The following is a 54532-nucleotide window of genomic DNA, read 5'->3' on the forward strand; positions in this document are numbered from 1 at the left end:
CGGCTGTTTTCGCCTTGCCTGACCTTCGTCTCAAGACTTTTCATACAGACCCTAGGCGGCGCAACGGCGGCGGTTTCCTGTAGTCTAACCAGCGTTGGCAGCTCGTCTGCCCTGCCTCAGGAGCCGTTCCATGATCCGCGTAGCATTTGGTGTGCTGGCTTCCCTGCTGGCCACCGCCGCACTGGCCGCGCCCAAACCGTGCGAGGAACTGAAGGCCGAGATCGAAGCGAAGATCCAGGCGAACAAGGTTTCCTCCTACACGCTGGAGATCGTGCCCAATGCCGAGGTCAGTGACCCCAACATGATCGTTGGCAGCTGCGATGGCGGCACGAAGAAGATCATCTACCAGAAGAATGATCGGTAAGGCTCGACAGTCGGGGCTGCACAGCAGCCCCACCATCGATCAAGGAATGCAGGTGACGTTGCTCGGTTCGTTCACCACCACCTTGCGGCTGGCGTCGTACAACAACACCTGCGGCTGCATCGCCGGAGCCCGGGCCTCCAGGCGGTAACGCTCGCCCGCCTTGAAATCGTTGTAGCGCACGGTCAGGTAGCAGGTCCGCTCGGTCGGGTCGGTACTGAAGCCACCGGCGTAGATCTCGTAGTCGAAGCGCACCACCAGTTCATGCCGGCCCGGCGTCACCTGAAAGTAGCGGCCATCGTCCAGGCGCTTGCCGTCCAGGCGGTCGGCCATGAGGGTGCGACCGGGGGTGATGGTGTACATGTCGATCCAGGCCTTGCCGGGGTCGGCGGGGGGCAAGGGGCTGGCGCAAGCCCCCAAAGCACTGAGGGCCATCAGCATCATGGGCTGGCGCATGGTGAAACTCCCGCTCGCGGTTCACAGGCTACAAGCATAGCGCCGTTCGCGGTGTTCAGGTGCGCTGGCAGCCTGCCGGTTCGCCCTGGCCGATCAGCTTCTGGCGCTGGTCGTAGAGTTTGATCCACGGCCGGAAGCCGATGCTGCCGGCTTGCATCTGGTAGCGCTGGCCGGCAGTGAAGTCCTTGAAGGTGAGGTTGAGCTGGCAGTCGCGCCACAGCGGCTCCTCCACCGGGCCGATGTTGCTGGGCGTCACGGCGAACTGGTAGCGCACGGTCAGTTCATGGTTGCCGGGTTGTACCTCGAAATAGCGGCTGTCGGCCCAGTCGCGCTCATCCACTTGCAGGGCGTGCAGCGAATCGTTGTCACCCGGTGCCAGGTCAACCCAGGCCTGATTCGGGTCCGGGTCGGGCAGGGTGGAACACCCGGTCAACAGCACGAGCGTGCCGACGGCAAACAGTGTACGCATGGCAAAGCTTCCCCTTGGCGAGATAGTCTTGGTCGCATTCGGCCGACGAGCGAGATAGACAGCCTCGATGTTTGGACTTTTTCTTTTCATGCGCTGCAGCCGTCGGGCTCTCGACCGCGTTTTCACCCGGTTTGTTCCCGTGACGCTGGCTGTCCTGCTGAGCGGTTGCTCCAGCGTGGGCTATTACGGTCAGCTGGCCGAGGGGCAATGGCAGCTGTTGCGGGCACGCCAGCCGCTGGATCGGGTGATTGCAGATCCTGCCACCAGCCCGGCCTTGCGTCAGCGCCTGCTGTTCGCCGAAAAAGCCCGGGCCTTCGCCAGCGCGCAACTGAAGTTGCCGGACAACGGCAGTTATCGGGTGTATGCCGATCTCGGCCGGCCATACGTGGTGTGGAACGTGTTCGCCACCCCGGAGCTGTCATTGCAGCCGGTAACCCATTGTTTCCCCATCGCCGGTTGCGTGGCCTATCGCGGCTACTACCGCCAGGGTGCCGCCCGCGGAGCGGCAGCGCTGATGCGCCAGGAGGGTCTGGATGTCTATGTCGGGGGAGTGGAGGCCTACTCCACCCTGGGCTGGTTCGACGACCCGATTCTTTCGACCATGACCGGCTGGGGCGAGGAGCGCCTGGCCACGGTGATTTTCCATGAGTTGGCGCATCAACGCTTTTACGTACAGGACGATACCGAGTTCAACGAATCGTTCGCGTCGTTTGTCGAGCAGGAAGGCACCCGGCAATGGCGCGCGGCGCGCGGGTTGGCGGCGGTCGAGGAGCATGGCGCCGGGCAACGCGACGCCTTCATACGCCTGGTGCTCGCCAGCCGCGAGCGCCTGCAGGCGATCTATGCCGGGACGCTGGATGCGGCGGGCAAGCGGGCGGCCAAGCAGGCGGAGTTCGAACGGTTGCGGCGCGAATACCGAGAGGTGCGGGATCGGGATTGGGCGGGGGATCGGCGTTTCGATGCCTGGATGTACGGGCCGATGAACAATGCGAAGTTGTTGCCGTTTGGCCTGTATGACCAGTGGGTGCCGGCTTTTTCGCAGTTGTTCAAAGAGGCTGGTGGGGATTGGCTGCGGTTTTATGAGCGGGTGGAGGCGCTTGGGAGGTTGCCGATCGAGCAGCGCAAATTGGCGTTGGCAGCGCTGGCCTCATCGCGGGGCAAGCCCGCTGCCACGACAGCGCGTGGGGGCGGGCCTGATCCGCGATAAAGCGGGATCAGCGCACGAATGCCTGGTGCAACTCGGCCAGCGTCTCGAAGTGGAACGCCGGCGCCTCGGCCTCGAGTTCTTCCCGGCTACCGAACCCATACCCCACCGCGACGGCCTGCAAACCGTTGCTGCGCGCACCGATCAGGTCATGCTTGCGATCCCCGATCATCAAGGTCTGCGTCGGATCCAGCCCCTCCTCGTCCAGCAGGTGGCGAATCAGCTCGACCTTGTTGGTCCGCGTGCCATCGAGCTCGCTGCCGTAGATCACCTTGAAGTGATGGTCGAAGGCGAAATGCCGGGCAATTTCGCGGGCGAACTCCCAGGGTTTGGAAGTGGCGATGTACAGGGTGCGGCCCTGGCCATTGAGCGCTTGCAGCAACTCGGGCACGCCGTCGAACACCAGGTTTTCGTACAGCCCGGTTACCTTGAAGCGCTCACGGTAGAAGTTCACCGCGTCCCAGGCCTTGGCCTCGTCGAAGGCATAGAACTGCATGAACGCCTGTAGCAAGGGCGGGCCGATGAAGTGCTCGAGGCGGGTAAGGTCCGGCTCGTCGATGCCCAGCTTGGCCAGGGCGTACTGGATCGAGCGGGTGATGCCCAGGCGCGGGTCGGTCAGGGTGCCGTCGAGGTCGAAGAGGATGTTCTGCTGGTGCATGGTGTTCTCTGCAGTCGAATTCATTCCGGGCGGTCGTAGCCTTCGGCCAGGTGCTGGTCCTTGAGCTTGACGTAGTTGCCGGCGCTGTAGGGGAAGAACGCGTGTTCCTGCTCGCTCAGCAGGCGCACCTGCTTCACCGGGCTGCCCATGTACAGGTAGCCGCTGACCAGGCGCTTGCCGGGTGGCACTAGGCTGCCGGCGCCGATGATCACTTCGTCCTCGACGATGGCGCCATCCATGATGGTGCTGCCCATGCCGACCAGGATGCGATTGCCCAGGGTACAGCCATGCAGCATGACTTTGTGACCGATGGTCACCTCGTCGCCTATGATCAGTGGGTAGCCATCGGGGTTGAACGGCCCGGCGTGGGTGATGTGCAGCACGCTGCCGTCCTGCACGCTGGTACGCGCGCCGATTCGGATGCGGTGCATGTCGCCACGCACCACGGTCAACGGCCAGATCGAGCTGTCCTCGCCGATCTCGACGTCGCCGATGACCACCGCCGAACGGTCGACGAAGGCCCGTGGTCCCACTTTCGGCGTGTGTTCCCGAAACGCGCGGATGGCCATGATAGTGTTCCTCTGCAATGCCGATAGGCAGGCTGCCTGCTGCGGTCGGCGTCGATTGTAATTAAGATGGTCCCGTGTTTCTCCTGCCAAGGTACCCGAACCGTGAGTGCGAACAACCCGCTGCTGCAGTCCCATGATCTGCCGCCCTTCTCGGCGATCCGCGCCGAGCATGTGCTGCCGGCGATCGAGCAGATCCTCGCCGACAACCGCAAGGCCATCGCCGAGATCCTCGAAAAGCAGGGCAAGAACCCGACCTGGGCCGGCCTGGTGCTGGCGATGGACGAACTCAACGACCGCCTGGGCGCCGCCTGGAGCCCGGTCAGCCACCTCAACGCGGTGTGCAACAGCCAGGAACTGCGCGAGGCCTACGAGTCGTGCCTGCCGGCCCTGAGCGCCTATTCCACCGAACTGGGCCAGAACCGTGCCCTGTTCGAAGCTTATGAAGCCCTGGCCGACAGCCCTGAAGCCGCAAGCTTCGACGTGGCGCAGAAGACCATCATCGATCACGCCCTGCGCGATTTCCGCCTGTCGGGCATCGACTTGCCGGCCGACAAGCAGCAGCGCTATGCCGAGGTGCAGAGCAAGCTCAGCGAACTGGGCAGCCGCTTCTCCAACCAACTGCTCGACGCCACCCAGGCCTGGACCAAGCACGTCACCGACGAAGCCGCCCTGGCCGGCCTGACCGACTCGGCCAAGGCGCAGATGGCCGCCGCAGCGCAGGCCAAGGGCCTGGACGGCTGGCTGATCACTCTGGAGTTCCCCAGCTACTACGCAGTGATGACCTACGCCAGCGACCGCGCCCTGCGCGAAGAGCTGTATGCCGCCTACTGCACCCGTGCCTCCGACCAGGGCCCGAATGCCGGCCAGTTCGACAACGGCCCGGTGATGGAAGAGATCCTCGACCTGCGCCAGGAACTGGCCGGGCTGCTGGGTTACAAGAACTTCGCCGAGCTGAGTCTGGCCACCAAGATGGCCGAGTCCAGCGACCAGGTGCTGAGTTTCCTGCGCGACCTGGCCAAGCGTTCCAAGCCATTCGCCGCCCAGGACCTGGAGCAGCTCAAGGCCTATGCCGCCGAGCAAGGCACCCCCGAGCTGGCCAGCTGGGACGCCGGGTACTTCGGCGAGAAGCTGCGCGAGCAGCGCTACAGCGTGTCCCAGGAAGCGCTGCGCGCCTACTTCCCGATCGACAAGGTGCTGTCCGGCCTGTTCGTCATCGTGCAGCGCCTGTACGGCATCGAGATCAACGAACTCAAGGGCTTCGACAGCTGGCACCCGGACGTGCGCCTGTTCGAGATCAAGGAAAACGGCCAGCACGTCGGCCGTTTCTTCTTCGACCTCTATGCCCGCGCCAACAAACGTGGCGGTGCCTGGATGGATGGCGCCCGCGACCATCGCCGCACCGCCAATGGCAGCTTGCAGAGCCCGGTGGCCAACCTGGTGTGCAACTTCACCCCGGCCACGCCCGGCAAACCCGCGCTGCTTACCCACGACGAAGTCACCACCCTGTTCCACGAGTTCGGTCACGGCCTGCACCATCTGCTGACCCGTATCGAGCATGCCGGCGTGTCCGGCATCAACGGCGTGGCCTGGGATGCGGTGGAGCTGCCGAGCCAGTTCATGGAGAACTGGTGCTGGGAGCCCGAGGGCCTGGCGCTGATCTCCGGCCACTACGAGACCGGTGAGGCATTGCCCCAGGACCTGCTGGACAAGATGCTCGCGGCGAAGAACTTCCAGTCCGGCATGATGATGGTGCGCCAGCTGGAGTTCTCGTTGTTCGACTTCGAGCTGCACGCCACCCACGGCGACGGCCGCAGCGTGCTGCAGGTGCTCGAGGGCGTGCGTGACGAGGTCTCGGTGATGCGTCCGCCGGCCTACAACCGCTTCCCCAACAGCTTCGCGCACATCTTCGCCGGCGGTTATGCGGCGGGTTACTACAGCTACAAGTGGGCCGAAGTGCTGTCGGCCGACGCCTTCTCGCGCTTTGAGGAAGAAGGTGTGCTCAACGCCGAGACCGGCCGCGCCTTCCGCGAAGCCATCCTGGCCCGTGGCGGTTCCCGCGAGCCGATGGTGCTGTTCGTCGACTTCCGTGGCCGCGAGCCTTCCATCGATGCATTGTTGCGCCACAGCGGCCTCATCGAGGACGCGGCGGCATGAGTGAGGTAGCCGTGAGCAAGAGCAAGCGACGCTTCATCGCCGGGGCGGTATGCCCGGCGTGCAGCGAGATGGACAAGCTGATGATGTGGAACGAGGACGGCGTGCCGCACCGTGAGTGCGTGGCCTGTGGGTTCACTGACACCCTGAACGAACAAGGCCTGTCGGTACCCAGCGAGCTCGGCACCCGGGTCAATCACCTGGCGCCGAAAGCGCCGCCGGCCAAGGTGCAGACCGTGCAGTTCTTTCCCAATCCGAAGCTGAAGAAACCTTCGGAATAACGAGCGTTTGGGCGCCCTCGGGGCTCTCGTTGGGCACAGGGTAGATATTGCTGCCTGTCCCGCTTGGGTGGGTCACTAAGGTGTAGGTCCCCTGACCCACACCGAGGTGCATGATGACCCACCCACTCGTTTTTCTTCCTGGCGGGCTGCTTGATTACGCTTCGTTGCGGCCCGAGCAACTAGAACCGGCCATTCATCAGATCCACGATGCCAATCTGGGGGCGCTTGAACGGATCGTTGCCGATCAGGCGCAGGCCCCCACCTGGAGCGACCTGGTTCTGGCCGTCGAGCAGTTGGACCAGCGCCTGGAGGACATTGCACATTCACTGGTACCCATGGCTTATGAGGGTGGGGACTGGGCCGATGCCGTGCGTGCCTGCCATGATTTGCTCGGTGCCTGGAAGCGACGCAAACACGAATGGCCAGGTTTGTTGCAAGCCTATCAACGCATCGACAGGGCAACACTCGACACTGAACAAGGTGTGGTGCTGTCGAAAATTCTCAGGGATTTTCGCCTGGGCGGCTATCAACTGGGCGTCGCTGAGCGGGCGCAATTGCGCACCACAGAGGCTGCCATTGCAGGTCTGGAACGTAAGTTCATGGGCAATCTCAGAGGTGCTCGCAGCGCTGGGGCGCGCTTGCTCACCGATGAGTCGCAGTTGGGTGGTGTTGGCGGGGCGCTACTGCAGCGCTTTCGTGCCAACGCCCTTGAGCAGGGGCTCGACGGCTGGCTGATAGATCTGGGTGAGGCGACAGTCGAAGCGATACTCGAGTCGGCCGATGATCGTGCGCTGCGTGCCTGGGTTTATCGAGCCTCCCGGTCGCTGGCGACGGACCCTGACCACGATAATGCCCAGGTAATGCAAGCGCTGTTGCGTTTGCGACACGAGCGGGCCCAGCTGCTGGGCTTGGCCAACGCTGCCGAGGTCGGGCTCGAGCTGAAAGCTGCTCGTACCACAAGCGAGGTCGAAACATTCATCGAGGGTCTGATCGAAGAAAATCGTCCCAGGCTGCAGGCCGACCTCGAGGAACTGCAGGAGCGGGCTGGCCAATTGGGTATGGGGGCGCTTGAGCCTTGGGATATCGCTTATTTGACCAGGCAACTCAGGGACGATGCTGTCGCCGGGCTGCAACTGCGTGATCGCTTCCCACTCGATACAGCCCTGACCGCTTTGCGCGAGCTGCACGAGCGACTGTTCGATATCCGCATGGTGCCGCATGCCGTCGCGGTCTGGCACGCAGATGTACAAGTGCTGGAGGTACGCGAACAGGGCAGTGTCCTGGGGTACATCTACCTCGACCTTTACGCGCGTCCTGGCAAATTGTCCTGGCCTTACTGCTACCCAATGCGTCAGCGCCATGTCGATGCAGACGGTGCGCTGACATTGCCAACCACACTGCTGTCCTGCTCCTTCGCTCTTGGCCCCGATGGGTCTACTTCGCGCCTTGGTCACAGCGATTTGTGCAAGCTCCATCATGAGTTCGGCCATGCGCTACACCAGATTCTCGTGACCCATCGTCATCGTCGCCTCAATCGCACCCTGCCGGCGATGCTCGGCCCGGACAGCTGCGAGTTCGTTGGCATCCTGTTCGAGCAATGGTGCTGGTCCGCACCTGCTCTGCAAGGCGTCACTGCCCTCATGGCGAATACTGCCCCGGTTCCCCTGGAAGCCTTGCGGCGCTGGCTGGCGAGCCGGCGGCGGCTGCGGGGTGTGGCCGAGGCCGAGAAGTTGCGGCGTGCCTGGTTCGACTTCGTTGCGCACCGTGATGGGGATGCACGTCTCGACCTGCAAGACCTGGCCCGCCAGGCCAGCCATCTGGTAGGGCTTCCTGCGGCATTCGCGCAGGAGCGCTTCGCCGAGTCATTCGATTACCTGGTGACGGGCTATGAGGCCGGGTACTACAGCTACAAATGGGCCCAGGCGCATGCCATCGATGCGTTCACCCGTTTCGAGGCGCAAGGTGTCGATCAGCGGGAGGTCGCGCGGATCATGCGGCGGGAGCTCATGACCAAGATTGCTTTGCGCGGGCTTTCCGCATCATTCAACGCGTTCGTCGGCAGGGGGCTTTCCCTGGCGGCCTACCGCGACTGGCATCAGCCTGCCTGACGGTACTGGTTATCGATGACGACTCATTGTACTGTACAAAAATACAGTAAATGGGTTGTCGTCATGTCTACTTCTCCCATCCGCGGCCGCGGCACCGCCAGCAACCCGCACAACCGTTTCGCCCCGAGTCGTGCGGTGGCCGAGGATGACGGGTGGTACCAGGAGGTGCCGATAACCCAGGGCACCGAGGTACGGATCGAGGTGGCGAAGACCATCATCGCGCGCAACACCTCACCCGACCTGCCTTTCGACCGTTCGATCAACCCCTATCGTGGTTGCGAGCATGGCTGCATCTACTGTTACGCCCGTCCCAGCCACGCCTACTGGGACCTCTCCCCCGGCCTGGACTTCGAAACCAAGCTGATCGCCAAGACCAACGCCGCCGAGGTGCTCGAGCAGCAACTGAGCAAGCCCGGCTATGTCTGCGCGCCGATCAACCTGGGGTCCAACACCGACCCTTATCAGCCCATCGAGCGCGAACAACAGCTGACCCGGCGCCTGCTCGAAGTTCTGCTGCGCTACCGCCACCCAGTGACCATCGTCACCAAGGGCTCGCTGGTGCTGCGCGACCTGGACCTGCTGAGCGAGCTGGCCAGCCAGCGCCTGGCGCGGGTGATGATCAGCCTCACCACCCTGGACGATGAGCTCAAGCGCACCCTCGAGCCACGTGCGGCCGCTCCAAAGGCGCGCCTGCGCGCTATTCGCGTGCTGCGTGAGGCCGGTGTTCCGGTGGGCGTGCTGTGCTCGCCGATGATCCCGATGATCAATGACAGCGAACTGGAGCACCTGCTGGAGGCGGCGAAGGAGGCCGGCGCGCAGAGCGCGGCGTACATGATGCTGCGCTTGCCGCTGGAGGTGGCACCGTTGTTCGAGCAGTGGTTGCACGATCACTACCCACAGCGGGCCACGCATGTGCTGAGCCTCATTCGTCAGAGCCGGGGCGGTGAACTGTACGACAGCCGCTTCGGTGCGCGGATGCGCGGTGAAGGGGTATTCGCTGACTTGCTGGCGCAGCGCTTTCGCAAGGCGGCCAGGCGGCTGGGGTTCGAAGGACGGGAGGAGTTGGCGCTTGATTGCAGCGCCTTCTGTCCTCCCGGTGCACAGATGGCGCTGTTCTAGCCAGCGGCTCGTTCAATCGGGAAGTCGAGCTCTATAAGTACAACTAAAGCAACCCAACAATTTCACTCATGAAGCTTGGCATCTGATGCTTTTTTGCTATTATCCAGTTCTCCCCTCGCCTATCCAGAACGCCCGTTCTAGAGCCTGCGCAATTAAGTTTCAGTTAAGTTTCCTACGCTAGCGTGAGTCATGAGTCAGCGGTGACTGTGATTATTTACCCGTGCGCGTCATCTAAATCCCCGCGTCACCCTGATCTTTCCCCGGTAACATGGAATTCACTTTCAAACCGTCCAGAGGATGAATCATGCCCGTCAAGGACCCATCCAAGGTTGTCCCGGCCGCACCCGCCGAAAGCGCCGATGCCGCCCTCAAGCATATCGTCGACGGCTTCCTGCGGTTCCACACCGAAGTCTTCCCCGAACAGCAAGAGCTGTTCAAGAAACTGGCCACCGCGCAGAAGCCGCGGGCCATGTTCATCACCTGCGCCGATTCGCGCATCGTCCCTGAGCTGATCACCCAAAGTTCGCCGGGCGACCTGTTCGTCACCCGTAACGTCGGTAACGTAGTACCGCCGTATGGGCAGATGAACGGCGGTGTGTCGAGCGCCATCGAGTACGCGGTGCTGGCCTTGGGCGTGCACCACATCATCGTCTGCGGTCACTCCGACTGCGGCGCCATGCGTGCGGTGCTCAACCCGCAATCGCTGACCAAGATGCCGACCGTCTCCGCCTGGCTGCGCCATGCCGAAGTGGCGCGGACCGTGATCGAAGACAACTGCTCCTGCGGCAGCGAGCACGAAAGCATGCAGCTGCTGACCAAGGAAAACGTCATCGCCCAGCTGCACCACCTGCGCACCCATCCTTCGGTCGCGTCGCGCCTGGCGGCCGGCCAGTTGCACATCCATGGCTGGATCTACGACATCGAAACCAGCCAGATCGAAGCCTACGATGCCGCCAGCGACCGCTTCCTGCCGCTGACCGCAGGCGAATCGATCCCTTCTGCCACACCGAGAGGCCGCTACTAAGCGACCCCAACACGCTGAACAAGCCTTGATTGCCGGCTGCACCCGATGGGTGCGGCGCGGCCTTCGCCTGCCTTGAATCTTCCTGAATGCCGTGCCGGCAGACCCGCTGGCGGCCCACGCCTGCGCGTCGTTCAGGCTTCCCCGTGCTAGCGGCCAGCGGAATGGCCGTGAATCTAGAAAGGAGCTACATGGTGAACATGACACAGATAAAGGCGGCCCTGCCGCGTGAGTTGCTGGCTTCGGTGGTGGTCTTCCTGGTGGCCCTGCCCTTGTGCATGGGCATCGCCATCGCCTCGGGCATGCCGCCCGCAAAAGGGCTGATCACCGGGATCATCGGTGGCATCGTCGTGGGTTTCCTCGCCGGCTCACCGTTGCAGGTCAGCGGCCCGGCGGCGGGCCTGGCGGTGCTGGTGTTCGAGCTGGTGCGCCAGCATGGCGTGGCCATGCTCGGGCCTATCCTGCTGCTCGCCGGCCTGCTGCAACTGCTGGCTGGGCGCTTGCGCCTGGGCTGCTGGTTCCGGGTCACCGCGCCGGCGGTGGTGTACGGCATGCTTGCCGGGATCGGCGTGCTGATCGTGCTGTCCCAAGTGCACGTGATGTTCGATACAGCGCCCCAGCCATCGGGCGTGGACAACCTGCTGGGCTTCCCGGCGACGCTGGCCTCGGCCCTGCCGCTGGAAAGCGCAGGCGCCGGTTGGCAGGCCGGTGCGTTGGGCCTGGGCACCATTGCCATCATGTGGGGTTGGGAGCGTTTACGTCCGCAACGCCTGCGCTTCATTCCCGGTGCCTTGCTCGGTGTGGCGGCAATGACCGCTGTCAGCTTGTGGCTGGCACTGCCGGTCAACCGCGTGCAGGTACCTGCGGATCTGTCCGAGGCCATTGACTGGCTGCGCCCGGACGACCTGCTCAAGCTGGCCGACCCGACCCTGCTGGTGGCGGCCTTCGCCCTGGCCTTCATCGCCAGCGCCGAGACCTTGTTGTCTGCGGCGGCAGTCGATCGCATGCACAGTGGCCAGCGCTCGGATTTCGACCGAGAGCTGTCGGCGCAGGGTATCGGCAACATGCTCTGCGGCGTGCTCGGCGCATTGCCGATGACCGGTGTGATCGTGCGCAGTTCGGCCAATGTCCAGGCCGGTGCGCAGACCCGCGCCTCGGCGATCCTGCATGGCCTGTGGTTGTTGGCGTTCGTCGTGGCGCTGAGCAGTGTGCTGCAGCAGATCCCGGTGGCCAGCCTGGCCGGGGTGCTGGTCTATACCGGCGTGAAACTGGTGGACTTCAAGGCATTCCGTGGTCTTGGCCGCTACGGGCGGATGCCGATGTTCACCTATGCGGCGACGGCCCTGGCGATCATCTTTACCGACTTGCTGACCGGCGTGCTGCTGGGCTTTGCCCTGACCCTGCTGAAACTGGCGTTGAAGGCGGCGCGGTTGAAGATCAACCTGGTGGCATTGGGTACGCCGGGACACATGGAACTGCGCTTGAGCGGCGCGGCCACCTTCCTCAAGGTGCCGGCGCTGACCCAGGTGCTCGATAGCGTGCCGGAGGGAACCACGCTGCACGTGCCGCTCGGCAACCTGAGCTATATCGACCATTCCTGCCTGGAACTGCTGGAGGACTGGGGCCGCAGCGGCGCGGCCAAGGGCTCGCGGCTGGTGCTGGAGCAGCGGCGCCTGAAGCGGCGGGTCGAGGGACGGTTGCGGACTACGGCGGGGGTTGGAGCTTAGGGTAAGTCTGTAGCGGCCTATCGTGGGGCAAGCCCACTCCCATGATCGAGTTCGTGGGAGCGGGCTTGCCCCGTGATAGGGTCGGATCAGGACAACTCAGGCCGACTGGCTCAACTCCACGCCCAGCTGGCGCGACAGGCACGGCCAGCGTTTCCAGGCCTCTCCGGTTTCCGGGTTCGACAGCTTGTCGCGATAGCGCTCCACTGACTCCATGGCGAAGCTCTCGTCATCGAGCATCTCGTCCACCGAGTGATGCACCACTTCATCCAGCTGGTTGGCGAAGGTCTCGCCGATCAGCTGGTGGGCGATCAGGTTGGCGACCGTGGTATCCACCGGAATCAGCGGTTGCTGGAAATGGCGGATATACAGGTCGTTGACCTCCTCGACCAGGCGATGCGCCAGGTAGGCCTCGTCCAACAGGCAATCCAGCCCGACCTGCCCCGCCATCACGCTCGGCGGCTGCAGGAAATAGGCCTCGGCAATCTTCAGCACCGGCTTGATCTGCGATTCGATGCCGGCCTCGAGGGCCACGGTGTGCGCGGCTTCGAGCAGTTCTGGAACCTCGTTGATATAGGCGCCGACGAAGCGGGCCAAAGTACCCTGGGCGTCCTGCTGGGGTAGGTGGATCGAAGGGTGCAGGTGTGGCAGTTGCTTCTCGAGACGGTTTTTCAGTTGGCCTGTGCGGCTCTCATGTTGATGGGCGTTTTCGATCTGCTCGCGTACAGCAGCGATGTTCATGACAACTCCAGGGACAAGGCGTTACAAACGGAAGACACTAAGTTAGCTTGCTTAAGAGAATCGCTAAGACGCATTTGTTATATCTCTTAGGCGCGTGTAGGAAATTGGCTATATCAATGTGCCATTATTGTGTCCCGGCCCAGTATCCATGCGCCTTTCAGCGCAAACGTTTGGTTGCGTGAAGATCATTTCGATCCCTGCGTTGCGCCCCATTCGTCGGTGTCTATACTCCGCTTGAAACGTGATTCGTTGATGAGGCCCGACTGCCTTAAGCAGGGGGCTCGGTCGTCGAAGCCAGGCAGTCTTGGCCACCGTTCCCCCCTTTGTCGTAGCAGGTCGTCCACGCCTCCGGGACTACAAGAACGATAAGGGGAACCCGCAATGATGCGACATCCACATGTCTGGATGGGCCTGTTGCTGTGGTCATTGTTTGGTCAGGCACAGGCAGCATGGACGGTGAACATGGCGCCCGGGGCGACGGAAGTCTCCCACGCGGTGTTCGACCTGCACATGACTATCTTCTGGATCTGCGTGATCATCGGCATCGTGGTGTTCGGCGCGATGTTCTGGTCGATGGTCGTCCACCGCCGCTCCACCGGGCAGCAGGCCGCGCACTTCCATGAGCACACCTGGGTCGAGATCCTCTGGACCGTCGTGCCCTTCCTGATCCTCGTGGCCATGGCCATCCCGGCCACCAAGACCCTGATCGACATCTACGACGCCAGCGACTCGGACATCGACATCCAGGTCACCGGTTACCAGTGGAAGTGGCACTACAAGTACCTGGGCCAGGACGTCGAGTTCTTCAGCAACCTGGCCACCCCCGCCGAGCAGATCCACAACAATTCACCGAAGGACGAGCACTACCTGCTCGAAGTCGACCAGCCGCTGGTGCTGCCGGTGGGCGCCAAGGTGCGCTTCCTGGTGACCGCCGCCGACGTCATCCATTCCTGGTGGGTGCCGGCCTTCGCGGTCAAGCGTGATGCCATCCCCGGCTTCGTCAACGAGGCCTGGACCCGGGTCGAGAAGCCCGGGATCTACCGTGGCCAGTGCACCGAACTGTGCGGCAAGGACCACGGCTTCATGCCGGTGGTGGTCGAGGTGAAATCCAAGGCCGACTACGACACCTGGCTCGGCGAGCGCAAGGCCGAGGCGGCCAAGCTCAAGGAGCTGACCAGCAAGGAATGGACCCTCGAAGAGCTGGTGGCACGTGGCGACAAGGTCTACCACACCACCTGCGTGGCCTGTCACCAGGCCGAAGGCCAGGGGTTGCCGCCGATGTTCCCTGCCCTCAAGGGCTCGAAGATCGCCACCGGGCCCAAGGAAGCGCACCTGGGCATCGTCTTCCACGGCAAGCCGGGCACCGCCATGGCGGCGTTCGGCAAGCAGCTTTCGGAAGTCGATATCGCCGCGGTGGTCACCTACGAGCGCAACGCCTGGGGCAACAACAAGGGCGACATGGTCACGCCGAAGGACGTGCTGGCGCTCAAGCAGGCCGAAGCGCAATGAGCCGGGCTACCCGCGGCAGTCAGTGGATTGCAGGAGACAGGACATGAGTGCAGTGATCGACGACCACGCCCACGGTCATGAACACGCCCACGGCCCGGCCAAGGGCCTGATGCGCTGGGTGCTGACCACCAACCACAAGGACATCGGCACGATGTACCTGTGGTTCGCCTTCACCATGTTCCTGCTCGGCGGCTCGTTCGCCATGGTGATCCGCGCCGAGCTGTTCCAGCCCGGCCTGCAGATCGTGGAGCCTGCGTTCTTCAACCAGATGACCACCATGCACGGGCTGATCATGGTGTTCGGCGCGGTGATGCCGGCCTTCGTCGGCCTGGCCAACTGGATGATCCCGCTGATGATCGGCGCGCCGGACATGGCCCTGCCGCGGATGAACAACTTCAGCTTCTGGCTGCTGCCGGCGGCGTTCCTGCTGCTGGTCTCGACCCTGTTCAGCCCCGGTGGCGGGCCGAACTTCGGCTGGACCTTCTATGCCCCGCTGTCGACCACCTACGCCCCGGCCAGCGTGACCTTCTTCATCTTCGCCATCCACCTGATGGGCATCAGCTCGATCATGGGCGCAATCAACGTGATCGCCACCATCCTCAACCTGCGCGCCCCCGGCATGACCTTGATGAAAATGCCGCTGTTCGTCTGGACCTGGCTGATCACCGCGTTCCTGCTGATCGCGGTGATGCCGGTACTGGCCGGCGTGGTGACCATGATGCTTATGGACATCCATTTCGGCACCAGCTTCTTCAGCGCCGCCGGCGGCGGTGACCCGGTGTTGTTCCAGCATGTGTTCTGGTTCTTCGGTCACCCCGAGGTGTACATCATGATCCTGCCGGCCTTCGGCGCGGTCAGCTCGATCATTCCGGCGTTCTCGCGCAAGCCGCTGTTCGGCTACACCTCGATGGTCTACGCCACCGGGGCGATCGCCTTCCTGTCGTTCATCGTCTGGGCCCACCACATGTTCGTGGTCGGCATTCCGGTGGTGGGCGAGCTGTTCTTCATGTACGCCACCATGCTGATCGCCGTGCCTACCGGGGTGAAGGTATTCAACTGGGTCAGCACCATGTGGGAAGGCTCGCTGACCTTCGAGACGCCGATGCTGTTCGCCATCGCCTTCGTCATCCTGTTCACCATCGGCGGCTTCTCCGGGCTGATGCTGGCCATCGCGCCTGCGGACTTCCAGTACCACGACACTTACTTCGTGGTGGCGCACTTCCACTACGTGCTGGTGCCCGGGGCGATCTTTGGCATCTTTGCCTCGGCCTACTACTGGCTGCCGAAATGGACCGGGCACATGTACGACGAGACCTTGGGCAAGCTGCACTTCTGGCTGTCGTTCGTCGGCATGAACCTGGCCTTCTTCCCCATGCACTTCGTCGGTCTGGCCGGCATGCCCCGGCGCATCCCCGACTACAACCTGCAGTTCGCCGACTTCAACATGGTCTCGTCTATCGGCGCCTTCATGTTCGGCGCCACGCAGATCTTCTTCCTGTTCATCGTCATCAAGTGCATTCGCGGTGGCGCGCCGGCACCGGCCAAACCTTGGGACGGCGCCGAGGGGCTGGAGTGGTCGATCCCTTCACCAGCGCCTTATCACACCTTCCAGACACCGCCGGAAGTGAAGTAGGAGCCCGCCCATGGACGGCTTGTCGCTCAAGCGCCTGGTCAGCCGCCTGCTGATGCTGACCGTGGTGATGTTCGCCTTCGGCTTTGCCCTGGTGCCGATCTACGACGTGATGTGCAAGGCCTTCGGCATCAACGGCAAGACCGGCGGGCAGTACGCGGGCACCCAGGTGAGCGACCCGACCCGTTCGGTGCGGGTGCAGTTCATGTCGACCAATGCCGGCGACATGAGCTGGGAGTTCCACTCCACCGCCGACCAGATCGAGGTCAACCCGGGGGCGGTGAACCAGATGATCTTCGTGGCCCGCAACCCGACCAACCAGCCCATGAGCGCCCAGGCCATCCCCAGCATCACCCCCGCCGAGGCCGCGGCGTACTTCCACAAGACCGAGTGCTTCTGTTTCACCCAGCAGGTCCTGCAGCCGGGCGAGCGCATCGAGATGCCGGTGCGCTTCATCGTCGACCGCGACCTGCCGGAGTCGGTGAAACACCTGACCCTGGCCTACACCCTGTTCGACATCACTGCTCGCCACCCCCCGGTCGCCCACGCCGCGACCGAGGGCGCCCGTTGAGGGAAGGAGATACATCATGGCAAGCCACGAGCATTACTACGTACCGGCGCAGAGCAAGTGGCCGATCATTGCCACGATCGGCATGTTCATCACCGTGTTCGGGCTCGGCACCTGGTTCAACGACCTCAAGGCCGGCCACCCGGAGTCTCACGGGCCGCTGATCTTCTTCGTTGGCGCGCTGTTCCTGGCCTACATGCTGTTCGGCTGGTTCGGCGCGGTGGTCAAGGAAAGCCACGCCGGGCTCTACAGTGCGCAGATGGACCGCTCGTTCCGCTGGGGCATGAGCTGGTTCATCTTCTCCGAGGTGATGTTCTTCCTGGCCTTCTTCGGCGCGCTGTTCTACGTGCGGGTGCTGGCCGGGCCGTGGCTGGGGGGCGATGGGGCCAAGGGCGTGACGCACATGCTCTGGCCAAACTTCGAGTTCGTCTGGCCGCTGCTGCACACACCGGACCCGAAACTGTTCCCGCCACCGAAGGAAGTCATCGATCCGTGGCACCTGCCGCTGATCAATACCATCCTGCTGGTGAGTTCCAGCGTCACCGTGACCATCGCCCACCACGCCCTGCGCAAGGGGCATCGCGGCACGCTGAAGCTGTGGCTGGGGCTGACGATCCTGCTGGGGCTGGCGTTCCTCGCCCTGCAGGCCTACGAGTACCACGAGGCCTACAACAAACTCGGGCTGACCCTGGGCTCGGGCATCTACGGCGCGACGTTCTTCATGCTTACCGGGTTCCATGGCGCGCACGTGACCTTGGGCACGTTGATCCTGTTCGTGATGTTCTGCCGGGTGCTGCGCGGGCACTTCGAGCCGGACAAGCACTTCGGTTTCGAGGCGGCGAGCTGGTACTGGCACTTCGTCGATGTGGTGTGGGTGGGGCTGTTCATCTTTGTGTATGTGCTTTGAACACGGTGGGAACACTTAGAAAGGTGCGTGCGACACCAGTTGCCCACTGATCAGGCCCCAGGCCACCAGGGCGATGGTCAGGGTGGCGAGGGCGACGCGCACGGTAAGAGCCTTGAGCAGGCGGGTCGACTGGTCGTCGTCCTTGACCAGGAACACCAGGCCACTGAACAGGCTGGCGATGGTGGCCAGCAGCATCAGGACAATTGCGGCCTTGAGCATGGCGAAACTCCGGGGGATGCGGTGATGGATACAAGTATAGCGCTCGACCTCACGAGGCCCTGGTGAAGCCGTTTCGCCCAGGCCTGGTACCGACCCTGGTGGTGCTTGCGCTGCTGCCGGGGTTGATCGCGCTCGGCTGCTGGCAACTGCGGCGCGCCGACGAAAAGCGTGACCTGCTGGCCACCTACACCGAGCGCCAGATCGAGGCGCCGGTCACTGCTGACCGGTTGCGCCAGCTGCCGGACCCGGCGTTCTACCCCGTGCACCTGTATGGCCGGTTCGATGCCGGTCACAGCCTGCTGCTGGACAATCAGATGCGTGACGGCAAGGCCGGCGTCGAGCTGCTGCAGCCCTTCCACGACCAGGCCAGCGGCCTGTGGTTGCTGGTCAATCGCGGCTGGATGGCGTGGCCCGACCGCCGCGTGCCGGTGCGCTTCGACACGCCGAGCCAGGCGCTGGCGCTGGACGCCACGGTCTACGTGCCGCCGGGCAAGACCTTCCAACTGCACCCGGACAACCCCGACGGCCAGTGGCCGCAACTGCTGACGGCAATCGAACCGGCCGGGCTCTGGCAGCAGCTGGGCCGGGAGGGCTTTGCCCAGGAGCTACGCCTGCAGCCAGGCCCTGCCGCCTACCGCCTGGACTGGCCGGTGGTCGCCATGGGCCCGGAAAAACACCAGGGCTACGCCGTGCAGTGGTTCGCCCTGGCCAGCGCGCTGGTCCTGCTCTACCTGTATTTCGGCTGGCATCACAACGACAAGGAGAACCGCCATGGCCGCCGCCACGAGTCCACTGGACGTGCCTGACCGCCGCAAGCCCCGCGGGCGCCTGCAACTGCTGTTGATCCTGTTCGTCGTGCTCGGGCCGATGATCCTTGCCACCAGCATGTACAAGCTCAAGTTCTGGGTACCGGAAGGTCGCAGCTATCACGGTGTGATGATCGGCAATGGCGAGGGCCGGGCCGATATCGGCATCGATGCCCAGGACGAGCGTTGGCAGCTGTTGGTCAGCGCCCCTGGCGCCTGTGTCGAGGAATGTCAGCAACTGGTGTACCTGGCCCGGCAGATCCAGGTCGGCCTGGGCCGCGATGCCAGCCGCGCCAGCCATGCCCTGGCGGCGGCCCAGCCGCTAGCCGCCGACTACCAGGCGCTGCTGGGTCGTGAGTACCCACAGTTGCAACGCTACCCGCTGGACGCCCAGCGCTATATCCAGAAGGTCGGCGACACTGCCCCGCAACTGTGGATCGTCGATCCTCACGGCAACCTGGTGCTGCGCTACGACGCCAAGGTCAAGGGCAAGCATGTGCTGGACGACCTGCGTCACCTGCTCAAGCTGTCCAACATCGGCTAGGAGGCTGCCATGGCCAGACCCGGATTCCGCCTTGCTGTGTTCGCCACGCTGCTGGCGCTGCTGGTCGTGCTGCTCGGCGCCTACACTCGCCTGACTCATGCCGGTCTTGGCTGCCCCGACTGGCCGGGGTGCTACGGCTTCATCAGCGTGCCCAAGACCGATGCCCAACTGGCCCATGCCGAGCTGCACTTCCCTGAGCACCCGGTGGAAGAAGCCAAGGGCTGGGCGGAGATGGTCCATCGCTATTTCGCCGGCACCCTGGCGCTGGTGATCGCACTGCTTGCCTTCCAGGCTGTACGCCGGCATGCCCATGACGGCCAGCCTTACCGCCTGCCGGTGTTGCTGCTGGGGGTGGTGCTGGCCCAGGCGGCGTTCGGCATGTGGACCGTGACACTGAAACTGTGGCCCCAGGTGGTGACCGCGCACCTGCTTGGCGGGTTTACCACGGTAAGCCTGCTTTTCCTGCTATCCCTGCGTCTATCCCGGGCCTTTGCGCCCTTGCCGAAACTGCCGCTGAGCCTGCGACGGATCGCGGCGCTGGCGCTGCTGGTGGTGATCGGCCAGATCGCCCTGGGGGGTTGGGTCAGCGCCAACTACGCGGCGGTGGCCTGCATCGACCTGCCCACCTGCCATGGCCAGTGGTGGCCGGCGGCGGACTTCAGCAACGGCTTCCACCTGACCCAGCATGTCGGCCCCAATTACCTGGGCGGGCAACTGGACAGCGATGCGCGCACGGCGATCCATGTCAGCCACCGGCTCGGCGCAATGCTGGTGCTGGTGGTTCTATCGATGCTCGGCTGGAAGCTGCACCGCCATGGCCTGAGTGGCCTGGCGCGCCTGGTATTGCTGGCGCTGGCGCTGCAGTTGGGCCTGGGCATCAGCAATGTAGTGTTCCACCTGCCGCTGGGCGTGGCCGTTGCCCACAACGCCGGCGGTGTGCTGCTGCTGCTGACCATGGTGCTGGTGAACTACCGCATCCGCGTGGTCGACAAGGTTCGCGTGGGCCATGGCTGGCGCCTGACACCGGTGGTCGGGGGGCAACTCACTCATCACATGAGGAACGATTCGTGGCGACGGTTCTGAGCACGGAGCGCCAGCGCGCCGGATGGCGCGACTATCTGGAACTGACCAAGCCGAAGGTGGTGGTGCTGATGCTGATCACCTCGCTGGTGGGGATGTTTCTCGCCACCCGCGCAGGGGTGGCCTGGAGCGTCCTGCTGTTCGGCAACCTGGGGATTGGCTTGTGCGCGGGTGCCGCGGCGGCGGTCAACCACGTGGTCGATCGCCGCGTCGATGCGCTGATGGCCCGCACCCACAAGCGCCCGCTGGCCCAGGGCCGGGTCGCGCCCTTGCCGGCACTGCTGTTCGCCCTGCTGCTGGCCGTGGCAGGGATGGTTTTGCTGTTGGCGTTCACCAACCCCCTCACCGCCTGGCTGACCCTGGCCTCGCTGCTGGGTTACGCGGTGCTCTACACCGGCTTTCTCAAGCGAGCCACGCCGCAGAACATCGTGATCGGCGGCCTGGCCGGGGCCGCGCCGCCATTGCTGGGCTGGGTGGCGGTCAGCGGGCACCTGGGCGCCGAGCCGCTGCTGCTGGTGCTGATCATCTTCGCCTGGACACCGCCGCACTTCTGGGCCCTTGCGATTCATCGCAAGGAGGAGTACGCAAAAGCTGATATTCCCATGCTCCCCGTTACCCATGGCGAGCGTTACACGGCCCTGCATATCCTGCTCTACACCTTGATATTGCTGGCCGTGAGCCTATTGCCCTACGCCATTCACATGAGCGGCCCGCTGTATCTGGCCTGTGCCCTGGTGCTGGGCCTGCGCTTCCTGCACTGGGCCTGGGTGTTGTACCGTGGCACCCGGCCGCACGCGGCGATCAAGACGTTCAAGTACTCTATCGGCTACCTGTTCGCCCTGTTCATCGCGTTGCTCGTAGACCACTACCTGTTGCTGAACCTATGACCCGAACCCAGAAAACCGTCTTCATCCTCGTTGCCCTGGTCGCGCTGATCATGGGCCTGACCGTCAACAAGGTGCTCAACGACCGTGGTCAGTTGAACCCCACCGAACTGATCGATGCCGGCATCATCCTGCTGCCGCAGAGCCGTACCGTGCCGGACGTGACCATGACCGACCAGAACGGCCAGCCGCAGGTGCTGGACCAGCTCAAGGGCAAGTGGTCATTGCTGTTCTTCGGCTACACCTACTGCCCGGACATCTGCCCGACCACCCTGGCCCAGCTGCGCCAGGTGAAGAGCGAACTGCCCAAGGAGGCGCTGGAGCGTCTGCAGGTGGTGCTGGTGAGCGTCGACCCGAACCGCGACACGCCGAACCAGCTCAAGCAGTACCTGGGCTATTTCGACAAGGATTTCGTCGGGGTGGCGGGCTCGATCGAGGATACCCAGAAATTGGCCAACGCCTTGAGCATCCCGTTCATTCCGGCCGATACCAGCAAACCAGGGTATACCGTGGATCACAGCGGCAACCTGGCGGTGGTCGGGCCTGACGGGCGTCAGCGCGGGTTCATCCGTGCGCCGTTCAACAACCAGAAGCTGGTGGCGCAGTTGCCGGGGCTGGTCAAGCGCGATTGAGATATTTGGGCCTGCTGCGCAGGCCTTTCGCCGGCAAGCCGGCTCCCACAATCGTGCAGTCTCTGTGGGAGCCGGCTTGCCGGCGATAGGGCCTCGAAGCGGCCCCAGGCTGCAGGCTTAGAACGCAGGAACCACAGCGCCCTTGTACTTCTCGGTAATGAACTGCTTGACCTCAGGCGAGTGCAGGGCCTGTACCAGTTTCTTCACCGCGTCCGCGTCCTTGTTGTCCTCGCGGGTCACCAGGATGTTCACGTACGGAGAGTCCTTGCCTTCGATGGCCAGGGCGTCTTTTTCCGGGTTGAGCTTGGCTTCCAGCGCGTAGTTGGTGTTGATCAGGGCGGCATCGACCTGGGTCAGCACACGCGGGATGGTCGCGGCTTCCAGTTCCCGGAACTTCAGGTTCTTCGGGTTCTCGGCGATGTCCTTGATGGTCGACAGGATGTTCGTGTTGTCCTTGAGCTTGATCACTCCGGCCTTATCCAGCAGCAACAGGGCGCGGCCGCCGTTGGTGGCGTCGTTGGGAATGACCACGGCGGCGCCGGAAGGCAGTTCGTCGAGCTTCTTGACCTTGGCCGAGTACACGCCCAGCGGCTCGATGTGCACGCCGGCGACGCTTACCAAGTGAGTACCCTTGGCCTTGTTGAACTCATCCAGGTACGGCTGGTGCTGGAAGAAGTTGGCGTCCAGGCGCTTTTCCGACACCTGCACGTTCGGCTGGATGTAGTCGGTGAACTCCTTGACCTTCAGTTCCACGCCTTCCTTCGCCAGCTGCGGCTTGACGAAGTTGAGGATCTCGGCGTGCGGCACCGGGGTGGCGGCGACCGTCAGGGTCTCGGCGTGGGCCGAGAAGGCCGCGACCGCGGCGACAACAGCAAGCAGCTTCTTCATTGATCACTCCTTGTGAGGGCCGCGACGGCCCCCGAACGGGTCGGCCGGGCCGACCCCATTGGGGTTACTTACGGGAAAAATGCACGACCAGCTTGTCGCCGATCATTTGAAGTACCTGGACCAGGATGACCAGCAGCACCACGGTGACGATCATCACGTCGGTCTGGAAGCGTTGGTAGCCGAAGCGGATCGACAGGTCACCCAGGCCACCGGCCCCGACCACACCGGCCATGGCGGTGTAGGACACCAAGGTGATGGCGGTCACGGTGATGGCGGCGATGATGCCTGGCATCGCTTCAGGCAGCACGGCCTTGAAGATGATCTGGCGGGTGGTGGCGCCCATCGACTGGGTAGCCTCGATGATGCCGCGGTCCACTTCACGCAGGGCGGTTTCCACCAGCCGCGCGAAGAACGGCGTGGTCCCCACCACCAGCGGCGGGATGGCACCGGCAACGCCCAGCGAGGTGCCGGTGATCAGCACCGTGATCGGGATCATCACGATCAGCAGGATGATGAACGGCACCGAGCGCACGATGTTGACGATGGTCGCCAGCACGGCGTAGACCTTCTTGTGCTCGAACATCTGCCGTGGGCTGAACAGGAACAGCACGACGCCCAGTGGCAGGCCCAGCAGGATGATGAAGGCCAGCGAGATGAACAGCATGACCATGGTGTCGTTGGTCGCCTGCCAGATCTCGACCCAGTCGACGTTGGCGAAATAGCTGAGGATGTCCATCAACGCAGTACCTCCATATGTACGTCAGCTGCAGTGAAGCGGGCGAATGCCGCCTCCATGTCTCCACCGATCAGGGCAAGGGTCAGCTGGCCATAGGGAATGTCCTTGATGCGGTCGATGCGCCCGGCAAGGATGCTGTAGTCCACGCCGGTTTCGCGGGCCACGGTGCCCAGCAGCGGCGCGTAGGTGGCGCAGCCCTGGAAGGTCAGGCGCACGATGCGCCCCGGCACATGGGCGAAATCGTCGCGTTGCTCGTTCTCGTCGACCTGCTCGTCTTCCTGGACGAAACGCTTGGTGGTGGCGTGCTGCGGGTGCAGGAACACGTCGGCCACCGGACCCTGCTCGACGATCTGCCCGGCGTCCATCACCGCCACGCGGTCGCAGACCCGGCGGATCACGTCCATCTCATGGGTGATCAGCACGATGGTCAGCTTCAGCTCGCGGTTGATCTCGGCCAGCAGTTGCAGCACCGAGGCGGTGGTCTGCGGGTCGAGGGCGCTGGTGGCTTCGTCGCACAGCAGGATCTTGGGGTTGGTGGACAGGGCGCGGGCGATGCCGACGCGCTGCTTCTGCCCACCCGACAGTTGCGCCGGGTACTTCTTCGCGTGCTCGGAAAGGCCGACACGGGCCAGCAGCTCGGTGACGCGCTTGTCGATCTCGCCACGCGACAGCTCGCCCGCCAGCACCAGCGGCAGGGCGACATTGTCGGCAACGGTCTTGGAAGCCAGCAGGTTGAAGTGCTGGAAGATCATGCCGACCTGCTGGCGGAAGCGTCGCAGCTGGTTCGAGTCGAAGGCGGTGACGTCTTCACCGTCGACCACGATCTTGCCGCCGGACGGCTCCTCGAGGCGGTTGATCAGGCGCAGCATGGTGCTCTTGCCGGCACCGGAGTGGCCGATCAGGCCGAACACCTGGCCATCTTCGATGGTCAGGCTGGTCGGGTTCAGGGCCGGGATATCCCTACCGGCGACGCGGTAGGTCTTGTGGACATTTTGAAACTCGATCACTGAGCGAACCTTGTGGGGCGCATGGAATTTGGGTCAGCGGTTAGCCGGGGCGCGCATTTTAGCCTTTTCCCCTGCGTGTTCTTAGCATTTATTTCGTCACGCTCCAATCCAATCGGCATAACGCGACGGTCGGCAATCCGATTGAACGCAGCCGACGGCGGCCCAGTCACTAATTGAACAAGCCCGAACGGGCAGCCTGATGACTGATGAGGAGAGCCGAAGATGCCCAGCAAGAAGCCCCAGGCGCCACAGCCCAGCCCTGTCGCCGGCACCGACACCCCGGACAAGGCCAACACCAACGCCAAGCTGCAGAGCCTGGAAGCGTTTCGCAGCGACGCCAGCGGCCAGGCGCTGCGCACCAACCAGGGGGTGAAGGTCGCCGACAACCAGAACAGCCTCAAGGCCGGCGCCCGTGGGCCTTCGCTGCTCGAAGACTTCATCATGCGCGAGAAGATCACCCACTTCGACCATGAGCGCATACCCGAGCGCATCGTCCATGCCCGCGGGACCGGCGCCCATGGATACTTCCAGAGCTACGGCTGCCATGCCGAGCTGACCAAGGCCGGTTTCCTGCAAGATCCCGAGAAAATCACCCCGGTGTTCGTGCGCTTTTCCACCGTGCAGGGCCCACGTGGCTCGGGCGACACGGTGCGCGACGTGCGCGGCTTTGCGGTGAAGTTCTACACCGATGAAGGCAACTTCGATCTGGTCGGCAACAACATGCCGGTGTTCTTCATCCAGGACGCGATCAAGTTTCCCGACTTCGTCCACGCGGTCAAACCCGAACCGCACAACGAGATGCCCACCGGTGGCTCTGCCCACGATACCTTCTGGGACTTCGTATCGCTGGTGCCGGAATCCGCGCACATGGTCATGTGGGCGATGTCCGACCGGGCCATTCCGCGCAGCCTGCGCATGATGGAAGGCTTTGGCGTGCATACCTTCCGGTTGATCAATGCCCAAGGCGTGGCCAGCTTCGTCAAGTTCCACTGGAAGCCGCGCCAGGGCGTGCACTCGGTGCTGTGGGACGAAGCCCAGAAGCTTGCCGGCAAGGACACCGACTACCACCGCCGCGACCTGTGGGAAGCGATCGAGACCGGTCATTACCCGGAATGGGAGCTGGGCGTGCAGATCGTGCCGGAGGCCGACGAGCACAAGTTCGACTTCGACCTGCTCGACCCGACCAAGATCATCCCCGAGGAGCTGGTGCCGGTGACGCCGCTGGGCAAGATGGTGCTCGACCGCAACCCGGACAACTTCTTCGCCGAAGTGGAACAGATCGCCTTCTGCCCCGGGCATATCGTGCCGGGCATCGATTTCAGCAACGACCCGTTGCTGCAGGGCCGGCTGTTCTCCTACACCGACACCCAGATTAGCCGCCTGGGCGGACCGAACTTCCACGAGATCCCGATCAACCGCCCCGTCGCGCCCAATCACAGCAGCCAGCGCGATGCCATGCACCGCATGACCATCGACAAGGGCCGGGCCTCCTACGAGCCCAACTCGATCGATGGCGGCTGGCCGAAGGAAACGCCGCCCGCCGCGCAGGATGGCGGTTTCGAGAGTTACCAGGAACGTATCGATGCAAACAAGATCCGCCAGCGCAGTGAGTCGTTCGGCGACCATTTCTCCCAGGCGCGGCTGTTCTTCCAGAGCATGAGCCCCACCGAGCAGCAGCACATCATCAAGGCCTACAGTTTTGAACTGGGCAAGGTCGAGCGCGAGGCTATCCGGGCGCGGGAGGTGAACGAGATCCTCGCCAACATCGATCTTAAGTTGGCGGCAGCGGTGGCGGCCAACCTCGGGCTGCCGGCGCCGAAGGCCGGCACGGTCAAGGTCAAGGGCAGCAAACCGGCGCAGTCAAAGGCCTTGAGCCAGATGAACCACCCCGGGGACATCGGCATCAGTGGGCGCAAGATCGCCATCCTGGTGGCTGGCGGCGTGGATGACGCGAGTGTCGACAAGGTGGTCAAGGCGCTGGAGGCGCAAAGTGCGCGCCCCATGCTGCTGGGGCCGACTTCGGCACCGGTGAAGACTGCCGGTGGCAAGCAGCTGCCGGTGGATGCGTCGATGGAGGGCATGCCGTCGGTGATGTTCGACGGTGTGTGGGTGCCGGCGGGCAAGGCTTCGCTGGAGGGGTTGGAAAACAGCGGCGTGGCCAAGCATTTCCTGCTCGAGGCCTACAAGCATCTCAAGCCCATGGGCGTGGCCAGTGAGGGCAAGCTGCTGCTGAACAAGCTGGGGCTCAAGGAAGATGCGGGGCTGTTGCTGGGCGATGACCAGAAGGCGCTCGAGGCCTTCTTCAAGGCAGTCGAGGGGCACCGGGTGTGGGCGCGGGAGGCGGCTGCCGAAGCTATTCCTGCATAATCGGGGGGGCTGCTTTGCAGCCCATCGCCGCGGTTCGTCGCTACGACAAGCCGGCTCCCACCCTGTGGGTGCCGGCTTGCCGGCGATGAGGCCCTGACAGGTTTATTGCTGATGGGGAATCAACACCACCTGCGCCGGCAATGAGCGCTGGATCTCATGCTTCTGCTTCAGCTCGAAGCCACTGTCGAGCTTGCGCACCCGCTTCTCCAGCAGGGTCTTGAGCCAAGGCGCATCCTCGGTGCGCGGCACCTGGAACACCACCTCGCACTGATAACTCACCACGTCCGCCGCGATATCGTCCAGCTGGCGACGCATTGCGCGGCTATCGGTGGTTTTCAGCGCCACGACAGTGGTCGGCGCGGTCGGGTCGATCACCCGGGCCTTGGGCTTGGACTCGGCAGCCTTGAGCGCCGCTTCGGCCTTTTCCAGTTCGGCCTTGCGTGCCTGGGCCACGGCATCGCCGCCGGTCAGGGCCGGTGCTTGCGGCATCAGCGCGCGGGCGCGGGCCAGTGCCGTGGCAGCGGCATTCACATCGCCCTTCTGCAGGACGATCTGGCTACGGCGCAGGTAGGCCTCGGCCAGCTGGCGCTGATGCGGTTCGAGGCGGGCATCATCCGGCGCCTGGGCCTGCAAGGCGGCCAGTTGATCCTCGGCGGTGGCCAGCTCGTTGCTGGCGATGCTTTGCTCGAGCTGCTGCCAGGCATCGGGCTGGGCAGGCGCCACCGGTTGTTCGGCCGGCTTGCTGGAGCAGGCAGCCAGGAACAGGGAAAACGCGGCAACAAGCAGATAACGTGAGGCGAACGGCTTCATTCCTGCGACTCTCTATTTGCGCAAAAAGCGAGCAAGTCTACACCCAGGTGCGCACGCTCGAAAACAGGTCTTCTCAGACTCGAAACCTGCGAAAAGGTTGCAGGATGCGCCTGTGCGCACCCTGAAAATTCAGCGTTTCGGCAACGCCAAGCTCAGCAAGAATAGCACTGCCGCACAGACCACGATCGAAGGCCCGGCCGGGGTGTCCTTGAACCAGGACAGCGCCAGGCCCCCGCAGACCGCGGCAACCCCCAGCAGGCTGGCGCCCACGGCCATCTGCTCCGGTGAGCGGGCGTGACGCTGTGCCGCGGCGGCCGGGATGATCAGCAGCGAGGTGATCAGCAACACACCGACGATCTTCATCGCCACCGCGATCACCACGGCGATCAGCAGCATCAGTGCCAGGCGCAGGCCGGTCACCGGCAAGCCTTCGACCATCGCCAGTTCCTCGTGCACGGTCACCGCCAGCAATGGTCGCCAGAACATCGCCAGCAGCACCAGCACCAAGGCGCTGCCGCCGAGGATCCAGGCAAGGTCGGTAGGGCTGATCGCCAGCAGGTCGCCGAACAGGTAGGCCATCAGGTCGATGCGCACATCGTGCATGAAGCTCAGCACCACCAGCCCCAGCGACAGCGTGCTGGGGGCGAGGATGCCGAGCAGGGTGTCCGAGGCCAGCGGCTGGCGCTGCTGCAGGGTCACCAGCAGGATCGCCAGCAGCAGGCAGCCGACGGTCACCGCCAGCGCCGGGCTGACATCCAGGGCGAAGCCCAGGGCCACGCCGAGCAGCGCGGCATGGGACAGGGTGTCGCCGAAATAGGCCATGCGCCGCCACACCACGAACGAGCCCAGGGGGCCGGCGACCAGCGCCAGCGAAACACCGGCAAGCAGGGCGTAGAGAAGAAAATCAGCCATGCTTGCAGTGCTCTCCGTGAACATGGGCGCCGGGGGCGATCACCGAACCGTGCAGGTCGTGGCTGTGATCGTGATGGTGGTGATAGACGGCCAGGCTTGGGGCGTTCTGGCCGAACAGCTCGACGAAGGCCGGGTCGTTGCTGACCTGCTCCGGGTGGCCCGAGCAGCACACGTGGCGGTTGAGGCAGACCACCTGGTCGGTGGCGCTCATGACCAGGTGCAGGTCATGGCTGACCATCAGCACGCCGCAGCCGTGGCGGTCGCGCAGGCGGGTGATCAGGTTGTACAGCTCGGTCTGGCCAACCACGTCGACACCCTGCACCGGTTCGTCGAGTACCAGCAACTCGGGCTCGCGCAGCAGCGCGCGGGCCAGCAGCACACGCTGCATCTCGCCGCCGGAGATGGTCTGGATCGGGCTGTCGATCACCTGCTCGGCGCCGACTTCCTGCAACGCTGCCAAGGCTGCCGCACGGTCTACACCGGGCACCAGGCGCAGGAAGCGCAGCACCGACAAGGGCAATGTGGCGTCCACCTGGATCTTTTGCGGCATGTAGCCGATGCGCAGCCTGGGCTTGCGCCACACCTTGCCGCGATGCGGCTTGAGCAGGCCCAACACGGCGCGCACCAGGGTGGTCTTGCCGGCGCCGTTGGGACCAATCAGGGTAACGATCTGGCCCGGCGCCACCGCCAGGTCGATGCTGTCGAGCACCGCTTCGCCACCGAAGCTGACACCGACCTGCTCGAGGCGGATCAGGGCATCGCTCATGCCTTGCCCCGGCAGTTGCCGCACAGGCCGACCACTTCGACAGTTTGCGTCTCGACCGCGAAACCCACGGCATTGGCGCTGCTGACGATGGCGTCGCTGATGCTGTTCTGCTCCAGCTCGATGGCTACATGACATTCGCGGCAGATCAGGAACTGCCCCTGGTGCGCGTGCTCGGGATGGCTGCAGCCGATAAAGGCATTGAGCGAGGCGATGCGGTGCACCAGGCCGTTTTCCAGAAGGAAGTCGAGGGCGCGATAGACGGTCGGTGGCGCGGCGCGGCGGCCGTCCTGCTCGCTGAGCACGGCGAGGATATCGTAGGCGCCCAGCGGCTTGTGGCTCTGCCACACCAGCTCCAGCACGCGGCGGCGCAGGGCGGTCAGGCGCAGGCCCTGACGGTTGCACAGCGCGTCGGCCTCGGCCAGCGCACTGTGGACGCAATGGGAGTGATCGTGGGGACGGTGGGCCAGCGGCGTGATGGACATGGGCAGCGACGGTTCAGGATGGAGACGTTATTATGTTACCTGTTTCTGACGACCCGAGTATCCACCGTGTCCCGAATCCTTGCCCTCTTTGTCGCTTTCATCGCTTTTTCGGCGCACGCCGACGTGCGCGTGCTGACCAGCATCAAGCCCCTGCAACAGATCGCCGCCGCCGTTCAGGACGGTGTCGGCAGTCCCGATGTGCTGCTGCCGCCAGGGGCCTCCCCGCACAACTATGCGCTGCGCCCCTCCGACGTGCGCAAGGTCGCCGATGCCGACCTGCTGTACTGGATCGGCCCGGACATGGAAGGTTTCCTGCCCCGCGTGCTGAAGAGCCGCGCCAAGCCGACCGTGGCCGTGCAGTCGCTGTCGGGCATGCAGTTGCGTCATTTCGGCGAGGACAGCCACTCCCATGACGAGGAAGACCACGACGATCATGACCACGACCACCGCCCGGGCAGCCTCGATGCACACCTGTGGCTGTCGTCGCTGAATGCCCGGGTGATCGCGACGAAGATGGCCGGCGACCTGGCAGCGGCCGACCCGGCCAATGCCCCGCGCTACCAGGCCAACCTCAAGCAGTTCGTCGAGCGCCTGGATGCCCTGGATGCGCGCATCAAGCAGCGTGTGGCGGGGATCGCCGGCAAGCCTTACTTCGTGTTTCACGAGGCGTTCGACTACTTCGAGGCCGCCTATGGCCTGAAGCACACCGGCGTGTTCAGCGTGGCGTCCGAGGTGCAGCCGGGCGCGCAGCACGTCGCCGCCATGCGCAAGCGCTTGCAGGCGGTGGGCAAGACCTGCGTGTTCAGCGAGCCGCCGCTGAGGCCGCGTCTGGCCGAGACGCTGACGGCCGGGTTGCCGGTGCGGTTGGCCGAGTTGGATGCGCTGGGTGGCGCCGACAAGGTGGATGGCAAGGGCTATGAGCGCTTGCTGGAGAAGCTCGGTGGCGACCTGGTCGGCTGCCTGGAGCAGCTGTAGGAGCGGCTTCAGCCGCGAAACGGGCGCCACGCTGTGTGGCACCCGCTTCGCGGGTGATCGCGGTGTTATCGCCCTTTAGAGCGCGAACGGCAGCTTCAGCGCCACCTGCTGGCGTTGCGCCAGACGCACTTCGAACTCGCTAGGGTCATGGATCATCACGTCCATCCCGGCGAACGCCTGCGCCGCGATCAGGCGCGACAGCCAGAAGCGCACGCACGCCACCCGCAACATCACCGGCCACAGCTCCGCTTCAGCGGCGGTGAACGGTCGCAGTGCCGCGTAGGCGCCCAGCAATGCCTGGGCGCGCGGCAGATCGATACCACCCTGCTCGTCCAGGCACCAGTCGTTCACGGTGATGGCGATGTCATACAGCATCGGCCCGGAGCAGGCGTTGTAGAAGTCGATCAGCCCGGTCAGGTGAGTGCCTTCGAACATCACGTTGTCACGGAACAGGTCGGCGTGCAGGTTGGCCTTGGGCAGGGCGAGGATCTGCGCCTTGTGCGCGGTGATTTCCGCCAGCGCCGGTTGCAGCAGCCCGGTTTGCGCCTGGTTCAGGCTCGGCAGCAGTTCGGCGCCCGATTCCAGCATCCAGTCCAGGCCCCGGTCGGTGCGGCGCTCGATGATGCGCTCGCGGGTGGCCAGGTGAATGTGCGCCAGCAGCTCGCCGACCTGGGCGCAGTGCTGGTTGTTCGGCAGCTTGATGTGCTTGCCCGACAGTCGCGGTTGCAGCAGCGCAGGCTTGCCGCACAGTTCGCGCAGGCCATGCCCTTCGCGGTCGCGCAGGGCATAGGGCACGGGCATGTCGGCATCGTGCAGCACGTCGAGCAGTTCGATGAAGAACGGCATGTCTTCAGCCGGCCCACGCTCGATCAGTGTGAGGACGAACTCCCCTTTTTCCAGGCTGACGAAGAAATTGCTGTTCTCGGTACCGGCGGCGATGCCCTGGAAGTCGAGCAGGCGGCCCAGCTCGTATGGCGCCAGAAAGATTTCCAGCTCAGGCCGGGACACAGGGGTGAAGACTGACATGTTGAAGAATTGCCCATGCGGGCACTTCCGCCGGAAGTGCCTGGTTGATAAGAACGATACGCGTTACTAGCTTACCACTCGAAGATCTTCCAGGACGGAATCAGCATGTCCGGCTGGTCGGAACGAATGAAATTGCCTTCGGAGCCATCGGCGCGTACCAGGAAATAAGGCTTGCCGTTCTTCGGCGTGACCTTGATCGCATACAGGAAGCCGTTCTGACGGTACTCCTGGATGGTTTTATCGCCTTCCGTGCGAATGGTTACATCGGGATCGGCCGATGGGGCTTCGTCCGCCGCCTGGGTGACGACTGGCATGGTGGCCAGCAGACCGAGCAGTAACAGGCGATTGAGTGTGCGCATGATAACCTAGTCCTTTTGTCGTCATTGATCCGGCTATTCTAGCGCCGGACCCGTCGAAAAGGTTGATTCTCCTCATGAGCCAAGCGCCCCTCGTCCTGGTGGACGGTTCGTCCTACCTCTACCGCGCCTTTCACGCGCTGCCGCCGCTGACCACCTCCAAAGGCATGCCTACCGGCGCGGTCAAGGGCGTGCTGAACATGCTCAAGAGCCTGCGCAAGCAGTACCCGGACAGCCTGTTCGCGGTGGTCTTCGATGCCAAGGGCGGGACTTTCCGTGACGCCATGTTCGCCGAGTACAAGGCCAACCGCCCGAGCATGCCCGACGACCTGCGGGTGCAGGTCGAACCGCTGCACGCCAGCGTCCGCGCCCTGGGCTACCCGCTGCTGTGCGTCGAAGGCGTGGAGGCCGACGACGTGATCGGCACCCTGGCGCGCAGCAGCGCCGCCGCCGGCCGCCCGGTGATCATCTCGACCGGCGACAAGGACATGGCCCAGCTGGTGGACGGCCACGTTACCCTCGTCAATACCATGACCGGTAGCGTGCTCGACGTCGCTGGCGTGCACGAGAAGTTCGGCGTAGGTCCCGAACACATCATCGATTTTCTCGCCCTGATGGGCGACAAAGTCGACAACATTCCCGGCGTGCCGGGCGTTGGCGAAAAGACCGCGGTCGGCTTGTTGACCGGTATCGGTGGTGGCCTGAGCGATGTGTACCAGAACCTGGACAAGGTGCCGGGCCTGGCCATTCGAGGCGCCAAGACCCTCGCCGCCAAGCTCGAGGAGCACCGCGATGCGGCTTTCCTCTCCTACGAGCTGGCCACCATCAAGTGCGATGTCGAGCTGGATGTCGAGGTGGACGCCCTGGTCTGCGGCGAACCGGACCGTGAAGCGCTGCTGGCTCTGTACGCCGAGATGGAGTTCAAGAGCTGGGTCGCCGACGTCCAGCGCAGCGCGCCCCAGGCCAGTGATGGCGCCGCTGCCGCCGAGGCTCCTGTGGCCGAGAAGGTTGAGCCGAAGTACGAAACCATCCTCGACCAGGCTCGCTTCGACGCCTGGCTGGAAAAGCTGCGTCAGGCGCCGCTGTTCGCCTTCGATACGGAAACCACTGGCCTGGACGCCCAGCAGGCGCAGATCGTCGGCCTGTCGTTCGCCGTCGAGCCCCATGAAGCCGCCTATGTGCCCCTGACCCACGACTACGAAGGCGCTCCGGCCCAGCTGGACCGCGAGCGCGTGTTGCTGGCGCTCAAGCCGCTGCTGGAGGACCCGGCCAAGGGCAAGATCGGCCAGAACGCCAAGTACGACATCAACATCCTGGCCAACGGCAGCCCGGCCATCCATATGCGCGGCGTGGCCTACGACACCATGCTCGAGTCCTATGTGCTCGACTCCACCGCCACCCGTCACGACATGGACAGCCTGGCGCAGAAGTACCTGGACCACACCACCATCGGCTTCGAGGACATCGCCGGCAAGGGCGCCAAGCAGCTGACCTTCAACCAGATCCCACTGGACAAGGCCGGCCCCTACGCCGCCGAGGATGCCGACATCACCTTGCGTCTGCACCATGCGCTGCAGGCGCGCCTGGCCCAGACGCCCAGCGTTCTGCCTGTGCTGATGGATATCGAGATGCCGCTGGTGCCGGTACTGGCGAAGATCGAGCGCCAGGGCGCGCTGGTCGACGCCAGGCTGCTCGGCGTGCAGAGTGGCGAGCTGGGGGCGAAGCTGGTCGAGCTGGAGCGTGAGGCGTATGCGCTGGCCGGCGAGGAATTCAACCTGGGCTCGCCCAAGCAGCTCGGCGCGATCCTCTACGACAAGCTGGGCATGCCGGTGCTGAGCAAGACCGCCAAGGGCCAGCCGTCCACCGCCGAGGCGGTCCTGGATGACCTGGCCGAGCAGGGCTACCCGCTGCCCAAGGTGCTGATGCAGTACCGCAGCCTGAGCAAGCTCAAGAGCACCTATACCGACAAGCTGCCGGGGCAGATCAACCCGCGTACCGGACGCATCCATACCTCGTATCAGCAGGCTGTGGCTGCTACCGGTCGCCTGTCGTCCAGCGACCCGAACCTGCAGAACATTCCAATCCGCACCGCCGAGGGCCGGCGCATTCGCCAGGCTTTCGTCGCCAGCCCCGGCTACAAATTGCTGGCGGCGGACTATTCGCAGATCGAGCTGCGCATCATGGCCCACCTGGCCAAGGACGAAGGGCTGCTGCACGCCTTCCGCAACGACCTGGACGTGCACCGCGCCACCGCCGCGGAAGTGTTCGGTGTCGCCCTCGAAGAGGTCACCATCGACCAGCGCCGCAGCGCCAAGGCGATCAACTTCGGCCTGATCTATGGAATGAGCGCTTTCGGCCTGGCCAAGCAGATCGGCGTCGATCGCAAGCAGTCGCAGGACTACATCGACCGCTATTTCGCCCGTTACCCAGGCGTGCTGGCCTATATGGAGCGCACCCGCGCCCAGGCCGCTGAAAAGGGCTTCGTCGAAACCCTGTTCGGGCGTCGCCTGTACCTGCCGGACATCAACGCCAAGAACCCGGCCTTGCGCAAAGGCGCCGAGCGCACCGCGATCAACGCGCCGATGCAGGGCACCGCGGCGGACATCATCAAGCGCGCCATGGTGGCGGTGGACAACTGGCTGACCGAGAGCGGGCTGGATGCGCGGGTGATCCTGCAGGTGCACGACGAACTGGTGCTCGAGGTGCGCGAAGACCTGGTCGAACAGGTGAAAGCCGAGATTCGCGTCCACATGAGCGGCGCGGCGCAACTGGATGTGCCGTTGCTGGTGGAAGCGGGCGTTGGCTCGAATTGGGACGAAGCTCACTAAACGCCGCGTGAAAGCTGTGTAGGATCTGCGGCGTAGTGTCGCGGATCCGGTGCAGGCCTCGGGCCTTAGATCGAGAGTTTCATGAAACTATCGCAAATAGTTTCCAGGGGCTTGGAACTAAACCGGTGAACCGCCACTCAGAGGTACTGAATGGCTGGTGAAGCCTTTCGATGCTCCTATGTTGTGTTAAGTGTTGGCAGATATCTGGACCCCGCCCTAGCGGTCCGGACTTGGACCCCGAACTTCCCCCTCCCCATACGAAGTCCGGGGTTTTTTTTGCCTGGAATTCAGGTATTGCATCGGTCCTTGTAGGAGCGGCTTCAGCCGCGATCACCCGCAAAGCGGGTGCCACGTACCGAGGTGCTTGCTTCGGAGTTGAAGCCGCTTCTAGCAGGTTCCCTGGCGATTCAGGCCACCGGCTTGTCTTCCAGCTCCATCCAGTCCGCCAGCACGCGATAAGCCTCTTCCAGGCCCAGGCGCTTGGGCGCCGAGAACAGCTGGATGGTCGCGGTATCGCCCCAGCCCTTGCGAATCTCCGACTGTACCTTGAGCAAGGTGTTCTTGCCCGCGCCGTGGGTCAGCTTGTCGGCCTTGGTCAGCAGGATGTGCATCGGCATGCCGCTGGCCTTGGCCCAGTCGAGCATCATCTTGTCGAAGTCGGTCATCGGATGGCGGGTGTCCATCATCAGGATGATCCCGCGCAGGCATTCGCGGCTGCCCAGGTAGGCTTCCAGGTGTTTCTGCCAGTGCTGCTTGAGCGGAATCGGCACTTTTGCATAACCGTAGCCCGGCAGGTCGACCAAACGCCGTTCATCGTCCAGACTGAAGAAATTCAGCAGCTGGGTGCGGCCGGGGGTCTTCGAGGTACGCGCCAGGCTGGCGTGGGTCAGGGTGTTGAGGGCGCTGGATTTACCGGCGTTGGAACGGCCGGCGAAAGCCACCTCGTAACCCTGGTCTTCGGGGCATTGTTCGACCTTGGCGGCGCTGAGGGCGAATTTGGCTTTCTGGCAGAGGCCGAGGATGGGGTTCTTGACTTGCATGGGATTTCCGATGTGGGTGTTGCCCAGCGCTGGAGGCGTAGGACCAGGCCTGGCAAGCGGTGTCGTTTCCGTTTGGCTGGCGGAAGTATATAATGCCCCAGTTTTTGTGTGCTCATTCGCCCAGCGAAGGCAATTGAGCATGGGGTGTCGAACAATAGCTCGCGCAACAGAACGCAGCGCGGCCCCCAACCCTGTCAGGTCGTTTCGCATGGCGAAATGGCTGCTTGCTGTCGGTATGTTCCTGCCGTTTTTCAGCGCACAGGCTACACAGGATCCCGAGGCGTTGTACAACCGCACGTGCGCGGCCTGTCACGCCGGACAACTGCCCCAGGCACCCAGAAGCGGTGACCGGGCGGCCTGGGAGCCAAGGCTGGCGCAAGGCATGGCGCAACTGGTGGTGCATGTTACACAGGGTTTCAAGGCTATGCCGCCGCGTGGATTGTGCATGGACTGCAGTGCCGAGGACTACCGTTTGGTCATCCTTTGGATGAGCGGCAGTCCCGATACATAACATTTCACCCTTAGCCGTGTTGGATTAGCTGATGAACAAACTAGTCGTGAGTCTGCTGTTGACCATGGGGGTCGCAGGTGCGGCAACTGCTGCGGGACCCATCAAAGGCGATGCCGCCGCCGGTCAGGCCAAGACAGCTGTCTGTGGGGCCTGTCACAACCCGGACGGCAACAGCCTGGCACCGAACTTCCCGAAACTCGCCGGCCAAGGTGAGCCCTACCTGAACAAGCAGCTGCACGACATCAAGGACGGCAAGCGTACCGTGCTTGAGATGACCGGCATGCTGGCCAATTTCAACGACCAGGACCTGGCCGACATCGCCGCTTACTTCGCCAGCCAGAAAGGCAGCGTGGGTGCCGCCGATCCGAAGCTCGTCGAGCATGGGCGTGCCTTGTTCAACGGCGGCAACCTGGAGAAAGGCATGCCGGCCTGCACCGGTTGCCACTCCCCCAATGGTGCAGGCATCGCCCTGGCGAAGTTCCCCCACCTCAGTGGCCAGCACGCGCAGTACGTCAGCAAGCAACTGACCGACTTCCGCGAAGGCAACCGCACCAACGACGGCGACGCCATGACCATGCGCACCATCGCCGGCAAACTCAGCAACAAGGACATCGAAGCACTGTCCAGCTACATCCAGGGCCTGCACTGAATTACGCGTTAACACTCGGTTAATGCTTCAGCGCTAAAGATGAAAAGGGCAGCCCACGCTGCCCTTTTTTCTGTCCGTAGCCGTTACACTACAGAACTCGAGCCCTTCCCGACCTGTCCTACACAGGTCGCGTCGAGGCGACCAAAGACTGCTCAGGAGTAAAGCATGCGTAAACTGATTCTCAGCGCCGCGCTGGTCGCCGCCAGCGTATTCGGTATGGCCGCCGTACAGGCTGCGGAGCCTGTGGCCGGCAAGGAATATATCGAGCTGAGCAACCCCGTGCCGGTGTCGGTGCCAGGCAAGATCGAGGTCGTCGAGCTGTTCTGGTATGGCTGCCCGCACTGCTACCACTTCGAACCGACCATCAACCCTTGGGTCGACAAGCTGCCCAAGGACGTCAATTTCAAGCGTGTGCCGGCCATGTTCGGTGGCCCCTGGGATGCCCACGGCCAGATGTTCCTGACGCTTGAAGCCATGGGTGTTGAGCACAATGTCCACAACGCGGTGTTCGATGCCATCCAGAACAAGCGCATGCGCCTGACCGACCCGAATGACATGGCTGACTTCCTGGCCACCCAGGGCGTGGACAAGGACAAGTTCCTCGCCACCTTCAACTCCTTCGCCATCAAGGGTCAGGTCAATCAGGCCAAAGAGCTGGCCAAGAAGTACGAAATCACCGGCGTACCGAGCCTGGTGGTCAACGGCAAGTACCGCTTCGACCTGGGTACCGCCGGTGGTCCGGAAGGCGTGCTGAACGTCGCCGACCAGCTGATCGCCAAGGAGCGCGCCGCTAAGTAAGCGGCGAATGCCATGGGCCGCTTTCGCTCAACCCGAAGCGTCGGCCTGCACCAGCCGCAGGTCAACGAACATCACCTGCAGGCCAGCGGCCTGCCGGCCGATGGTCGCCTGCGGCTGCTCAGTTTCAATATCCAGGTCGGTATCAGTACCGAGCGTTACCGCCACTATGTGACCCGCAGTTGGCAACACCTGCTGCCGCACAACGGGCGGGCCGGCAACCTGCAGAAGATCGGTGACCTGCTCAACGACTTCGACCTGGTGGCCTTGCAGGAAGCCGACGGCGGCAGCCTGCGCTCCGGCTTCGTCAACCAGGTGGAGCACCTCGCCCAACTGGGGGCCTTCCCCTATTGGTACCAGCAGCTCAACCGCAACCTGGGGCGTTTCGCCCAGCACAGCAACGGCGTGCTCAGCCGTCTGAAGCCCCAGCACCTGGAAGACCATCCCTTGCCTGGCCCGTCTGGGCGAGGGGCGATCCTCGTGCGTTTCGGCGAAGGTGCCGACGCCCTGATCGTGGTGATGATGCACCTGGCGCTCGGCTCCAAGACGCGCGCCCGGCAGCTGGCCTATATCCGCGAGCTGATCGGCGGCTATCGTCACCAGATCCTCATGGGCGACATGAACACCCACGCCAACGACCTGCTCGACCATTCGCCCTTGCGTGATCTCGGGCTTGTCGCGCCCCAGGTCGAGGCCACTTTTCCCAGCTGGCGTCCCCAGCGCTGCCTTGACCACATCCTGCTCAGCCCGAGCCTTACGCTGGAACGCGTCGAGGTGCTGGCACAGCCAATTTCCGATCACCTGCCCGTCGCCGTCGAGATCCGATTGCCTGATGCCCTGACTGTGGATACGCTGCCGGTCCTGAGTTAGTCCTGCCTGGGCGAATCCTGCACTCAAGTGTTGGGCTTTTCCGCCGAAATCCAGTGATTGCAGGACTAGATGCCACTACCCGTTGCGGATCCAGGCATGACCGAAGAAGCCGAGCGCTGGAAAGAAAAATACCTCAAGAGCATCGAGCAGCAGGAAAAGCTCGAGCGGCGCTGGGAAGCACGCCTCGACCTGCTGCGTCGTGGCCTGGTGCGCAGCACCCTGGCGGCGGAGGGTAGCGACAAGATCGTCGACCAGTGCATGAAGGAAATGCGCGAGGTCATCCGCAGCGACAATATGGACGCAGGCCTCGCCGGGCTGATTCCGCGCTTGGAAAAAGCCGTGCTCGACTCCGAGCTGCGCCGCGAAACCCGCATGAACCAGGTCAGCGAGGCGCTGACCGCGCTGGTTACCCAGTTGCAGACCTTGCCGCTGCCGGGCGATGTGGCACGTCCGTTGAAAAAGCTGGCGAAGAAGCTCGACGGTGGCGTCAGCCAGTCCCGCGAGCTGCCGCCCTTGCTGGGCGAGCTCAGTGGTTTGCAGGGACGCGCCCTGGATGCCGTGCAAAAGCCCGATGATGAAGCTCGCCCCGGGTTCCTGCAGCGCCTGTTCGGTGGCCGTGACGAGCCCCAAGGGGAATTGGCGACCGCACCTGTTGCCGTCGAGGCGACGTCGCCCGCACCGCAGCCAGCCGCTGCAACCCCGGTCATCGCACCTGAGCCACAGCCCAGGGATGCCGACGAACTGCACGCCCTGGCACCTGCCCCTCAAGCCTTGCCCGAGGCGGCACAGGCAGTGGATGAAACGGTGCCCGTCGAGCTGCCTGAAACGGAAATCGAATTACCCGGCCCGGCGCTGGTTGAAACCACGCCGTTGGTCGTTGCCGATGCGCAGCCGGAGGCCGAGCCTTCGGTGCCCGCGGTTGTCGAACCTGTACCCGAGCCTTTGACCGTCATCGAGACGGAGCAAGCAGCAACGGATGAGCCGGACACAGTGGCGGAGCCGGTCACCGTCGATGATGGCCCTTATGCCCTGCCCGATGCGGTCGAGCCGCCCTACAGCCAGGTTGCCGCCCATATCGAGCAGACGCTGATAGGCTTGCTCGATGACCTGAGCCTGCCCGAGCGCCACAAGGCCCAGGCCCTGGAGATGCGCGAGCGGGTTTCGCGGGGGCTGAACTGGTACGAGCTGATCCCGGTACTGGATGACCTGGCTGTGCTCATGCTGGCGATCACCGACAGCGGCCAGCATGAGTTCGAGGCGTACCTGCAGCAGCTCAACGAGCGCCTGGAAACCTTCCAGAGCCACTTGCACGAAGCCAGCGCCGGCCATGCCGACAACAGCTCCGCCGCCCGAGAGCTCGACAGCCAGCTGCGCGAGCAGGTCGATGGCCTGCAGAGCAGTGTGCAGGGTGCTGCCGATGTCGACAGCCTCAAGCATATCCTGGAGAACCGCCTCGAAGGCCTGCTGGTGACCATGGATGATCACCAGCACGAGCGTGACCGCCGTGAGCATGAGCTGGCCAGCCGCCTGCAAGGCCTCGCCGAGCGCGTGGCGAGCATGGAGCAGGAAGCCCTGGGCTATCGCGAGCATCTCGAGGAGCAACGCCAGAAGGCCATGATCGATCCGCTCACCGGCCTGCCCAACCGGGCGGCCTGGAGCGAGCAGGTCGAGCGCGAGGTGCTCGACTGGCAGGAAAACGGCGGCCACCTGGCCATGGCCATCCTCGATCTCGATCATTTCAAGCGCATCAACGATGGCTATGGCCACTTGGCGGGCGACAAGGTGCTGAAGATCGTGGCCGATCAACTGCGCAAGCGCTTGCGTGGGCGCGACTTCATAGCCCGTTTTGGTGGCGAGGAATTCGTCCTGCTGCTGCCACAGACTTCGCCACCGGCGGCGGTCCAGGTAGCGGAGGCGTTACGTGCGGCCATCGAAGCCTGCCCCTTCCATTTCAAGGGTGAGCGGGTGGTGATCACCACGTCCATTGGCCTCAGCGCATTCCGCTCCGGTGAGCGTGGCGACCAGGTACTCAAGCGGGCCGACGAGGCGCTGTACCGGGCCAAGGACGGTGGCCGCAACCGTGTCGAGCAGGCATAGATAGTTAACGCCCCGCAGCCCCCGGATCAATCGACACTTCTGGCCAGCGCTGACTCTCCAGCGCATCGCCAACAGATCGATTGTGAAAGGAGTTGTAGGATGAATGTAACCAAATGGCTCATGCTGGCCGTGCTCGGCCTGGTCTTCCAGACCAGTGCCATGGCCAAGGACATGCTGCTCACCGCGCATGTGGGGGCAGACGGCAAGGTACTGCGCCAGTGGCCGGAGTGGATCAGCCAGGTGGAGCGCGAGGCGCAGGCCAACTACTTCACCCAGTACAAGCTGAAACTCAATCCGCGCATCGTGCATCAGGACCCGGGTTTCTGCTCGGTGTCGCCGATCGATGCCAGCAGCTACGACCGGCAGATGCACGGCCAGGCCAAGGTGATCGGCAAACCAATGATCGAACGCCTGAGCGTGATGACCCAGCTGGTGGACATGAAAGGCGCCAGCGGCGACAACTCGCTGGAATTTCTGCTGATGTGCGTACGCTGAGCGTAACGTCGCCACAGGAGCACGTTATACTGTAGCGCTGTTGTCGCCTACTCAATGACGTGCTCCCCGCAATGAAAAGACTTTTCACCGCCCTGCTCCTGTTGGCCCTGGCAGGCTGTTCCAGTGGCCTGCGTATCGACCGCAGCCACCCCTCGGCCAATCAGGACAGCCGCATCCAGTTCGTCGTCGTGCACTACACCAACGCGTCGCTGGAGCGTTCCCTCGCCCTGCTGACCCATGGCGAGGTCAGCAGTCATTACCTCATCGGCGACGGACCGGCCACGGTCTACCAACTGGTGGACGAGAGCCGCCGCGCCTGGCACGCCGGGGACAGCCAGTGGCAGGGCCGCACCTGGCTCAACTCCAGCTCCATCGGCATCGAGATCGTCAACGAGGGCTACACGGACACGCCGACCGGGCGCGTCTGGCACCCATACAGCGAAGCCCAGGTGCAAGCGCTGATCGCCTTGCTCAAGGACATCGTCAAGCGCAACAACATCGACCCGCGCCACATCATCGGTCATAGCGACATCGCCCCGCTGCGCAAGCTCGACCCGGGCCCGCTGTTCCCCTGGAAGCGTCTGGCCGAGGCTGGCCTGGGTGTCTGGCCGGATGCGCCTTCGGTAGCGCGGCAGCAGGCCTATTTCGAGGTCAATCCGCCGACCATCAGCTGGTACCAGCAGCAGCTGGCGCGGTTTGGCTATGCCATCGACCAGACCGGTGAACTGGACGTGGCCACCCGGCATGTGATCGCGGCCTTCCAGATGCGTTTCCGCCCGCGGCTATTCGATGGCACGCCGGATGCGCAGACCGCCGCGATGTTGCAGGTGCTTAACCGCAAGCGCTGACCCGAGCTTTTCGGACGCTTGGCGCGCAAGCGGGCCAATTCACACGCCCAGCGGCTGCGCCAAGCTTTGATTCAGTTGCTATACCTTTGGTATTCAACTGGATGCCACGCATGCTTGCCCTCTTCACGACGGTGCGTCAATTTTTCCACCGCCCCTGGCTGTTGGCCGCGCTCGCGGCGCTTGCCAGCGCCGGGCTGTTGCTTGCGATCAGCGTCAACGTTGCCCTGCAACAGATGAAACAAAGTGAAAGCGCGCAGATGAATGCCCAGGGCGAGCGTTTTCTCGAGCGCCTGGAGCAGGTGTTCGGCCAGTTGCGCGAGGCCGTTGACCAGCTGCAGGCGCAGCCCCTGCGCGGCTGCGATCCATTGATGCTGACACAACTGCAACAGGTGGCGCTGAAGTCGCGGTTCATCTACGAAGCGTCCTATGTGGAGGGTACGCGGGCCTGTTCCAACCGCGGCGAGGAGCGGATCATCGAGCCCTTGCGCAGCCCGGATATCCAAGGGCCGACCTACAGCTACTGGCTCAATACCACCACCGAGCCCAACGAGAACCTCGCGGCCCTGATGCTGGGCCGTGGCCGCTTCGTCGTCTCCACCTCCCGTGGCCACCTCACCGACGTCGTCGACCTGCCGCCCGGTGGCAGCCTGCTGGTGGTGCTGGATCGCGGTACCCGTGCCATCCCCGTGCTGGGCCCGACGCAACCCTGGCCACCGACCACCGAATGGCCGCCCGCGCAGGGCAAATCGTTGATCGAGCTGCCCGACCGCCTGGTCTATCGCATGTCCACCAAATCCCCGGACTACCAGTTGGTGCTGATCGCGCCGAGGGCGAGCCTGCCATTGAAGCTCAACGGGCTGCTCTGGCTGCTGTTCCCCGGCAGCCTGGTATTGGCCGGCTGTATCGGCTGGCTGGTGCTGCAACTGATCCTGCAACGCCGCTCGATGAGCTCGGAGCTTCAGCATGCGCTGCGCCGGGGCGAGCTGCAGGTGCTGTACCAGCCGATCTTCGAATTGGACAGCCGTCGCTGCGTCGGTGCCGAGGCCCTGGTGCGCTGGCGCCGCCCGGACGGCAGCCTGACCAGCCCGGAGCTGTTCATTCCCCTGGCGGAGAACACCGGTCAGATTCGACAGATCACCGACTTCGTCCTGCAACGGGTGCTCGAACAACTGGGGCAGTTGCTGCGGGCCAACCGCCAGCTCTATATCTCGGTCAACCTGGCGGCCTGCGACGTCATGGCGCCGCGTATAGGCCGGGTGGCGGCGCGGTTGCTGGCGCACCATCGTGTCGCCCCCAGCCAGATCGCCTTCGAGGTGACCGAGCGTGGCCTGATCGATGTAGTGGTGGCGCGGGACAACCTGCAGGCCCTACGCGCTGTCGGGCACCAGGTGCTGATCGATGACTTTGGTACTGGCTATTGCAGCCTCGCCTATCTGCAGACCCTGCCGGTGGACTGCCTGAAAATCGACAAGTCGTTCATCGATGCCCTGGGCCATGACGCCGCCAGCAGTGGCGTGGCGCCGCACATCATCCGTATGGCCCACGACCTGCACCTGCGGGTAATAGCCGAAGGCATCGAGTGCGAGGACCAGGCGGTGCTGCTCAACAGCGAGGGGGTCAACTATGGGCAGGGCTGGCTGTTCGCCCATCCGCTGAATGCCCGTCAGTTTGCCGAGCTGATTACCCGCGGGCGGCGGGTGGCGGGGCGGCGGATCGATGATGAGCCTTGAGGTATGTTTCATTCTCATTCTGGCATTTCGAATGCGAGCGAACTGTTGCCGTGACTTTCTGCCTGCTCAGTATTGATGTTTTTTGTTGCGAGCGTGGGTGCCAGTACCTGATAAAAATGCTAGTTGTGATGGTTTTTTTCTGGAAGTAAAGTTGGTCTGCGTTTTCAGACTCTTTACTTTTCGAGGTGCTATCATGAGCAAAAATGAAGAAATGATTGTTCCTGGAGGTCGTCTACTGGTAATTAAAGATATCACATTGATGTATTATTATGACTATGAAGACATTAGCTATTTGCACGTTGCCGGAACAGGCATCAGCGGCGAAGAGTTCACATGCTACTTGAGGTCACCAACGCTTCAGGCAGGGGCGTGGGCAGCATTCAATGCTGTTAAAAACAATCTTTTGGGGCGCGCTAATATTCGATTTGTCAAAGAGGAGGGTAATGAGGTTTACGCGTTTGGTGTGGATTAAATTGCGTGCATTCCTACTGTGGCGCCCCTTACGAGGTGTGTCGCATATCCTGCCATTTTACTTGTTGCCCATCGAGAGGCGTGCTGATTGCTCACACTTCTTACTTGGGGTCGATTGAAGGTTTCCCTTTTCCCTTGAATCTCATCGCCCCAGTGGCTTTGCCATCGGTGAAAGTAAGGTTGGCGGTGCAGTAATCAAACAGGCAATGCCATATAGAACTGCGTCCCCTGCCCCGGCCGTGAGAACACGCCCATCCGCCCGCCATGCAACTGCACGATCTCCTTGCACAGTGCCAGACCCAGCCCGGCCCCGCCCTTCTTGCGCCCGACCTGCACGAAAGGCTCGAAGATCCGCCCCTGCTGACCATAGGCGATGCCCTCGCCGTTATCCTCGACGCTGATGATCACCCGCTCGGCATGCCGCCTGGCATGCAGGCGGATACGCCCGCCGGAGCCGGTGTGGCGAATGGCGTTGTGCAGCAGGTTGTCCAGCACCCGGTCGAGCTGGGCGACATCGGCCTGAATACGTGGCAGCGGTGGTTCCAGCTCGCGGATGATCTCGATCTGCTTGCCCGAGGCTTGTTCGACGAAGCGCGCCTGGGCGCGCTCGAACAGTTCCTCCAATGAACAGGGGGCCAGTTCCAGCTTCTGCAAGCCGCTTTGATAGCGGGAGAAGTTGAGCAGGTCGTTGATCAATTGGGTGAGGCGCTGCATTTCCTCGGCAATGGTTTCGAGCAGGTCGTTCTCCCGCGCTTCGGGCGGGAAGCTGACACGTTCGCGCAACAGCCCGAACGCCATGTGCATGCCCGTGACGGGTGTGCGCAGCTCATGGGAAGCACGCAGTACGAATTCGCTGCGTACCCGTTCGAACGCGCGCTGTTCTGTGACATCGTGCAGCACCATCACCGCGCCGAGAATAGGTCCTTCGGGGTGGCTGACCGGGGTCAGGCTATAGGTCAGCAGCCTGGTTTCTTCATCCACCTCCAGGCTCAGGTCCTCCGGCAGTCGGTCCAGGCTGCCGCCGCGCAGCACCTGGCGCAGTTGTTGTTCCAGCTCGGGGCGTTGCAGGGCTTCGGCCAGGCTTGCGCCGAGGCGGCTGGGGTCCCAGCCGAGCTGGCGCTGGGCCACCGGGTTGAGGTGCTCCAGGCGCCCTTGCCGGTCGATGATCAGCAGGCCATCGTCAATGCTGTCCAGCACCGCTTGCAGGCGCTGCTGGCCAGCTTGCAGCTCATCTACATTGGTGGCCTGGTGCTTGCGCAGGGCGTCGGCCATCAGGCCGAAGCGGCGGGTCAGCAGGTTGAGCTCGGTGGCCTGGGTCACCGGCAGGGTGACGTCGAAGTTGCCCTGGCCGACCTGGTCGGCGGCCTTGGCCAGCGCCTCGATCGGCTGGCCAAAGCGGCGCGCGATGTTGTGCGCGGTGATGAAGCCGAGGACCAGCACGACGAGGCCCATCAGGCCGAGCAGGCCACTGATGAGCAAGGCGTGGTCGCGCGATGCCTCCTCGCTGCGGGTAATGTGCTCAAGGGCCTGGCGGTGCGAGTCGAGCAGGTCGGTGCGCACCTGGTTGAAGGCGGCGCCGAGGGGCTGGTCCACACCCATGCTGCGAGCGGGCGCCGGACTCTGCCGATAGGCTTGGACGAACGCCTGGTAGTTGCTGGCGGCCTTGCTGAAGCCGGTACGCTCGCCGCCTTGCTCCAGCCCCTGCTTGAGCAGCGTCTGGAACTGATCCTGCAGGGTGACGAGGGTGCTTGGGGCGGTGTCCTCGTCGAGGATGAGGTTGAGCTGCTCGCCCAGGTTCTGGCGCAGCTTCAGGGCCAGCTCCAGGGTCTGGGTGGTGTCCTGCACCACGCGCTGCTGCAGCGCTGCCATCTGCAGCACACTGAACAACCCCAGCAGCAAGCCCAGCAAGGCCACGGTGACCAGCGCCGAGATGCTCAGGAACAGCCGCGTGCGCAGCTTCATCGGCCATTTCATAGGTTGTACTGCTTGCGCTTGCGGTACAGGGTGGAGGCGTCGATACCCAGGGTCTTGGCGGCCTGGTCAAGGGTATCGCTGGTGGCCAGCACCGCGCCGATATGGGCGCGCTCCAGCTCGTCCAGGCTCAGCGCCGCACCGACCCGGGGTGCGTTGCCGGCGGGTTGCTCAGCCATGCCCAGGTGGCTGATCTCCACACGTTCCTGTGGGCAGATGATGCTGGCGCGCTCGATCACGTTGCGCAGTTCGCGGATGTTGCCCGGCCAGCGGTAGTTGAGCAGGGCGGCGCGCGCTTCGTCGCTGAAGCCACGGGCCGGTCGCGAGTACTCCTTGACGAAGCGCGCCAGGAAACGGTCGGCCAGGGTCAGGATGTCTTCACTGCGCTCGCGCAGGGGTGGCAGGTGCAAGGTGATCACGTTCAACCGGTACAACAAGTCTTCGCGGAAACGGTTCTCGCGCACCATCTCGTCGAGGTTGAGGTTGGTGGCCGCGAGGATCCTTACATCTGCCCGTCGCGTGACCGGGTCACCGACCCGCTCGTACTCCTTGTCCTGGATGAAACGCAGCAATTTTGGTTGCAAGGTGAGGGGAAAATCACCGATCTCGTCAAGGAACAGCGTGCCGCCATCGGCCTGGCTGACCCGCCCCAGGGTACTTTCGCTGGCACCGGTGAAGGCGCCACGGGTGTGGCCGAACAGCTCGCTTTCCATCAGCTCGGCATTCAACGACGGGCAGTTGATGGTCACGCAGGCCTTGCGTGCGCGCTTGCTCCAGCCATGGATGGCGCGGGCCAGTTCGCCCTTGCCGGTACCGGACTCACCGAGGATGAGAATGTTGGCATCGGTGGTCGCCACCTGGCGGGCGGTTTCCAGCACCGCCATCATCGCCGGGCTGTGGGAGTCCAGGCCGTCCTTGGGCTTGCGTATTTCACCCTCGAGGGCCTCCAGGCGCGCCGATAGCTGGCGCACTTCCAGCTGCTTGGCCGTGGCCAGGCGCAGCTGGTCGGGGCTGCAGGGCTTGACCAGGTAATCGGCGGCGCCGGCCTGGATGGCGTCCACCGCAGTATCGATGGCCGAATGGGCAGTGACGATGACCACCCGCATCCACGGCGCCTGGATGCGCATTTGCGCCAATACGTCCAGGCCGTTGTCCTCGCCCAGGCGCAGGTCGAGGAAACACAGGTCGAACACCTGGCGCTGCAGCAAGGTCTCAGCCTGGGCGGCGCTGTTGGCGGTCGCCACGCTGTAGCCCTCGTCCTCGAGGCAGTAGCGGAAGGTACGCAGGATGGCGGACTCGTCGTCCACCAGCAGAATGCGGCCTTGGTTGTCCTGGGCTGATTCCATTTCCTGCGCTCCTTTGGGATTGATCTCAATTAGTGTCGGAAAAATCGGGCAAGTTGCATGGTCGATTCTGATTGATTCTGTCCCATGCATGCTAGCCGCATGCCTTCATGATGGCTAAGTGGCTGATAAATCTAAAGTTGATTGTGGGCAAATAGCTGGCATGGCGGTTGCGAGAGTCATGGGTTGAGTGATGCGAAAGGAGGTTTTGTGATGTCTATTTACCCTCGAATGGCCGTGCTGGCGGCTTGTGTGTTGTCGGTCATCGCCCAGGCCCAGGCTGATCCGGTGCAGGACGCGCGCCTTGAGGGCGCCCTGCAGACGGCGCTGTCCCTTAACGCCATGCTCAACGCCTTCCCTATAAAGGTAGAAGTCGAAGGCCAGCGGGCACGGCTTTCGGGCGAAGTGGAAAATCCGGTGGAACGCATGCTGGCCGAACAGGTGGCCTTGGCCACGCGTGGGATCGAGCAGGTGGATAACCAGTTGCGGATCGACCCAGGCCTGGTGGACAGGCCCCTGGAATTGCGTGCCTACGCCCAGCGTCTGGAAGACGCCACCCTCGGCGCGGTGGTGCGCGCACGGCTGCTGTGGAGCCGGGTTACCGAGAAGGCCGCTATCGAGGTGGAAAGCCGCGAAGGCGTGGTGACCCTGCGCGGCAAGGTGGACAGCCCTGAGGCCAAGGAGCTTGCCGGGGTGCTGGCGCGTACTACCGATGGGGTACATCTGGTCAACAACCTGGTCAGCCTGGACAGCACGGCCCTGGCCAAGGCCCGGGAAAAGCCTGTCGATGCCCCGACAGGGCCGCAGCCCAGCGACAGCTGGATCATCGACAAGATCCAGGCCAGCTACCGCTTCAGCCGCAACCTGGACGGGCTGAACATCAAGGTAGCCAGTGAAGAGGGACTGGTCAGGTTATCGGGCGAGGTGGTCAGCAGCGAGCAGAAGGCCATTGCCGTGGACGTCGCCAGGCAGATCGTCGGGGTGCGCGGCGTAGACGCCGATCTGTTGAAGATCGCCACCAAGGTAGAGGGCTGATCGTGCAAATCGCACGAGCCCTTGTAGGCGCATCGTGCAGGATACGTCCTTCACTGGTATGCATGTATTTGATAAATCATTGATTTAAAAGGATTTATTTAGAGTTTTATGGCTGGCATGCAGGCTGCACTGATCTTCCCAAGAACGGATAACAAGTACTGCAGGAGGAGCCGGCATGAATCGCCCCAACGTCAACCGCACGCAGAGCGCTGTAGTACCCCTGCAGCAGCTGCTGTTCCTCGGCATGGCCCTGCTGCTGACCTTGGCGGTCGGCCTGTTCCATCACAGCTGGCAGACCGCCCGGCTGGCCGAGCAAGTGGCGGCGCAGACCGCGCTGTTGACGCAACTGCGAGCAACGACCCACGCCAGCACCTTGGTCAAGGCCGCTCAGCCACTGCCCAGTGCCGATACTGCCCCTGCCGTTCTCGACCGTGTCGAGCCCCAGCAACGTTGGGTGTTCTGACACTGCTGACCGATTTCGTACAAGAAAAGGAGAAACATCATGCTGAGTTGGGCTATCACCTTCCTGATCATCGCCATTATTGCCGCAGTCCTGGGCTTTGGTGGTATCGCCGGCGCTGCGACCGGTATCGCGAAGATCCTGTTCATCGTCTTCCTGGTGCTGTTCGTTGCCTCCTTCTTCTTCGGCCGCGGTAGAGGTTGACGACCATGAGCAGGATGCTCCCGAAAGCCTTGGCCGTCGCACTGCTGCTGGGCAGTGGTGCGTCGGCGCTGGCCGCCAATGACGGCCAGGTCCGGGTCAACCAGTTGCTTGGCTCGGACCCCGAATACCAGAAGACCTGGCAGAAGACGATAAAGAAAGAAGAGCGCTTGCCGGAATGGGTGATCAACCTCAGCGGCAGCTCGGCACAGCAGATGTCGGCGGTGACCGAGGACGGCGACCAGTATCTGGTTGGTCCGCTCTGCGAATCCGAGGGCAATTGCACCTACAAGCGCCTGGTCGTGGCCTTCAGCTGGGACAAGGACGAAGCCTACGGCATGCTCGTGGAAGTGCCAGAGGGCCTGCCCGCGGACAAGTCGCCGACCCGCCATGCGGACTACCGCTGGCTGGGCAAGCCGGATGAAGGCATGAAAGCTTTGCTGCAGGAGCAGCTCAAGCGTGACCCGAACTGGTACTGACCAGCGGTCGCGCACTGTAACGCTATAGAAGCTGAACCTTTTTATCTTTCAGGCTTCTATGATGCGCCGCCCCGAGGAGGGACGGCGCATGACCAGGGGGCCGGGCCGTTCTGACTGTTGCAGGGTCGGAGTGGCCTAGGGGTACAGGGAGTGCCTCCATCATGGGCCGGGTCAGGAGAGGGTGGCATCGGAAGTTGCAGGTCGATCGGGTCGAGTTGAGGATGTGATCGATCTGGCTTCCGAAGCGCCTGTAGGGATTTATCTATCCATACGAGCGACTTTTCACTTCAGACACATTTTGTCGCTACCGTATATCGAAATTTTTTTAGTTGTCCGACAGGTCAGCCGGTGTGGCATTTCAGCCATTCGGATTGTCGAACACGCCATCAAACTCCCTTTCTTCATACCTGCAAATCTGCCGAAAAATGGCGCATTGGCCTTGTTCGGAAATCCGAACGTTGAAAATCAAGGCTTTGGCGATGCTCGATTTCGGCTTCTGGTCTCATGCCGATTCGGCATGGGGTAGTCGTTTCCGGCATTAGACTGCCCCTGCCCACGTCGCAATAGTTGCCGCCTTTTTCCTTGGCCCGAGCGCCAGAAATGCTCGCTCGCGGTGTCCTTACAGAGGGGCCCGGAACGGAACATACAGCCGCCTAGAAGCTTTGAAGCGCTCTGGAACGCGACTTTCCGTCAGGTGCCCGTGACCACTACAACAAAGGGTAATGACATGAAGAAGGCAAAACTGAGCCTCGCCTGGCAGATCGTCATCGGTCTGTTGCTGGGCGTTGCAGTCGGCGCGCTACTGAATCATTTCAGTGCAGAAAAGGCATGGTGGATCAGCAACGTCCTCCAGCCAGCCGGCGATATCTTCATTCGCCTGATCAAGATGATCGTCGTCCCGATCGTGATTTCGTCGCTGATCGTGGGCATCGCCGGGGTAGGCGACGCGAAGAAACTGGGCAGTATCGGCCTGAAGACCATCATCTACTTCGAGGTGGTGACCACCATCGCCATCGTCGTCGGCCTGGTCCTGGCCAACGTGTTCCACCCGGGCGCCGGCATCGACATGAGCACCCTGGGCACCGTCGACATCTCCAAGTACCAGGCCACCGCGGCCGAGGTGCAGCATGAGCACGCGTTCATCGAGACCCTGCTCAACCTGATCCCGTCGAATATCTTCGCGGCGCTGATGCGTGGCGAGATGCTGCCGATCATCTTCTTCTCGGTGATGTTCGGCATGGGCTTGTCGAGCTTGAACGCCGATCTGCGCGAGCCGCTGGTGCGTACCTTCCAGGGCGTGTCGGAGACCATGTTCAAGGTCACCCACATGATCATGAACTACGCGCCGATCGGTGTGTTCGCCCTGATCGCCGTGACTGTCGCCAACTTCGGCTTCAGCTCGCTGCTGCCGCTGGCCAAGCTGGTGCTGCTGGTGTACTTCGCCATCGCCTTCTTCGCCTTCATGGTGCTGGGCCTGGTGGCTCGCCTGTTCGGCTTCTCGGTGATCAAGATCATGCGCATCATGAAAGATGAGCTGATCCTCGCCTACTCCACCTCCAGCTCCGAGACCGTGCTGCCGCGCGTGATCGAGAAGATGGAGAAGTACGGTGCGCCGAAGTCGATCTGCTCGTTCGTGGTCCCGACCGGCTACTCGTTCAACCTCGACGGTTCGACCCTGTACCAGAGCATCGCGGCGATCTTCATCGCCCAGCTGTACGGCATCGACCTGTCCTGGAGCCAGCAGCTGCTGCTGGTGCTGACCCTGATGGTTACCTCCAAGGGTATCGCCGGCGTGCCGGGCGTATCGTTCGTGGTACTGCTGGCCACCCTGGGCAGCGTGGGCATCCCGCTGGAAGGCCTGGCCTTCATCGCCGGTGTCGACCGCATCATGGACATGGCCCGTACCGCGCTGAACGTGGTCGGCAACGCCCTGGCCGCAGTGGTCATCGCCAAGTGGCAGGGCATGTACGACGCCGAGAAAGGCGAGGCGTACTACAAGTCGCTGGTGCTGGAAAAAGGTAAGAAAGAGGCCGTGGTGGCGGGCAAGACCGTCAACCAGTAAGCCGCTGAGCTGAACGAAGAGCCCCGACTTGTCGGGGCTTTTTGTTGTCTGCGTATCGCTCCCACGGTGCCGGATATGGCGCCTGAGCTGTCCCGATACGCTATCATTCGGGCATTTTTCACGGGGGAACACACGGATGCTCAACGGCCTCTGGCTCGGCTTTTTCCTGATTGCGGCCATCAGCGCACTGGGCCAATGGCTGGTGGGCGGCAATGCCGGCATTTTCGCCGCGATGGTCGAGAGCATCTTCGCCATGGCCAAGCTCTCGGTAGAGGTGATGGTCCTGCTGTTCGGCACCCTGACCTTGTGGCTGGGTTTTCTCAAGATTGCCGAGAAGGCCGGTATCGTCGAATGGCTGGCCAAGGTCCTCGGGCCGCTGTTCGCCCGGCTGATGCCGGAGGTACCGCCGGGCCACCCTGCCCTGGGCCTGATCACCATGAACTTCGCCGCCAACGGCCTGGGCCTGGACAACGCCGCCACGCCCATCGGCCTGAAGGCCATGCGTTCGCTGCAGGAGCTCAACCCCAGCAGCACCACGGCGAGCAACGCACAGATCCTGTTCCTGGTACTCAACGCCTCGTCGCTGACCCTGCTGCCGGTGACCATCTTCATGTACCGCGCCCAGCAAGGCGCGCCTGACCCGACCATGGTGTTCCTGCCGATCCTGCTGGCCACGAGTTGCTCGACCCTGGTCGGCCTGCTGTCGGTGGCGGTGATGCAGCGCCTGCGCCTGTGGGACCCGGTGGTGCTTGCCTACCTGATCCCAGGCGCGCTGTTGCTGGGTGGCTTCATGGCTTTTCTCGGCACGCTGTCGGCGGCCGCACTGGCCAGCCTGTCTTCGATCCTGGGCAACCTGACGCTGTTCGGCGTGATCATCCTGTTCCTGGTGATCGGCGCGTTGCGGCGGGTGCAGGTGTACGAGGCCTTCGTCGAGGGCGCCAAGGAGGGGTTCGACGTGGCCAAGGGGCTGCTGCCCTACCTGGTGGCGATGCTGGTGGCCGTGGGCGTGTTGCGTGCCTCCGGCGCCCTGGAGCTGGCCCTGGACGGCATCCGCCACGCGGTGACCTGGATGGGCCTGGATACGCGCTTCGTCGAGGGCCTGCCCACGGCGCTGGTCAAGCCGTTCTCCGGCAGCGCGGCGCGGGCGATGCTGATCGAGACCATGCAGACCCAGGGCGTGGACAGCTTCCCGGCGCTGGTGGCGGCGACCATCCAGGGCAGCACCGAAACCACCTTCTATGTGCTGGCGGTGTACTTCGGCGCGGTGGGTATCCAGCGCGTGCGCCATGCGGTGGGCTGCGCGCTGCTGGCCGAGCTGTCCGGGGTGATCGCGGCGATCTTCGTCTGCTACTGGTTCTTTGCCTGAGCCTGGCTGACGGTCCAGTCGATCACCTGGCGCGCCAGCTGGTCGCTGGCCGTGCCGAAGCCGGCGACCACCGCCGGCACTTGCTGGCTGCCTAGCGGCTGGCGTACCTCGAAGCGTTTACTCGCGAGGATGCGCTGGCTGCGGCCCTGCACTAGCCGGGCATCGTAGCGAATCACCACCTCCACCGCCCCGCCTGGGCGGTACTCGCTCTGGAACGCCTGCAGTTCGCCACCCAGCTCGTAGTCCGCCTGCAGGTTGCTGTCGTCGGCACTCAGGCGCTGCACTCGGCCATCGCGCTGGAAGCCGTCGAGCAGGCGATTGCGCACCAGCATCGGCGTCGGGTCGCTCCAGCGGGCGCCCTTGTAGCTGCTGATCACATCCCCCTGGGGAATGACCGCGATACGCGGCCCGGCCAGGGCTTCGCTGGCCAGTGGCTTGTTCAGGCGCAGCGACCAGTCCAGCGGCGCGGCACTGCGGGCGGTCTGGCTCACCGGCAGGCGATAGATATCCACAGGCTCGGACTGCGGCAGGATCGAGCAGGCCGTAGCCAGGCTCAGGGCGGTAACGAGTGCGGCCAGGCGCAGCGACAGCTTCATGGCTGGAACTCCTTGTTGTTGTCGCGGCCCAGCAGGTAGCCGCTGGGGTCGGCTTCCAGGCGCCGGGAGATGCCCTTGAGCGAGTTGAGGGTCTCGCGCAGTTCGCGGATTGCCGGGGCGATCTGGTTCAGGCCCTGGGCACCGTCGTCCAGGGACTGGCGGTTGTCCTGCAACAGACTGTTGATGGTCGCGGTGCTTTCGGCCAGCGACTGCATGGCCTGCTCGGCGCTGCCGATGGCCTGCTTGCCCTGGGTGCCCAGCAGGCCGTTGGCATTGCGCATCAGGGCCTGGGTCTCGGCCAGGGTGGCATTGGCCTGCTTGCCGACCTGAGCCAGCTGTTCGATGGCCTCGGAAATCCCGCCCTTCTGGTTGGCGAAGGCGCCGGTGGTCTGCTCGAGGTTGGCCAAGGTATTGCTGAGGCGCTCGATATTGCTCGAAGAGAACATCTGGTTGGCGTTGTGCAACAGCAGGTTGATGTTGGTCACCAGGTCGCTGCTGTCGTTGAGCAGGCGCGAGATTGGCGATGGCGAGGCGACGATCACCGGCAGCTTGCCGTCCTTGCCCTTGAGTTCCGGGCTTTGCGGCGTGCCGCCGCTGAGCTGGATGAACGAGTTGCCGGTCACCCCCGCCAGGGTCAGCTTGGCCTGGGTGTCCTCCTTGACCGGCGTGTCGCCGCTAAGGCGCACGCGAGCCAGGACCCGGCGCGGGTCCTTCGGGTC

At 63.6% G+C, this 54532-nt stretch carries 55 protein-coding genes (1 of these 55 cut by a window edge); 35 read left to right on the forward strand and 20 right to left on the reverse strand.

Going from position 1 to position 54532, the window contains the following annotated elements; translation table 11 throughout:
• The first annotated feature begins 130 nt into the window (after nt 1-130).
• Entirely contained in the window at nt 131-364 is a 234-nt protein-coding gene (locus ACODS9_RS21680; protein ID WP_046853596.1) for a DUF1161 domain-containing protein, read from the forward strand.
• Between the two features lie 39 nt (nt 365-403).
• Here ACODS9_RS21680 and ACODS9_RS21685 read toward each other — a convergent pair whose 3' ends face one another.
• Together ACODS9_RS21685 and ACODS9_RS21690 are read right to left on the reverse strand one after the other, a co-directional pair.
• Complete coding sequence (locus ACODS9_RS21685) at nt 404-817, reverse strand: PA0061/PA0062 family lipoprotein (protein ID WP_023628733.1); 414 nt, start codon at nt 815-817, stop codon at nt 404-406.
• A 55-nt stretch (nt 818-872) separates the two neighbouring features.
• Nucleotides 873-1286 (reverse strand): PA0061/PA0062 family lipoprotein, encoded by a 414-nt coding sequence (locus ACODS9_RS21690; RefSeq protein WP_046853597.1) that lies wholly within the window; start codon nt 1284-1286, stop codon nt 873-875.
• 88 nt (nt 1287-1374) lie between these two features.
• On the opposite strand from ACODS9_RS21690, the gene ACODS9_RS21695 reads away from it, so the two are divergent.
• Nucleotides 1375-2493 carry an aminopeptidase gene (locus tag ACODS9_RS21695; RefSeq protein ID WP_489094728.1) on the forward strand — a complete coding sequence of 373 codons (1119 nt, stop codon included), beginning with the start codon at nt 1375-1377 and terminating at the stop codon, nt 2491-2493.
• A 7-nt stretch (nt 2494-2500) separates the two neighbouring features.
• On the opposite strand, the gene ACODS9_RS21700 is transcribed toward ACODS9_RS21695, so the two are convergent.
• Both ACODS9_RS21700 and ACODS9_RS21705 read right to left on the reverse strand, forming a co-directional pair.
• The gene (locus ACODS9_RS21700) at nt 2501-3148 is read right to left on the reverse strand and encodes an HAD family hydrolase (RefSeq protein WP_094011055.1); all 648 of its coding nucleotides are present in this window, start codon (nt 3146-3148) and stop codon (nt 2501-2503) included.
• A gap of 20 nt (nt 3149-3168) precedes the next feature.
• Nucleotides 3169-3717, reverse strand: coding sequence for a gamma carbonic anhydrase family protein (locus ACODS9_RS21705; protein ID WP_476261152.1), 549 nt, complete (start codon nt 3715-3717; stop codon nt 3169-3171).
• A gap of 66 nt (nt 3718-3783) precedes the next feature.
• On the opposite strand from ACODS9_RS21705, the gene prlC reads away from it, so the two are divergent.
• The 6 genes from prlC to ACODS9_RS21735 all read left to right on the forward strand — a co-directional run bounded on the left by prlC (nt 3784) and on the right by ACODS9_RS21735 (nt 12124).
• A complete protein-coding gene (gene prlC, locus ACODS9_RS21710; protein WP_401108134.1) occupies nt 3784-5871 on the forward strand; it encodes an oligopeptidase A in 2088 nt (695 codons plus the stop codon).
• Complete coding sequence (locus ACODS9_RS21715; protein WP_046853600.1) at nt 5868-6149, forward strand: YheV family putative zinc ribbon protein; 282 nt, start codon at nt 5868-5870, stop codon at nt 6147-6149. The genes prlC and ACODS9_RS21715 overlap by 4 nt, the downstream gene beginning before the upstream one ends.
• A gap of 113 nt (nt 6150-6262) precedes the next feature.
• Nucleotides 6263-8257, forward strand: coding sequence for a M3 family metallopeptidase (locus tag ACODS9_RS21720; RefSeq protein ID WP_401108137.1), 1995 nt, complete (start codon nt 6263-6265; stop codon nt 8255-8257).
• A 63-nt stretch (nt 8258-8320) separates the two neighbouring features.
• Entirely contained in the window at nt 8321-9376 is a 1056-nt protein-coding gene (locus tag ACODS9_RS21725) for a PA0069 family radical SAM protein (protein ID WP_046853602.1), read from the forward strand.
• A 304-nt stretch (nt 9377-9680) separates the two neighbouring features.
• Nucleotides 9681-10400, forward strand: a complete 720-nt coding sequence (locus ACODS9_RS21730) for a carbonic anhydrase (RefSeq protein ID WP_401108143.1) — start codon at nt 9681-9683, stop codon at nt 10398-10400.
• Between the two features lie 188 nt (nt 10401-10588).
• Nucleotides 10589-12124 carry a SulP family inorganic anion transporter gene (locus ACODS9_RS21735; protein ID WP_489094729.1) on the forward strand — a complete coding sequence of 512 codons (1536 nt, stop codon included), beginning with the start codon at nt 10589-10591 and terminating at the stop codon, nt 12122-12124.
• Between the two features lie 96 nt (nt 12125-12220).
• Here the strand turns inward: ACODS9_RS21735 and ACODS9_RS21740 are convergent, their stop codons facing one another.
• A complete protein-coding gene (locus tag ACODS9_RS21740) occupies nt 12221-12862 on the reverse strand; it encodes a hypothetical protein (RefSeq protein ID WP_489094730.1) in 642 nt (213 codons plus the stop codon).
• A 381-nt stretch (nt 12863-13243) separates the two neighbouring features.
• Between ACODS9_RS21740 and coxB the strand changes: the two genes are divergently transcribed.
• Genes coxB through ACODS9_RS21760 form a run of 4 tightly spaced genes read left to right on the forward strand, consistent with a single transcriptional unit; the run spans nt 13244 to nt 17476 of the window.
• Entirely contained in the window at nt 13244-14371 is a 1128-nt protein-coding gene (gene coxB / locus ACODS9_RS21745; RefSeq protein ID WP_023628964.1) for a cytochrome c oxidase subunit II, read from the forward strand.
• A 43-nt stretch (nt 14372-14414) separates the two neighbouring features.
• Nucleotides 14415-16004: a cytochrome c oxidase subunit I gene (gene ctaD / locus ACODS9_RS21750; RefSeq protein WP_023628965.1), complete on the forward strand. Its 1590-nt coding sequence runs from the start codon at nt 14415-14417 to the stop codon at nt 16002-16004.
• 10 nt (nt 16005-16014) lie between these two features.
• Nucleotides 16015-16572, forward strand: a complete 558-nt coding sequence (locus ACODS9_RS21755; protein WP_038707108.1) for a cytochrome c oxidase assembly protein — start codon at nt 16015-16017, stop codon at nt 16570-16572.
• Between the two features lie 16 nt (nt 16573-16588).
• Nucleotides 16589-17476 carry a cytochrome c oxidase subunit 3 gene (locus tag ACODS9_RS21760; RefSeq protein ID WP_031314487.1) on the forward strand — a complete coding sequence of 296 codons (888 nt, stop codon included), beginning with the start codon at nt 16589-16591 and terminating at the stop codon, nt 17474-17476.
• A 15-nt stretch (nt 17477-17491) separates the two neighbouring features.
• Here ACODS9_RS21760 and ACODS9_RS21765 read toward each other — a convergent pair whose 3' ends face one another.
• Nucleotides 17492-17695, reverse strand: a complete 204-nt coding sequence (locus ACODS9_RS21765) for a twin transmembrane helix small protein (RefSeq protein WP_023628968.1) — start codon at nt 17693-17695, stop codon at nt 17492-17494.
• 62 nt (nt 17696-17757) lie between these two features.
• Between ACODS9_RS21765 and ACODS9_RS21770 the strand changes: the two genes are divergently transcribed.
• Genes ACODS9_RS21770 through ACODS9_RS21790 form a run of 5 tightly spaced genes read left to right on the forward strand, consistent with a single transcriptional unit; the run spans nt 17758 to nt 21641 of the window.
• Nucleotides 17758-18501 carry an SURF1 family protein gene (locus tag ACODS9_RS21770; RefSeq protein ID WP_489094731.1) on the forward strand — a complete coding sequence of 248 codons (744 nt, stop codon included), beginning with the start codon at nt 17758-17760 and terminating at the stop codon, nt 18499-18501.
• Nucleotides 18467-19045, forward strand: coding sequence for a hypothetical protein (locus ACODS9_RS21775; RefSeq protein WP_046853607.1), 579 nt, complete (start codon nt 18467-18469; stop codon nt 19043-19045). Before ACODS9_RS21770 ends, ACODS9_RS21775 begins: the two co-directional genes overlap by 35 nt.
• Before the next feature lie 9 nt (nt 19046-19054).
• Nucleotides 19055-20128, forward strand: a complete 1074-nt coding sequence (locus ACODS9_RS21780; RefSeq protein WP_489094732.1) for a COX15/CtaA family protein — start codon at nt 19055-19057, stop codon at nt 20126-20128.
• Nucleotides 20113-21012, forward strand: coding sequence for a heme o synthase (cyoE, locus tag ACODS9_RS21785; RefSeq protein ID WP_263159660.1), 900 nt, complete (start codon nt 20113-20115; stop codon nt 21010-21012). Before ACODS9_RS21780 ends, cyoE begins: the two co-directional genes overlap by 16 nt.
• The gene (locus ACODS9_RS21790) at nt 21009-21641 is read left to right on the forward strand and encodes an SCO family protein (RefSeq protein WP_489094733.1); all 633 of its coding nucleotides are present in this window, start codon (nt 21009-21011) and stop codon (nt 21639-21641) included. The genes cyoE and ACODS9_RS21790 overlap by 4 nt, the downstream gene beginning before the upstream one ends.
• A 117-nt stretch (nt 21642-21758) precedes the next feature.
• On the opposite strand, the gene ACODS9_RS21795 is transcribed toward ACODS9_RS21790, so the two are convergent.
• The 3 genes from ACODS9_RS21795 to ACODS9_RS21805 form a co-directional block, all read right to left on the reverse strand.
• Nucleotides 21759-22529 carry a MetQ/NlpA family ABC transporter substrate-binding protein gene (locus ACODS9_RS21795; protein ID WP_046853610.1) on the reverse strand — a complete coding sequence of 257 codons (771 nt, stop codon included), beginning with the start codon at nt 22527-22529 and terminating at the stop codon, nt 21759-21761.
• 64 nt (nt 22530-22593) lie between these two features.
• Nucleotides 22594-23265: a methionine ABC transporter permease gene (locus tag ACODS9_RS21800; RefSeq protein ID WP_023632566.1), complete on the reverse strand. Its 672-nt coding sequence runs from the start codon at nt 23263-23265 to the stop codon at nt 22594-22596.
• Nucleotides 23265-24272: a methionine ABC transporter ATP-binding protein gene (locus ACODS9_RS21805; RefSeq protein ID WP_110696963.1), complete on the reverse strand. Its 1008-nt coding sequence runs from the start codon at nt 24270-24272 to the stop codon at nt 23265-23267. Before ACODS9_RS21805 ends, ACODS9_RS21800 begins: the two co-directional genes overlap by 1 nt.
• Nucleotides 24273-24494: 222 nt before the next feature.
• On the opposite strand from ACODS9_RS21805, the gene katE reads away from it, so the two are divergent.
• Nucleotides 24495-26639 carry a catalase HPII gene (gene katE / locus ACODS9_RS21810; RefSeq protein ID WP_489094734.1) on the forward strand — a complete coding sequence of 715 codons (2145 nt, stop codon included), beginning with the start codon at nt 24495-24497 and terminating at the stop codon, nt 26637-26639.
• Between the two features lie 102 nt (nt 26640-26741).
• Here katE and ACODS9_RS21815 read toward each other — a convergent pair whose 3' ends face one another.
• From ACODS9_RS21815 to zur, 4 genes are all read right to left on the reverse strand, one after another.
• On the reverse strand, nt 26742-27449 hold the full coding sequence (locus ACODS9_RS21815) for a PA5502 family lipoprotein (protein WP_046853613.1): 708 nt from the start codon (nt 27447-27449) through the stop codon (nt 26742-26744).
• 129 nt (nt 27450-27578) lie between these two features.
• Nucleotides 27579-28361, reverse strand: a complete 783-nt coding sequence (gene znuB / locus ACODS9_RS21820; protein ID WP_046853614.1) for a zinc ABC transporter permease subunit ZnuB — start codon at nt 28359-28361, stop codon at nt 27579-27581.
• The gene (znuC, locus tag ACODS9_RS21825; protein WP_489094735.1) at nt 28354-29127 is read right to left on the reverse strand and encodes a zinc ABC transporter ATP-binding protein ZnuC; all 774 of its coding nucleotides are present in this window, start codon (nt 29125-29127) and stop codon (nt 28354-28356) included. The genes znuB and znuC overlap by 8 nt, the downstream gene beginning before the upstream one ends.
• The gene (zur, locus tag ACODS9_RS21830; RefSeq protein ID WP_046853615.1) at nt 29124-29609 is read right to left on the reverse strand and encodes a zinc uptake transcriptional repressor Zur; all 486 of its coding nucleotides are present in this window, start codon (nt 29607-29609) and stop codon (nt 29124-29126) included. The genes znuC and zur overlap by 4 nt, the downstream gene beginning before the upstream one ends.
• 18 nt (nt 29610-29627) lie before the next feature.
• Here zur and ACODS9_RS21835 point away from each other — a divergent pair, with 18 nt between their 5' ends.
• Nucleotides 29628-30584 carry a zinc ABC transporter substrate-binding protein gene (locus tag ACODS9_RS21835; RefSeq protein ID WP_489094736.1) on the forward strand — a complete coding sequence of 319 codons (957 nt, stop codon included), beginning with the start codon at nt 29628-29630 and terminating at the stop codon, nt 30582-30584.
• Nucleotides 30585-30659: 75 nt separating this feature from the next.
• Here ACODS9_RS21835 and ACODS9_RS21840 read toward each other — a convergent pair whose 3' ends face one another.
• Together ACODS9_RS21840 and ACODS9_RS21845 are read right to left on the reverse strand one after the other, a co-directional pair.
• On the reverse strand, nt 30660-31610 hold the full coding sequence (locus ACODS9_RS21840; protein ID WP_489094737.1) for a homoserine kinase: 951 nt from the start codon (nt 31608-31610) through the stop codon (nt 30660-30662).
• A gap of 71 nt (nt 31611-31681) precedes the next feature.
• A complete protein-coding gene (locus ACODS9_RS21845; protein WP_046853618.1) occupies nt 31682-31969 on the reverse strand; it encodes a DUF2782 domain-containing protein in 288 nt (95 codons plus the stop codon).
• A gap of 74 nt (nt 31970-32043) precedes the next feature.
• On the opposite strand from ACODS9_RS21845, the gene polA reads away from it, so the two are divergent.
• A complete protein-coding gene (gene polA, locus ACODS9_RS21850; protein WP_489094738.1) occupies nt 32044-34794 on the forward strand; it encodes a DNA polymerase I in 2751 nt (916 codons plus the stop codon).
• A gap of 407 nt (nt 34795-35201) precedes the next feature.
• Here polA and yihA read toward each other — a convergent pair whose 3' ends face one another.
• On the reverse strand, nt 35202-35834 hold the full coding sequence (yihA, locus tag ACODS9_RS21855; RefSeq protein ID WP_046853620.1) for a ribosome biogenesis GTP-binding protein YihA/YsxC: 633 nt from the start codon (nt 35832-35834) through the stop codon (nt 35202-35204).
• Between the two features lie 208 nt (nt 35835-36042).
• Here yihA and ACODS9_RS21860 point away from each other — a divergent pair, with 208 nt between their 5' ends.
• The 9 genes from ACODS9_RS21860 to ACODS9_RS21900 all read left to right on the forward strand — a co-directional run bounded on the left by ACODS9_RS21860 (nt 36043) and on the right by ACODS9_RS21900 (nt 44301).
• Nucleotides 36043-36345, forward strand: coding sequence for a c-type cytochrome (locus ACODS9_RS21860; protein WP_031314666.1), 303 nt, complete (start codon nt 36043-36045; stop codon nt 36343-36345).
• Nucleotides 36346-36376: 31 nt separating this feature from the next.
• Nucleotides 36377-36994, forward strand: a complete 618-nt coding sequence (locus tag ACODS9_RS21865) for a c-type cytochrome (protein WP_023629401.1) — start codon at nt 36377-36379, stop codon at nt 36992-36994.
• Nucleotides 36995-37159: 165 nt separating this feature from the next.
• Nucleotides 37160-37792 (forward strand): thiol:disulfide interchange protein DsbA, encoded by a 633-nt coding sequence (dsbA, locus tag ACODS9_RS21870; protein ID WP_046853622.1) that lies wholly within the window; start codon nt 37160-37162, stop codon nt 37790-37792.
• A 12-nt stretch (nt 37793-37804) separates the two neighbouring features.
• Complete coding sequence (locus ACODS9_RS21875; protein ID WP_046853623.1) at nt 37805-38659, forward strand: endonuclease/exonuclease/phosphatase family protein; 855 nt, start codon at nt 37805-37807, stop codon at nt 38657-38659.
• Between the two features lie 96 nt (nt 38660-38755).
• Nucleotides 38756-40756: a diguanylate cyclase gene (locus tag ACODS9_RS21880; protein WP_489094739.1), complete on the forward strand. Its 2001-nt coding sequence runs from the start codon at nt 38756-38758 to the stop codon at nt 40754-40756.
• A 99-nt stretch (nt 40757-40855) separates the two neighbouring features.
• A complete protein-coding gene (locus ACODS9_RS21885; protein WP_367857543.1) occupies nt 40856-41251 on the forward strand; it encodes a hypothetical protein in 396 nt (131 codons plus the stop codon).
• 71 nt (nt 41252-41322) lie between these two features.
• Complete coding sequence (locus ACODS9_RS21890) at nt 41323-42099, forward strand: N-acetylmuramoyl-L-alanine amidase (protein WP_401108185.1); 777 nt, start codon at nt 41323-41325, stop codon at nt 42097-42099.
• A 110-nt stretch (nt 42100-42209) separates the two neighbouring features.
• The gene (locus ACODS9_RS21895) at nt 42210-43829 is read left to right on the forward strand and encodes an EAL domain-containing protein (RefSeq protein ID WP_401108188.1); all 1620 of its coding nucleotides are present in this window, start codon (nt 42210-42212) and stop codon (nt 43827-43829) included.
• 193 nt (nt 43830-44022) lie between these two features.
• Nucleotides 44023-44301: a hypothetical protein gene (locus ACODS9_RS21900; protein ID WP_489094740.1), complete on the forward strand. Its 279-nt coding sequence runs from the start codon at nt 44023-44025 to the stop codon at nt 44299-44301.
• 194 nt (nt 44302-44495) lie between these two features.
• Here ACODS9_RS21900 and ACODS9_RS21905 read toward each other — a convergent pair whose 3' ends face one another.
• Nucleotides 44496-46274: a KinB sensor domain-containing domain gene (locus tag ACODS9_RS21905; protein WP_401108194.1), complete on the reverse strand. Its 1779-nt coding sequence runs from the start codon at nt 46272-46274 to the stop codon at nt 44496-44498.
• On the reverse strand, nt 46271-47617 hold the full coding sequence (gene algB, locus ACODS9_RS21910; RefSeq protein WP_401108197.1) for a sigma-54-dependent response regulator transcription factor AlgB: 1347 nt from the start codon (nt 47615-47617) through the stop codon (nt 46271-46273). Before algB ends, ACODS9_RS21905 begins: the two co-directional genes overlap by 4 nt.
• 210 nt (nt 47618-47827) lie before the next feature.
• On the opposite strand from algB, the gene ACODS9_RS21915 reads away from it, so the two are divergent.
• The 6 genes from ACODS9_RS21915 to ACODS9_RS21940 all read left to right on the forward strand — a co-directional run bounded on the left by ACODS9_RS21915 (nt 47828) and on the right by ACODS9_RS21940 (nt 53217).
• Nucleotides 47828-48649, forward strand: a complete 822-nt coding sequence (locus tag ACODS9_RS21915) for a BON domain-containing protein (RefSeq protein ID WP_401108200.1) — start codon at nt 47828-47830, stop codon at nt 48647-48649.
• A gap of 175 nt (nt 48650-48824) precedes the next feature.
• Nucleotides 48825-49112 (forward strand): hypothetical protein, encoded by a 288-nt coding sequence (locus tag ACODS9_RS21920; RefSeq protein WP_046853632.1) that lies wholly within the window; start codon nt 48825-48827, stop codon nt 49110-49112.
• 39 nt (nt 49113-49151) lie between these two features.
• Nucleotides 49152-49313, forward strand: coding sequence for a DUF1328 domain-containing protein (locus tag ACODS9_RS21925; RefSeq protein ID WP_008092060.1), 162 nt, complete (start codon nt 49152-49154; stop codon nt 49311-49313).
• A 5-nt stretch (nt 49314-49318) separates the two neighbouring features.
• Nucleotides 49319-49789, forward strand: a complete 471-nt coding sequence (locus ACODS9_RS21930; RefSeq protein WP_031314662.1) for an inhibitor of vertebrate lysozyme family protein — start codon at nt 49319-49321, stop codon at nt 49787-49789.
• A gap of 727 nt (nt 49790-50516) precedes the next feature.
• Nucleotides 50517-51851: a glutamate/aspartate:proton symporter GltP gene (gltP, locus tag ACODS9_RS21935; RefSeq protein WP_023629390.1), complete on the forward strand. Its 1335-nt coding sequence runs from the start codon at nt 50517-50519 to the stop codon at nt 51849-51851.
• 136 nt (nt 51852-51987) lie between these two features.
• Nucleotides 51988-53217 (forward strand): nucleoside recognition domain-containing protein, encoded by a 1230-nt coding sequence (locus ACODS9_RS21940; RefSeq protein WP_046853634.1) that lies wholly within the window; start codon nt 51988-51990, stop codon nt 53215-53217.
• Here the strand turns inward: ACODS9_RS21940 and ACODS9_RS21945 are convergent.
• Both ACODS9_RS21945 and ACODS9_RS21950 read right to left on the reverse strand, forming a co-directional pair.
• Nucleotides 53199-53813, reverse strand: a complete 615-nt coding sequence (locus tag ACODS9_RS21945; RefSeq protein ID WP_046853635.1) for an ABC-type transport auxiliary lipoprotein family protein — start codon at nt 53811-53813, stop codon at nt 53199-53201. The two genes, ACODS9_RS21940 and ACODS9_RS21945, sit on opposite strands and share 19 nt — an antisense overlap.
• Nucleotides 53810-54532, reverse strand: partial view of an MlaD family protein gene (locus tag ACODS9_RS21950; protein WP_046853636.1) — the 3' portion only. 216 nt of this gene lie beyond the right edge of the window; only the last 723 of its 939 coding nucleotides appear in the window; its start codon lies beyond the right edge, outside the window; it ends in the stop codon at nt 53810-53812. Before ACODS9_RS21950 ends, ACODS9_RS21945 begins: the two co-directional genes overlap by 4 nt.

The organism is Pseudomonas sp. FG36, assembly GCF_057809275.1.

What these genes read in the sequence shown, in the direction of transcription:
- ACODS9_RS21680 (WP_046853596.1), top strand. Translation starts at nt 131, where the DNA reads ATGATCCGCGTAGCATTTGGTGTGCTGGCTTCCCTGCTGGCCACCGCC.
- ACODS9_RS21685 (WP_023628733.1), bottom strand. Translation starts at nt 817, where the DNA reads ATGCGCCAGCCCATGATGCTGATGGCCCTCAGTGCTTTGGGGGCTTGC.
- ACODS9_RS21690 (WP_046853597.1), bottom strand. Translation starts at nt 1,286, where the DNA reads ATGCGTACACTGTTTGCCGTCGGCACGCTCGTGCTGTTGACCGGGTGT.
- ACODS9_RS21695 (WP_489094728.1), top strand. Translation starts at nt 1,375, where the DNA reads ATGCGCTGCAGCCGTCGGGCTCTCGACCGCGTTTTCACCCGGTTTGTT.
- ACODS9_RS21700 (WP_094011055.1), bottom strand. Translation starts at nt 3,148, where the DNA reads ATGCACCAGCAGAACATCCTCTTCGACCTCGACGGCACCCTGACCGAC.
- ACODS9_RS21705 (WP_476261152.1), bottom strand. Translation starts at nt 3,717, where the DNA reads ATGGCCATCCGCGCGTTTCGGGAACACACGCCGAAAGTGGGACCACGG.
- prlC (WP_401108134.1), top strand. Translation starts at nt 3,784, where the DNA reads ATGGTCCCGTGTTTCTCCTGCCAAGGTACCCGAACCGTGAGTGCGAAC.
- ACODS9_RS21715 (WP_046853600.1), top strand. Translation starts at nt 5,868, where the DNA reads ATGAGTGAGGTAGCCGTGAGCAAGAGCAAGCGACGCTTCATCGCCGGG.
- ACODS9_RS21720 (WP_401108137.1), top strand. Translation starts at nt 6,263, where the DNA reads ATGACCCACCCACTCGTTTTTCTTCCTGGCGGGCTGCTTGATTACGCT.
- ACODS9_RS21725 (WP_046853602.1), top strand. Translation starts at nt 8,321, where the DNA reads ATGTCTACTTCTCCCATCCGCGGCCGCGGCACCGCCAGCAACCCGCAC.
- ACODS9_RS21730 (WP_401108143.1), top strand. Translation starts at nt 9,681, where the DNA reads ATGCCCGTCAAGGACCCATCCAAGGTTGTCCCGGCCGCACCCGCCGAA.
- ACODS9_RS21735 (WP_489094729.1), top strand. Translation starts at nt 10,589, where the DNA reads ATGGTGAACATGACACAGATAAAGGCGGCCCTGCCGCGTGAGTTGCTG.
- ACODS9_RS21740 (WP_489094730.1), bottom strand. Translation starts at nt 12,862, where the DNA reads ATGAACATCGCTGCTGTACGCGAGCAGATCGAAAACGCCCATCAACAT.
- coxB (WP_023628964.1), top strand. Translation starts at nt 13,244, where the DNA reads ATGATGCGACATCCACATGTCTGGATGGGCCTGTTGCTGTGGTCATTG.
- ctaD (WP_023628965.1), top strand. Translation starts at nt 14,415, where the DNA reads ATGAGTGCAGTGATCGACGACCACGCCCACGGTCATGAACACGCCCAC.
- ACODS9_RS21755 (WP_038707108.1), top strand. Translation starts at nt 16,015, where the DNA reads ATGGACGGCTTGTCGCTCAAGCGCCTGGTCAGCCGCCTGCTGATGCTG.
- ACODS9_RS21760 (WP_031314487.1), top strand. Translation starts at nt 16,589, where the DNA reads ATGGCAAGCCACGAGCATTACTACGTACCGGCGCAGAGCAAGTGGCCG.
- ACODS9_RS21765 (WP_023628968.1), bottom strand. Translation starts at nt 17,695, where the DNA reads ATGCTCAAGGCCGCAATTGTCCTGATGCTGCTGGCCACCATCGCCAGC.
- ACODS9_RS21775 (WP_046853607.1), top strand. Translation starts at nt 18,467, where the DNA reads ATGGCCGCCGCCACGAGTCCACTGGACGTGCCTGACCGCCGCAAGCCC.
- ACODS9_RS21780 (WP_489094732.1), top strand. Translation starts at nt 19,055, where the DNA reads ATGGCCAGACCCGGATTCCGCCTTGCTGTGTTCGCCACGCTGCTGGCG.
- ACODS9_RS21790 (WP_489094733.1), top strand. Translation starts at nt 21,009, where the DNA reads ATGACCCGAACCCAGAAAACCGTCTTCATCCTCGTTGCCCTGGTCGCG.
- ACODS9_RS21795 (WP_046853610.1), bottom strand. Translation starts at nt 22,529, where the DNA reads ATGAAGAAGCTGCTTGCTGTTGTCGCCGCGGTCGCGGCCTTCTCGGCC.
- ACODS9_RS21800 (WP_023632566.1), bottom strand. Translation starts at nt 23,265, where the DNA reads ATGGACATCCTCAGCTATTTCGCCAACGTCGACTGGGTCGAGATCTGG.
- katE (WP_489094734.1), top strand. Translation starts at nt 24,495, where the DNA reads ATGCCCAGCAAGAAGCCCCAGGCGCCACAGCCCAGCCCTGTCGCCGGC.
- ACODS9_RS21815 (WP_046853613.1), bottom strand. Translation starts at nt 27,449, where the DNA reads ATGAAGCCGTTCGCCTCACGTTATCTGCTTGTTGCCGCGTTTTCCCTG.
- znuB (WP_046853614.1), bottom strand. Translation starts at nt 28,361, where the DNA reads ATGGCTGATTTTCTTCTCTACGCCCTGCTTGCCGGTGTTTCGCTGGCG.
- znuC (WP_489094735.1), bottom strand. Translation starts at nt 29,127, where the DNA reads ATGAGCGATGCCCTGATCCGCCTCGAGCAGGTCGGTGTCAGCTTCGGT.
- zur (WP_046853615.1), bottom strand. Translation starts at nt 29,609, where the DNA reads ATGTCCATCACGCCGCTGGCCCACCGTCCCCACGATCACTCCCATTGC.
- ACODS9_RS21835 (WP_489094736.1), top strand. Translation starts at nt 29,628, where the DNA reads ATGGAGACGTTATTATGTTACCTGTTTCTGACGACCCGAGTATCCACC.
- ACODS9_RS21840 (WP_489094737.1), bottom strand. Translation starts at nt 31,610, where the DNA reads ATGTCAGTCTTCACCCCTGTGTCCCGGCCTGAGCTGGAAATCTTTCTG.
- ACODS9_RS21845 (WP_046853618.1), bottom strand. Translation starts at nt 31,969, where the DNA reads ATGCGCACACTCAATCGCCTGTTACTGCTCGGTCTGCTGGCCACCATG.
- polA (WP_489094738.1), top strand. Translation starts at nt 32,044, where the DNA reads ATGAGCCAAGCGCCCCTCGTCCTGGTGGACGGTTCGTCCTACCTCTAC.
- yihA (WP_046853620.1), bottom strand. Translation starts at nt 35,834, where the DNA reads ATGCAAGTCAAGAACCCCATCCTCGGCCTCTGCCAGAAAGCCAAATTC.
- ACODS9_RS21860 (WP_031314666.1), top strand. Translation starts at nt 36,043, where the DNA reads ATGGCGAAATGGCTGCTTGCTGTCGGTATGTTCCTGCCGTTTTTCAGC.
- ACODS9_RS21865 (WP_023629401.1), top strand. Translation starts at nt 36,377, where the DNA reads ATGAACAAACTAGTCGTGAGTCTGCTGTTGACCATGGGGGTCGCAGGT.
- dsbA (WP_046853622.1), top strand. Translation starts at nt 37,160, where the DNA reads ATGCGTAAACTGATTCTCAGCGCCGCGCTGGTCGCCGCCAGCGTATTC.
- ACODS9_RS21875 (WP_046853623.1), top strand. Translation starts at nt 37,805, where the DNA reads ATGGGCCGCTTTCGCTCAACCCGAAGCGTCGGCCTGCACCAGCCGCAG.
- ACODS9_RS21880 (WP_489094739.1), top strand. Translation starts at nt 38,756, where the DNA reads ATGACCGAAGAAGCCGAGCGCTGGAAAGAAAAATACCTCAAGAGCATC.
- ACODS9_RS21885 (WP_367857543.1), top strand. Translation starts at nt 40,856, where the DNA reads ATGAATGTAACCAAATGGCTCATGCTGGCCGTGCTCGGCCTGGTCTTC.
- ACODS9_RS21890 (WP_401108185.1), top strand. Translation starts at nt 41,323, where the DNA reads ATGAAAAGACTTTTCACCGCCCTGCTCCTGTTGGCCCTGGCAGGCTGT.
- ACODS9_RS21895 (WP_401108188.1), top strand. Translation starts at nt 42,210, where the DNA reads ATGCTTGCCCTCTTCACGACGGTGCGTCAATTTTTCCACCGCCCCTGG.
- ACODS9_RS21900 (WP_489094740.1), top strand. Translation starts at nt 44,023, where the DNA reads ATGAGCAAAAATGAAGAAATGATTGTTCCTGGAGGTCGTCTACTGGTA.
- ACODS9_RS21905 (WP_401108194.1), bottom strand. Translation starts at nt 46,274, where the DNA reads ATGAAATGGCCGATGAAGCTGCGCACGCGGCTGTTCCTGAGCATCTCG.
- algB (WP_401108197.1), bottom strand. Translation starts at nt 47,617, where the DNA reads ATGGAATCAGCCCAGGACAACCAAGGCCGCATTCTGCTGGTGGACGAC.
- ACODS9_RS21915 (WP_401108200.1), top strand. Translation starts at nt 47,828, where the DNA reads ATGTCTATTTACCCTCGAATGGCCGTGCTGGCGGCTTGTGTGTTGTCG.
- ACODS9_RS21920 (WP_046853632.1), top strand. Translation starts at nt 48,825, where the DNA reads ATGAATCGCCCCAACGTCAACCGCACGCAGAGCGCTGTAGTACCCCTG.
- ACODS9_RS21925 (WP_008092060.1), top strand. Translation starts at nt 49,152, where the DNA reads ATGCTGAGTTGGGCTATCACCTTCCTGATCATCGCCATTATTGCCGCA.
- ACODS9_RS21930 (WP_031314662.1), top strand. Translation starts at nt 49,319, where the DNA reads ATGAGCAGGATGCTCCCGAAAGCCTTGGCCGTCGCACTGCTGCTGGGC.
- gltP (WP_023629390.1), top strand. Translation starts at nt 50,517, where the DNA reads ATGAAGAAGGCAAAACTGAGCCTCGCCTGGCAGATCGTCATCGGTCTG.
- ACODS9_RS21940 (WP_046853634.1), top strand. Translation starts at nt 51,988, where the DNA reads ATGCTCAACGGCCTCTGGCTCGGCTTTTTCCTGATTGCGGCCATCAGC.
- ACODS9_RS21945 (WP_046853635.1), bottom strand. Translation starts at nt 53,813, where the DNA reads ATGAAGCTGTCGCTGCGCCTGGCCGCACTCGTTACCGCCCTGAGCCTG.